This is a genomic window from Candidatus Kryptonium thompsonii (assembly GCF_001535985.1).
In the GTDB taxonomy this organism is placed as follows: domain Bacteria; phylum Bacteroidota; class Ignavibacteria; order Kryptoniales; family Kryptoniaceae; genus Kryptonium; species Kryptonium thompsonii.
In genome coordinates this window covers 1-57,671 of the sequence record NZ_CZVS01000055.1, presented here as the reverse complement: position 1 = coordinate 57,671, position 57,671 = coordinate 1, and the positions used below count along the sequence as shown (strand labels likewise).

Genomic DNA, 57,671 nt, shown 5'->3' with positions numbered 1-57,671 from the left:
CCAGCGAGAATTTTTGTTGCTATCCTTGTGTTTTTTGATCTTGTGATGGGTGTTTTCGGAAGCGATGGGGTTGCACATTTTGCTCATCTTGGTGGGGCTGTTGTTGGATTTGTTTATATAAAACTGATGTATGCTGGGTTCGATCTGTCTGATTTTATCTCAAAGATAAAATTTCCAAAGTTTAAAATGAAACGACAGAAGAGGAAATATCTTCTTGTTGATGATGAAATAGTGACACAGGAACAGATTGATGCTATCCTTGATAAGATAAGTCAATATGGATATGACAGTTTAACTGAGCGTGAGAAAAAAATTCTTTACGAGGCAAGTAAGAAATTGCGTTAAATAAAAGAAAGTGGTGAAAACTTTATGATAAATAGAAGAAAATCTCGCAAGGTTTATGTTGGAAATGTTCCCATTGGTGGTGACGCCCCGATTTCAGTTCAATCGATGACTAAAACGAAAACCGAAGATGTAAAAGGAACATTGAAGCAAATTTACCAGCTTGCAGAAGCTGGATGTGATATCGTTCGTGTTGCGGTTCCAGATAAAGAAGCAGCTGAGGCGCTTCCAGAAATTGTTAAAGGATCGCCAATTCCTGTTGTTGCGGATATTCATTTCAATCATATTTTTGCTTTGAAGGCGATTGAAGCAGGCGTTGCTAAAGTTAGGATAAATCCAGGGAATATTGGTTCAAAGGAGAGGATAAAGCAAGTTTTAAAAGCTGCTAAGGATAGGGGTATCCCGATAAGAATTGGTGTTAATTCGGGGTCACTTGAGAAGGATTTACTTGAGAAATATGGCTATCCAACTGCTGAAGCACTTTTTGAAAGTGCGATGCGTCATGTGGAAATATGTGAGGAATTTGGTTTTTCAGATATAGTGATATCAGTGAAGTCAACAGATGTGCGATTGATGATAGAGGCCTATAGATTGATCGCGAGTAAAACAGATTATCCACTTCATCTTGGCGTAACAGAGGCGGGCCCATTTTTTAGTGGAACTATAAAATCTGCGGTTGGAATCGGAACTTTGCTAGCTGAGGGAATAGGGGATACGATAAGGGTTTCGTTGACCGATGATCCTGTCAAAGAAGTTGAAGTTGGGAGAGAAATCTTGCGTTCACTTGGACTCGCATCAAGAAATGTTGAAATAATTGCCTGCCCAACATGTGGTAGACTTGAGGTTGATTTGTTTAAAATTGTAAATGAATTGCAGGATAAATTGAACAAAGTGAAAAAACCTGTTAAAGTGGCAATCCTTGGCTGTGTTGTAAACGGTCCTGGTGAAGCAAGTGAAGCTGATATTGGGGTTGCGTGTGGTAAGGGAGTTGGAATTTTATACCGAAATGGTGAGGTTGTGAGGAGAGTTAAAGAGGAAGAAATAGTTCAAGCTGTGATTGAAGAGGTGGAGAAATTTAATCCGAATGGTAGATAATTTGGAAATTTGCTTTTTAGATGTTTAATTTAATTTTTGTTAATCAAAAACTAATATTTGTCAAAAATGAAAGAGGATAAATTTCCGTTTCCCGGGATACCGACGACATCTGATGGAGCTGGTGCAGTTGTATGGGTTGAGACGAATATAAGTCAAGGTGCCTGTGCTTATCCAATTACTTCTTCAACAACAATGGGTCAAGGCTTCCAAGCTGAGGTTGCGAATGGAAAAAGAAATCTCTGGGGTGAAAAACTTTTCTTTTTTGAGCCAGAATCAGAACATAGCTCTGCTTCCGTGTGTGAGGGATTTGCTGCAGCTGGTGGAAGGATCACCAACTTTACATCGGGTCAAGGGTTGATTTTGATGAAGGAGGTTCTCTATACCATAGCGGGCAAAAGATTGCCGGTTGTTTTTCACATTGGGGCAAGAGCTTTGACATCTCATTCTTTAAATGTTCATGCTGGACATGATGATGTTATGGGAGTTGCCGATTGCGGATGGGGGATAATTTTTGCAAGAAACGTTCAAGAGGTTGCGGATTTAACTTTAATAGCACATCGCGCCGCTGAAAATTCAATGACACCTTTTCTAATGGTTCAAGATGGTTTTCTAACAACGCATACAATTGAGAATGTTCTTTTACCGGAACCGGAACTTATGAAGCAATTTATTGATGATCCAAATAAGAAGCTGAAAAATTTGATGAACCCGTATTTTCCGCTTATGTCGGGAGTCGTTCAAAATCAAGATAGCTATATGAAAGGTAAAATTGCACAGCGATATTACTATGATAAAGTTCCTGGTGCAATTAAGGAGGCTATGGAAAAATATTATGAACTTACCGGCAGAAGATACGATTTTATAGATGCGTATAAGGTTGAAGATGCGGAATATGTTGTCGTTGGAATGGGGTCGTTTATGGAAACTGCAATGGCGACGGTTGATTATCTGAGAGAAGTTGAAGGTTTAAAAGTTGGAGCTTTGACTGTTACGGTTTTTGCTCCTTTCCCAAGCAAAGAGATTGTTGACGCGTTAAAGCATGTAAAAGCGTTCGCCGTTCTTGAGAGAATGGATAACCCGCTTGCGCAGTCAAATCCACTGACAATGTCAATAAAAGCATCATTTGCAGATGCATTCGTTGGGTCCAAAGGTTATCCAAAAATAGATAGAATTCCGAAGATTTTCTCGGGTGTAGGAGGACTTGGCAGTAGAGATGTAAGACCCGGTGATTTTATCGCTATTTTCAAGAACATGATGAGAAATGATGGAAAAGAAAAAGAATTTTTTGTTGTAGGAATAAAACATGAACTTGCCCTTGAAAGGGAATATGATCCAGATGTTAGACCTAAAGGTGCTTTCTCAATGCGTGGTCATTCTGTTGGTGGATATGGTTCTGTTACAACGAATAAAATCATAGCTACTTTACTTGAGGACATATTTAAGCTTCAAGTGCAAGCATATCCGAAATATGGTTCGGAAAAGAAAGGATTACCGACAACTTATTATTTAACCGCAGCGAAAGAAAAAATAAGAACGCATTGCGAGCTTACCCATGTTGAATTTGTCCCGATGAATGATGTCAATGCCTTTAATTTGGGCAATCCCCTTGCTGGTTTGAGCGAAGGTGGGATGATTTTTATTCAAAGTGATAAGGTGAATCCTGCTGATGTCTGGAATGAAATTCCGTCTTATGCGAAGAAAATCATAAAGGATAAAAAGATAAAAGTATATTTTTTAGACACTGTTAAGATTGCACGTGAGGTTGCTCCATCCCCAGACCTTGAACAAAGAATGCAAGGAATTGTTTTGCTTGGTATTTTTTTGAAGGTTACACCGTTTAGAGAAGAATATGGACTAAGTGAAGAAGAGTTATTTAAAGGTGTTGGAAAATCGATTAGAAAATATTTCGGTAAACGAGGAGAAAAGGTAGTTCAAGCAAATCTTGAAGCAGTTAAACGTGGCTATTATGAGGTTATGGAAGTTCCACTGGATTTAATAGAGGCTACGGAGGTTAAAGCTGAATTTGAATTTTAAACAAATTGGAGCATGAAAAAATGGAAGATAGAGAAAAATTCACTCAAGAAAATGGGAATCAATCTTGGGAGGAAATTTACAAGGACATTATAGATATTGAATACTTTAACGAAGAAGTTGTTGGGGCTTATAACCGTGGGGTGGCTGAGGAAGAATTGCCGGCGGATATTTACACTGCTAGAAGTGTGATACCAGCTGGAACTGGTGCACTTAGGGATTTTAGTTATATTGCTCCGGAAATTCCACTTTTTAACTCTGATAATTGTGTGGGTTGTATGGAATGTGTAACTGAATGTCCCGATACAGCTATACTTGGCAAGGTTGTTCCTGAGTCAAAATTGGAAGAGGAACTCAGTAAGATTCAGGACCCAGTTAAAAGGGGACATTTTCGTAAGCAGTTTGCGAAGACCACGAAATACTATGATGTGCCGAAGAAGAAGGGAATTGAACCAGGTTTATTTATGATCGCCGTTGATCCAACGAAGTGTAAAGGTTGCGCTGAATGTGTTGCTGCTTGTGGAGATCATAACGCTTTGCAGATGGTTAAAAAGACAAGTGAAAATTTAAGAAGGTATAGGGAAGTTTTTGAATTTTATACAAAACTTCCAGAAACTCCGAAGGAATATATTCAGGATAAAGTCCTGGCTGATATGATGCTTGCTGGTAAATCTTTGCTTTATGTTGGTGGAGCTGGTTCTTGCATGGGTTGTGGTGAAGCCACTGCAATAAGAATGATGCTTGCAGCGACGGGTTTTGTCTATGGACCTGAGAACATTGGAATTGTTGCAGCAACGGGATGTAATACGGTTTATTCATCGACCTATCCGTACAATCCATTTAGAGTGCCATGGATAAATTCTTTGTTTGAAAATGCGCCAGCTGTAGCAATTGGAATCAGGGCAAGGTGGGATCAAATGGGGTGGCAGCATAAAAGATTGTGGGTTATAGGTGGCGATGGTGCAATGTATGATATTGGTTTTCAGTCTCTTTCAAGAATGCTTGCTTCTGGTATGGATATAAAGGTTCTTGTCCTTGATACACAAGTTTATTCAAACACTGGAGGTCAATCATCAACTTCAAGCTATTTGGGGCAGGATACAAAACTTTCTGCTCACGGTAAAGAAATCAAGGGCAAGTCAGAAAGAAGAAAGGAACTTGCTCAGATTGTAATGATGCATCCCGATGTTTTTGTCGCTCAAACTACAGCGGCACATATTAACCATTTCTATCGCTCGATTCTTTCAGCAAATGAATTCCCAGGTCCTGCTGTTGTCATAGTCTATACAACATGCCAACCCGAGCATGGTGTCGGTGATGATATGGCTATGCATCAAGCAAAGCTTGCTGTTGAATCAAGAGCATTTCCGCTTTTAATCTATGATCCGAGAAAAGGGGAAACAATTAGAGAAAGATTAAGTTTGCAGGGTAATCCTGCCGTCAAGGACGATTGGTATGTACACCCAAAGACGGGAGAGGTTATTGATTTTATTTACTTCGCAAGGACTGAAGGTAGGTTTGCGAAACATTTTGATAAGGATGGAAATCCCGATGAAGTATTATTGCAGGCTCAAGAAGATAGATTAAAAAATTGGCGATTGCTTCAAGAGCTTGCGGGATTGAGGTAAGCGAAAAAGCTGGATATCGCAAGACAATTTGATTTTTTGAGATATTAGAGTTATTTTTTAGTAAAATTTTGCATATATGAGTTGATTAGAAATGAACACGGTGGGAGACAACTCGGCGAAGGTTGTAGGTCTGTTTGTCTTTATGTTGATCCTTGTGCTTCTAATTGTAGCAATTGATAATAAGACAGTTAGATTATTAACTAGCATTGTTTTGGTAATTTCTTTAGTATTTACAGTTGCATTTATGATCTTAACCAAGAAGAAAAATATTTTAGATAAAATTCCTACTTACGAGGAAAGACGAACCATTTACACTATGGATGAAGGTTTTGTAATTAAAAAAGCAGAACAGGGTCAAACAAGCTCAGGTGAAAAGTTAAACCCAAGAGAAGAGTTTAAAGAGCTTCTTAAAAAGATTCTTCTTCTCATTAAGAAAAATATCGTTGCTGATTCTGTTGCTTTTTACTGGGCTAATGAAGATAAAAAGCAAATGGTCTTTGAAGAAGGTATAACTGACTTAAGATTTAACTTTGTTCGTAGGTACAATTGGGATGATGATGCTTTAACTACAGTCGCTAGAACTGGAGTTCCAAAGGTAATTGGAGATATAAACTCTTCAGGGAGTGGAGATGTTATAAAGTATCAAAGCCCAAGGGTAGAGAGTAAGTCTTTGCTTGTTTTTCCTGTTTTCTATAGAAATAAAACTGTTGGTGTTATTTTGCTTGATTCACATCAGGCTCAAACATTTAGCGATGATGATGTTAAAAATGTCGAGCTTTTCTCTGAATTGATCTCAGACCTTATAGGAAATTATATTACTAAATTTGACCTTTATCATAAGGCGAAAATCCTTGAGGTTATCAGCGGAATTGAGAAGTTTGATTTAGGTGATTTACTTGAGAGGATTCAAAATTTTGCGATAAAAGTTCTTGACTGTTCAGCGGTTGCAATTGTTTTATTTGAGGAAGGGAAATGGGTTGTGGCACATGGCTATTCAAAACTTGGGAAATATGTTGAGGCTGGAACCGAAGTCAAAATTGAGGGAACTCTTGTTGGTGAGGTTATAGTAAGCGGAATTCCTAAAGTGATTCCATCAACAAGAACCCAAGGCAAAGTTTATAGATTCACCGAGAATGAAAAGATCAATCTTGAGTCTTCGATTGCTGTTATCCCAATAAGATACGGGCAGAAGTGCTACGGTGCAATGCTCTTTGAACATCCAAAGTTATATTTTTTTTCTTCCCATAGTGAAATAAAAAAGCTTGAAACCCTTGCAAATCTTGTTGGTATGTTGCTTGAAAATGAGAACTTAAACGAGGTGATAGAAAGTTATTTTATTTATGACGAGGAAACTCTTTTAATGAAGAAAAATTATTTTTACTCCAGATTGAATACCGAGATCAGCAGGAAAGCAAAACATGGCGGAGAACTTACCCTTGTTTTAATAAGTGTTGACAATGTTGATTACATAAAATCAACTTATGGCGATGAATCAGTTAAGGTAATTCAACCGCGCATCGCGGAGATAGTTCGAAGTAATTTGAATAGCTATGATCTTGCTGGCAAACTTGATGATGATTTAATTGGTGTTGCTCTTGTTGAGACGGGACCGAATGATGCTTATATATGGGCGGAGAAATTAAGGAGAATTATATCAAATCAAGAGATAAAATTTGAGGATAAGAGTTTTAGTGTGACGGTTACGATTGGAGTTTCAGCCTGGGATGGTGAAAGAAGCGCTGATAATTTTGTTGAAAAAGTTAAAAGAAACTTTTTAAAAGTGCTTCAAAATAGTGAAAATGTTGTCAAGGTTTTTTAAAAATAAAAATCGTGATGTGGAATGGCTAAAAAAGTAGCTTCATTTGCTGACAAGGTTGCAAAAGATGCGAAGAAGGTAATAGCAACCTGTCCTCAATGCGGTGCTCCTATTCAAGTTGCACAGCTTGTTGTTTCAAAGAAAAGCGAAGAAACAGGAAGTTGGCGGTATAGTAAAAAGTCTGTGAAAATTTGTAAATGCAATGAGAAGGAAATATATGCAATGTAGTTGGAACATTTTTGAGAAAATTTAAGTTATTTTATCTTTGAATAATAAAGGTTAAATGTCGGATGATACTAGGAAAAGTCGTGGGAACGGTTTGGGCAACGAGAAAAGACGAAAGTTTGACAGGGTTAAAGTTTCAAATTGTTAAACATGTTGATCTTGAATATAATTTGAAAGATAACTTTTTGATAGCAGTTGATAGTGTTGGTGCTGGAGTAGGCGAGATTGTTCTCGTTGCCACTGGTAGTTCAGCACGGCTTACAGCCGTGACAAAAAATAAGCCAGTTGATGCTGTGATAATGGCGATTGTTGATAAGTTAGATGTCGTTTCAGATTAAAACTAAAGGATTGCGGGTGTGTTTATAGCCAAAGTGATTGGAACTGTGTGGGCAACGGTTAAAGACCAAAATTTGCGGGGATATAAGTTGCAGATAATTCAACCGTTAACTTCAAAGGGAGATAAGTTTGGTAGTCCGATTATAGCTGCCGACACGATTGGTGCAGGTCCTGGAGAGGTGGTTATGTATATAACTGCTCGCGAGGCTGTGATACCTCTTGATGTTAAAGAAGCACCTGTTGATGCCTCAATTGTTGGAATAATTGAAAAAATTGATATCGGTTTATAAAAACAAAATTTAAATAGCAAGTCAGAGGTATGGTGAGAATTACGAAAACAATCACTAATCGGGAAAGCATTTCTATTGACAAGTATCTCCAGGAAATTGGGAAATACGAACTGCTTACACCAGAGGAAGAGATTGAGCTTGCTCGTAGGGCAAAGCAGGGTGATGAAAAGGCCCTGGAGAGATTAATCCAGGCAAATCTTCGTTTCGTCGTTAGTGTTGCAAAACAATACCAAAATCAAGGTCTCCCGCTCGGAGACCTTATAAACGAGGGTAATCTTGGCTTAATAAAAGCTGCGAAAAGATTTGATGAGACGAGAGGATTCAAGTTCATATCTTACGCCGTTTGGTGGATAAGGCAATCAATTCTTCAAGCGCTTGCAGAGCAGTCAAGAATAGTTCGCTTGCCGTTGAATAGGGTTGGAGCTTTGAACAAAATCGGCAAGAAGCTAAGCCAGCTTGAGCAAGAATTTGAGCGTGAACCGAGCACTAATGAACTTGCAGAGGAGCTCGATATGAGTGTTTATGAAGTTGCTGATACTTTGAAGATTTCAGGAAAGCATATTTCAATGGATGCACCTTTTGTTCAGGGTGAGGACAATAAACTTCTTGATATCATGCCAAATGAAAATGACCCGATGCCTGATCATAGGCTTATGTATGAATCTTTGAAAAAGGATATTGAGGAGGCACTTAACACGCTTGACCCACGGGAAAGAGAGGTGGTTAAACTTTATTTTGGAATAGGGTATGATCATCCTCTCACACTTGAAGAAATTGGGGAAAAATTTAAGCTTACTCGTGAGAGAGTAAGGCAGATCAAAGAGAAGGCTATCCGAAAACTTAGACATCACTCCAGAAGCAAAGCACTCAGAGCTTACCTTGGATAATTTGAAAATCCCGACCTCGAGTCGGGATTTTTTTATTTAAAATTATGAGCGCAAAGCAATATTCAAATTTTGAATCTGCAAGGGGTTTTTGTTTGTGCCAACATTTAAGATAGCTGAAAGAAGATTTAACGCAGATAAAAATAATTAAAGGTTATTTTCTGATTGATTTTAACAGTTAAAAATTTGTCAGTTCATTTTTTCCTTGAGGATAAGGTGATCAAAGCGGTTGACGATGTCTCAATTGAAGTTGGTGAAGGCGAAATTGTTGCCATTGTTGGTGAGTCTGGGAGTGGAAAGAGTGTCACCGCTCTTTCAATAATTAACTTGATTGATCCACCTGGGAGAATTATCACAGGTGAAGTTTTGTGGCAAGGGAGAATTAATATTTTGAAATTAAGTGAGGATGAGCTAAGAAAAATCAGGGGGAAGGAGATCGGTGTGATTTTTCAGGATGTGACGAATTCTTTAAACCCAGTTTTAACAGTTGGAAAACAAGTTAGGGAAGTTTTTGAGACGCAATTAGGGCTTGATAGAAAGTCGGCAATGACTAAGGTTTTGGAACTCTTTGAGAGAATTGGGATAAAGGAACCTGAAAAAGTATATGAACTTTATCCACATCAACTTTCGGGCGGATTAAGGCAAAGAATTTTGATTGCAATGGCCTTTGCCCCAAGACCAAAACTTGTGATTGCTGATGAGCCGACATCATTTGTTGATGCTTTAACTCAAAGTCAAATACTTGATTTAATAAAGTCTTTCCAAAGTGAGTTTAAAACATCTGTTCTTTTAATAACTCATAGCTTTGGGGTTGTTAGTGAAGTTGCAAATCGCGTTTATGTGATGTGGAGAGGGAAAATTGTAGAAAGTGGCACCGTCGCTGAGATATTATCAAATCCAAAATACCCCTACACGCGAAAGCTAATTGAATCAGCAAAGTTTTTATCAACTTAAAAAGTTTACTTCAGCACAGTCACATCCCCAGATGAAAGTTTGATAATCCTTGAGTTATCATCTTCCAACAAGAGAAATCCCATATCGTCGACATCAATTGCTTTTCCAGTTATCTCTTTTCCACCCTGTATCACTTTTATTTTTTTCCCAAGCATCTTGCATCTTTTCTTCCACCTTTCAAACACAGATTTAAAATCATTACTTTTGTTCAGGTTTTCGTAGTTAATTTCAAGCTGTCGAAGTATGTCTTTAACAAGCTCGGTTCTGTCGTAGATTTTACCCGTCGAAAGATATAGCGAGGTTGCATAATCGCGAATCTCTGGGGGGAATTCGCTTTGATTAACATTTATTCCAATACCAAGAATTATGAAATCGCCGCTTTCTGCAGTTATCGATGCTTCCATTAAAATTCCGCAGAACTTTTTGCCATTTATAAGCAGATCATTAGGCCACTTTGTTGTTACTTTGATATTTGCATTTTTCTCAATTGATTCTGCGACGGCTACAGCAGATAAAAAGGGGAAGATGGAAAATCTTTCTAACGGGATCTTTGGGCGTAGGATTATTGACATCAGTATGTTTTCCCCTGGATTTGCCTTCCATATCCTTCCAAATCTTCCCCGTCCATGCGATTGATAATCAGCTATCACTACTGTTCCTTCTGGTTCATCTCTTTCGGCAATTTTTTTCGCATAATCCATTGTTGATTTTATGCTCTTGAAGAAAAGAATCCTCTGACCGAAAACCTTTGTTCCAAGGTTTGTTGAAATTGTTTTCTCGTTAAATTCCATGAATGGAAACTTTGGCATCATTTAGTTTGCATCACAAACACACCAGTCCAATTTGGGGGTGGGGAAGACTCTTTAAAATATAGACAGCGTTGGATATATAGTTTACATGTGAAATCATTTGGATAGATTTCGAGTGCTTTTGTAAATCTATCAATTGCTTTATCCCATTCCATTGAGCGGTAAAGTTCAAGTCCATCGTGATAAATTTCCAGGAATTTTTTCATTTCATCGGGCAAAGTATCATTAACTGGAGCAATCAGCTCATAGACTCTAACAGGTTCTGTTTTTCCTTTGACGACAAGTAGATCGAGTTCTCTGCAAATAAATTTATCTTTTACCTTTTTATAAGTTGATTCGCCTATCATAATGTTTGTTCCATATTCTTTATTTGCTCCTTCAAGTCGGGAAGCAAGATTAACATCATCCCCAACGACTGTGTAATTGAATTTAATTTTTGAACCCATATTTCCAACTATCACCTTGCCTGTGTTAATTCCTATTCTCATTTTTATTTCAGGTCTTTTAAGTTTTTTCCATTTCTCGCGTAATTCTTTTAATTTTTCCTGCATTTCAAGTGCGGTGACGCAGGCGTTATAAGCATGATTTTCATCTGGTATGGGAGCTCCCCAGAAAGCCATTATCGCATCGCCAATATATTTATCTATTGTGCCCTTATTTTTGAAGATGATGATGGAGAGTTCATCGAGCAACTCATTGAGCAATGTGACAAGTTCGTGCGGTGTTAATTTTTCGCTCATCGTCGTAAAGCCCTGGATATCACTGAATAAAATTGTAAGTTCTCTTTCTTCGCCACCGAGAGCCATAAGCTCTGGGTTTTCAATAAGTTTATCGACAACAGATGCGTCAACATATTTTTCGAACATGCTCCTTATTTGTTGCTTTTGCTTATTTTCCCTGAAAGTTAAAAAGCTCACGGATGATATGTAACATATTAGAATTCCAAGCATTGGCTCAGCATTATAAAACCATCGCAGAAATTGTGTAAATGAAAGAAAGGAAAAAGCGAAATAACCAATTAAAATTGAAATTGTTAAAATCAAACTATTGCGAAATTTCGTCACAAAACCTGACAAACCAACTATCATCGTTAAAACTATCATAATAAAAATCTGAACACGCCAGCTTACAGGACGTATGAAATTTTGAGACACAATGGTGTTAAACACATTTGCGTGAATAAAAATGTTGGGCGATTTCTCGGAAAATGGATTTGGTCCAAGATCCCCAAGTGAACGTGCCGTCGGTCCGATTATTACAATTGCGTTTTTAAACTGTGAAAGAAATTCATGGTCACCCTTTACCCCAGCTTCAATTACCTTGTAAAGCGAAACTTGTCTGAAGATTGTATCTGGTCCAGCGTAGTTTATAAAAAGTTCCGACTTCAAACTCGTTGGGATTTTGAAGCCATCAAAATCAAAGATTATTTCATTTCTTTTCTTAACGATGTTAACTTTTCGATAATCAATTCCAAGATATTCAAGCGCAAGGACAAGACCAAGTGATGGATAGACTCTACCAGCGTATTCAATAAAGAGTGGAACACGACGCTGAACCCCATCGAATGGATCTGGCAAAATTGCAACATGCCCAATTCCAGCTGAAGCCTCAACAAGTTCATCAAATGATTTTCCAGCAAATGTAACGGAGCGATGAAAGTATTGTTTTAATTCAGGTTGAATTGGAACTCCCCAATGTTTTACTTTATAATGAACAAGACTATCAATGTAAAAATCAAGCTCATCGTCACTTATTCCCGAAGGTCTATATGGTCCAACCGCAAGGAAAACATTTGAATGTTCAGCGGTATAAACAAGAAGGTTATTTAAATTTTCATCACTTTGCTTGTTTAAGAAAAGGTCTATGCCTATAGCCTTTGCTCCAGCTTCGGTCATGTAATAAATTGCTTGGGCAGTGATGTTGTGTGGAATGGGATAATTAAAATCAATAAGTTCTCTTTCATCGATTTTGACAATTATCAAATTGGGGTTCGGAAGGATAGGTCCACGGGTTTTGAACATCATATCAAGTGATTTATATTCAAGTGCTTTAAAAAAACTACCAAAGATATCGGTCTTAAATAAAAAGAGTGTTAGAAGAATTGAAATCGTTGCAAAGAGTATTCCAAAGGGGGCATATTGAATTCGTTTCTTGCTGAAAAGCCTCATCTTTTCCTAGTTAGAAGTTTTATGCTTAAAATTTGAGCTTCACATAAATTTAAGTTTGTGGATTCAAAACTCAAAATATAAATCGCTGTCGGCTTACTTGCGCAAGGCGATGCAATATTTGCGTAAGGGGTAAGGTAATTCCCAATGTCCAAAGATTTACGGTTAAAATTTCCAGTAGAGCAATGATTTAACTGTTTGCAGTTGAGTTGGGTCGGCCCCTCTTCTTCCTCCAAACACGAAAACATTCTGCCCTTTTTCAAAGATTTCTTCTTTTTTATATTCCTTCCCTTTTTTAGTTTGCTGTGCAGATGTTTTTGAAGCTTCTTGAATTAATTTTTTCAGCTCTTCCTTTGAAATCTGTTTCTTTGATATATCTTTTTTCTCAGCTGCAACCTCCCCAAGTTCCTTCAGAATGTCTTCAATGCCGAGAACTTCGTATGCTTTCTCTGGCGATTCGAATTTTGATATTGCAAGTTCAAAGAATTGCCTCGCTGTTTCTGGGTCATCATTCAAATATAGCAAAAGCCCAGTGTTGAGATATACACCACCATCGTTGGGGTCAAGGTCTGTGCTCTTTTTGTAAAATTCCAGTGCTTTTTGTGGCTCGTTCTTGAGGAAGTAAATGTTTCCAAGCGAATTGTAAGTTACTGGGCTTGAGAACTTTGAAATAAATTTTTCAGCTTCGTCATATTTATCGAAAAGAACGAAAATTTTTGCGAGCTTGTTCATTGAAATTTCATCCCCTTGGTTGACGAGTGATTTCACCACATCGCCTAATGTTTTTTTGTAAGTTTCTATAAACGCTGAGATATCAGCTTGCGTTGTTGAAGCAACTATGGATATATCTGGCTTAGTTTGGGGTTTAGCCAATCCCTCAACATTTACAGGTGGGAAATACTTCCATCCCATGTGTGTATCGATGATATAAACATTTCCACTTTTGACAAGGGATATGCCAGACTTCGGGTCAGTTTTGACTTTCCCCTCACCGCTGAGTTTATAGTATTGCTCAGCCCCAGTTTTCCAAGCTGTTGCAAAAGGTTCAGTTATAAGCGTCGTTTCAATTGGAAGCCATACATCGCCATCGTAGATTATGTAATCATACTGGTTTAAACTCACAAGATGAACGTTCTTATATGGTATCCCTGTGTCAAACATCATGAAGATATGGTCTGATGTTAAGATAAATGCTGTTCTAATTCCGATGCTTTCAAGCAAAGATGCTAACAAAATTGCATGATCATCGCAATCTCCTGTTTTGTAATATAGAAGTTCTCTTGGGAAATAAACATTGTCAAGTATCTCATTTCCAGCAACCTTCCATGGGTCGGACACATACTTTATTCCGTATGTGCGAACCGAATTGTAAATAACCATCGCATTGAAAATGTTTCTCGGCAGTTCTTGATTAGTTAGATTCACTGAACCAAGAACAGACCTTGCAAATTCCTTGACAACTTCATCATTCGGCGTTACGAAAGAACAAACAGATTCGGGAATCCTCCATGAGATTGCATTGCGGTTAAAAATTGAAACTGGTTTTGTTAAGCTCCTCTCTTGTGTTTTTCCACCAACTATATAGCTAATTTTAGCCTGTGCCTGAGAAGTTATGTTTTCGCTTAATTTTAAAAGTGAGAAGATATCAAGAGTCACGGGAACCGAAATTGTCTCTTGAGAATTTGGATTTACTTTTGGCAAGATAATTTCACTTGGCATTTTCATAAATTCTGGAATTAAAACTGAAACCTTAACATTTCGAATTTCGCTTTTTGAAGAATTCTCGACGGTAATCTTTCCAATTGGATTGGTGGCATAAAAGTTATATTGGGATGGGAAGATTGGAAGAATTGAAAAATCAGTTATGACAAGAGATACCTCACCAACGGTTGTTTTCGCTTCTGTTTCCTTCTCAGGTGGAGATAATGTTAATCGCTTTGGTGTGAATTTAATAATTTTTAACTTTCCATAATTTGCAAGTTCTTTTCTGAATTGGTCTTCATTTACAATCAGGGCATCGAAAACTAAAACATTTGTGTCGAAAAATTTATATTTTAATGCTTTGATCGAAGGGATGAACTTCTGAAGTTCTGATTCAATTTGCATCGCTTTATCTTGGGAGATACCATAAACTGCAATTTCAAATTTCTTGATTTGTTCTTCTTCCTTTGCCCTTTCCTTGATTTTTGCAACAACATCTTTTGCGACTTTATTGGCAAGAGATCTAAACAATGAATTAACTGCTCCTCTCTTATCCTGCCCAAATTTTCTATCGCTTGCAGTCAGCGAACCTATCAATTCACCTGTGTCGGTATAAATTATCTTTATGTCAACTTGTCCTGTATATTTATGTTGTTTTACATCGTAAAATTCGGATTCACCACCGTATTCTGCGCTTGCATACCCAAGGACTATGATCTCAGCCCCGAAGCGATTTTCGTATTCTTTAGCCTTTTCTGGATCCCCCTCTGCTTGTTCAAGTTCCTTTGCCCGTATGCTTTCAAAAGCGTGATAATCAATTACTTTAAAACCCTCTTTCAATAATTCATTTTCAATGCTGGATGCGATTGTCCTTGTGCCGGTGAAATTGCCATCTACGAATTCGTCAATCACAACCATAACTTCAGGCTGTGTCATTCGCTTGACCGCTTTTTCAACATCTTGTGAGAAAAGGAGTGAATAAAAAAGAATTAAGAAAAAGCCAAGGGATAAAGTTTTGCTCATGATTTGACCTCACGAATTAATTTTTTACTTGCCTAGTAATTATTTTAAGCAAATTAAAAACAAATATCAAGCCCCGTTAAGGAAGTTGTGACATAAATCAAAATAAAAAAGGCGACCTTGCAAAGGTCGCCTTTCAATTTAGTTTGATTCATCTATTAGACATTTATCACAGAGTCCAAAGATATCCAGTTTTGTAAATTTAACTTTAAAATTCCGCCCAGCAAGAAAAGTTTCAAGATTTAAGCTATTTTCCCGAATTGGGAGATCATACACAGAGTTACACTTTAAACAAATGAAGTGATAATGCGGTTCAAGATTCGCATCGTATCTTGCACTTGAAGAACCGTGGATTGTCACCTCACGAATCAATCCCTCATCTTTCAAAAGATTTAAATTTCTATATACAGTTCCAAGGCTTATATTCGGTATCACCTTGCGAACTTGTTCGTAAATCCAATCAGCCGTCGGATGGATATCTGTATTCTGTAAAATTCTCAGAATCGCTTCTCTTTGTTTACTACCTCTACGACTTGCCATCGATAACTACCTCTGAATTTTAATTGGATTCTAAATCCTTGATTAATTCATTTCGAGTTTCGGGGTTTATGATTGAGAAGGCTTTATAATTTGGATGATCAATTACGATTTTAACTTCATTTTCAAAATTTTTAAAGTCTTCAATCTGTTCGGGCTTAAATTTAAATTTTATAAAGTGAACGGCGCTTATTCTATCGTCTTTGCTATGACCTTCTTCAAATTCAGCATAAATTTTGTGTTTATTTCCAATTTCCAAGTAGACATGATTACCCCTGTCAAGTCCTATAAAACTATCAAGAACAGGACGCAAAAGTTGTGGATCATCGACTTCAATGAAAAGCGTTGCGCTCAATTCATTTCTTTCTGGGATCAGCTCGTTATATGTATCAACTTCAAATTTTATTTCGTTATCATCAACCATCCTTTCCGCTCTCATCATCTCCTGAATTTGGAAAAGCACGGTGTCTCTATTTTCAAACACAAGCGAGACCCTATTTCCGACTTCAACCCTGCGCTTTTTCTTCAAATCGATGATATATCTTCTAAAGTCTTCCCTTATTTTTTCGTATTCGTATATGTTTTTTACCTCTGAGAGTTCAATCTTCTTCATTTTATTTTAAGTTTTTGTTTTTAGCTCAGTTTTGTCTCAATTGAAAAGATGGGGGATAAAACCCCCATCTTGACATTTCTCACTTATGATAAAAATGATCTTAACATCCAAGCAGTTTTTTCATGTTTTTCCATAAGCTCTGTTAAGAAGTCAGCCGTTCCAAGATCTTGATATTTTTCTCCAACGGTCACTATATCGTCTCTCAAGTTTCTTATAATGGTTTCATAATCATTAAGAAGATTTGAGAGCATTGTTTTGGCGTCGGGATATTCGCCTGGATGTTCTTTTAATCTTGTAAGTTCAAGAAATTCTTTCAAAGTTGCAACGGCATTACCACCGAGCGTTCGTATTCTTTCAGCTACATCGTCAACATATTCATTTAGTTCTTCATACAACGATTGAAAGAATTTGTGCAATTCATTGAACTGCATTCCAACCACATTCCAGTGGTAGTTTCTCGCTTTTGTGTAAAGCACGTATTCATCTGCGAGCAAGGTGCTTAGAATTTTAATTACGCCTTCGAGATTTTTTTCTGAGATTCCGATATTCGGCTTCATGGCTTTTCTCTTGTTTTTGTTTTATTTTTCGTTTAAACCGTATGCGTTATAAAGAATTTGAATTGGATGCAAGCCTTTTTTCCCAGTTCCTTTTTGAATTTGTAATTGTGCAAGCGTGCAGTCGGAAGAGACAACAAGTTGCGTGTCATCGCTCTGATTTATTTTATCAAAGATCGGCTTACCAACTTTCAGCGACATTTCAAAAAACTCTTTCTTCATGCTCCATGTCCCATCATGCCCTGAGCATCTCTGAATCATTTCAACTTCTGTTCCAGGTATTAATTCGAGCAAATCTCGTGATTTATAACCGATATTTTGTGCCTTGAGATGGCATGGCAAGTGATAGATAATTTTACCTTGTGGATTTTTAAAATCGGTTTTCAATTTTCCTTCCCTATGTAACTTCATCAGGTATTCTGAGACGTCATAAGTATGTTGAGCAATTAACTTTGCATCTTCATCATCTGGAAGAAGCATAGTATATTCTTGCTTAAGCATATAACTGCATGTAGGTGCTGGTATCACGATATCGTAGCCTTGTTTTACATATCTGATAAGTGAGTTAACATTAAATTTTGCATTTTTGACTGCTGAATCAATGTCCCCACCATCAAGGAACGGCATCCCACAGCATTTTTGTTCTGGAACGATAACCTCTACTTCGTTATGCTCGAGAACTTTCAAAATTGCCTTACCGAGTTCGGGCTCGTTGTAGTTTACAGTGCATGTATAAAACAAAACTACCTTTCCATTTTTAGCTTCTTTCTTTCCATTTTGCTTTGCATATTTTTTAAACCACTTTTCAAATGTTTCACTGTGATACTCGGGCAAGTTTCTTTCTCTGTGAATTCCGAGTGTTTTCTCCATTAAAACTCTGCTTATTTTCAGGCGATTAGCTAGATTGATCAAACCCGAAAATTTGCTACCAAGTTTTCCTATTAAGTCAGCTTGTCCAAGAATTTTGTCACGTAAAGGTATTCCTTCTTTTTTGGCTTTTACAGCTTTCGCTCTTAACATCAATCTTGGAAAATCAAGTTCATAGTGATGGGGTGGGGTATAGGGACACTTTGGGAAACAAAGTTTACAGTCATAACAAAGTTCAACAACCTTGTAATAATCCTGTTTTGTTAAATCGTCTAAGTTGTCTGTTTCGTCAATTTTTTTGAATAGAAACTCAAATGATGGACAAAGATTGTAACAAAGACGGCAACCATTACAGATATCAAATATACGGTACATTTCTTTAAAAAGGGCTTCTTCATCCCAAAATTTGGGGTCTTTTAAATCAAAGACCATGTGCTTTCCCTTAGTTTTGTTTTAAAAATAAAAAAGCGGGGCTTTGGGAAGCCCCGTTGCTTTTGGAATTATTTAGCTCCTGTTAAGCTTTCAAGTGCCTTCTGGAATCTCGTTGCGTGAGATTTTTCGGCACGTGCAAGAGTCTCAAACCACTCAGCAATATCATCAAATCCTTCCTCACGCGCTGTTCTAGCAAATCCTGGATACATCTCGGTATATTCATACGTTTCACCAGCGATTGCAGATTTGAGATTTGCAACTGTGTCTCCAACAGGCTCGCCCGTGACGGGATCACCAGCTCCGTATTGTCTCAAGAAATCGAAATGCCCAAAGGCGTGCCCTGTTTCACCCTCAGCAGTATCCCTGAAAACACCAGCAATATCAGGGTAACCCTCAATGTCTGCTTGACGGGCAAAATACAAGTAACGACGATTTGCCTGGGATTCCCCAGCAAAACCAGCCTTGAGATTTTCAAGCGTCTTGGTTCCAGCAAGTGATTTCGCCATAGCTTTACTCCTTTAATTTTTGTTTTAAATGATAACGATTACTATTTGCAATTATAATATACACTTTTAAAAGCAATTTGTCAAGTTTTACAAGATTAGAATTTATTAATCTAAAGCAGGGGTAAAACACCCCTGCTTTTTATTGATTTATTTTGAATTTTTAAGTAGTTTTCGTAGGACAGTTTGCATTATCCCACCGTTTATATAGTATTCAACCTCGACTGGGGTATCGAGGCGGGCGATAACTTCAAAGGTTTTAATTGAACCGTCACTCGACTTCGCGGTTACTTTTAATATTTTTCTTGGATAAAGGTTTTCGGCAATTCCTTCAATTGTGTATTCTTCAAAGCCAGTTAAACCAAGTGTTTCTCGATTTTCGCCTTCTTTGAATTGAAGCGGTAGGACTCCCATTCCAACTAAATTACTTCTATGTATGCGTTCGAAACTTTCAGCGATGACAGCTTTTACACCAAGTAAGTAGGTACCTTTAGCAGCCCAGTCGCGTGAGCTTCCAGTTCCGTATTCCTTTCCTGCTATTACAATAAGTGGTCGGTTTTCTTGTTTGTAGCGCATGGCTGCATCGTAAATGAACATCTTTTCGCCTGTTGGTATGTAGATTGTCCAACCACCTTCAACACCAGGGAGCATTAGGTTTTTTATTCTTACATTTCCGAAAGTTCCACGCATCATCACTTCGTGAGCACCTCTTCTTGCTCCAAATGTATTGAATTCAGATTTTGGAATGCCTCGCTCGATTAGATATTTCCCAGCAGGGCTATTCTCCGAGATCGAACCAGCAGGTGAGATGTGATCCGTTGTGATGGAATCGCCGAATACCGCAAGGCAATATGCATTGGTTATATCTTTGGGAGGTTCTACCTCAAGTTTTAGGTTCTCAAAGAATGGTGGGTTTTGGATGTAAGTTGAGTTTGGATCCCATTCAAAAAGTTCACTTTCCGTGATCGGTATGTTTTTCCAATATTCATTTCCTTCAAAGACATCAGCATATTTTTTCTTGAAAAGTTTTGAGCTAAGAACTTTGTTTATTGTTTCGTTGATCTCATCTTGACTTGGCCAGATATCCTTTAAATAAACTGGGTTTCCATTCGGGTCATAACCAATGGGTTCGTTGTTGAAGTCAATATCTATTTTTCCAGCGATAGCATAGGCGACAACAAGGAGTGGCGAAGCAAGATAATTTGCTTTGACAAGTGGATGAATCCGAGCTTCAAAGTTTCTGTTTCCACTCAAAACGGCGGTTACGACTAGGTTATTTTCAGTGATTGCTTTTGAAATTTGTTCTGGAAGGGGACCACTGTTTCCTATGCATGTGGTACAGCCATATCCAGCAAGGTGAAAACCAAGGGCTTCAAGATACGGCATAAGTCCAGCTTGTTGTAAATATTCTGTCACAACTCTTGAGCCTGGGGCTAAACTTGTTTTAACATAAGGTTTTGCTGTTAATCCCTTTTCAACCGCTTTTTTAGCGAGAAGCCCAGCGCCAATTAAAACAGTTGGATTTGATGTATTTGTGCAGGATGTTATAGCTGCGATCACAACGGAACCGTGAGTTAACTCAACTTTTTGATTGCGAAATTGAATTTCAACTGTCTTTTTTTGTTCATCGTTAATTTTATAGTTTTCCTTTAGAACCTTATCAAAGTGTGGTTTTATTTCGCGGAGTAAAACTTTATCTTGGGGCCTGCTTGGTCCAGCAAGCGTTGGTTCAATTTGGCTCATATCGATTTCCACTACATCTGTATATTCAGGCTCAGGCGAGTCATCATATCTGAAAAGACCTTGTTCTTTGGCATAAACTTCAACTATCTTAGCGATGTTCTCTCGTCCTGTTAACTTTAGGTAGTTGATCGTCTCATTATCTATTGGGAAGAAGCCACATGTTGCGCCATATTCGGGAGACATATTTGCGATAGTTGCTCTGTCAGCGACGGAGAGTTTAGATACACCTGGTCCGAAATATTCTACAAATTTCTCAACTACCCCTTTTTTGCGGAGAACGTTTGTAATTGTCAAGACAAGATCAGTTGCAGTTACTCCTTCTGGAAGCTCACCTGTTAACTTGACGCCGATGACCTCTGGAATCGTTATGTAATAAGGTTGTCCAAGCATAACAGCTTCCGCTTCAATTCCTCCAACACCCCATCCGAGAACTCCAAGTCCATTTATCATTGTTGTATGCGAGTCAGTTCCAACAAGCGTATCGGGGAAAGCAAATCCATTTTCAACTTGAACAACTTTTGAAAGATATTCAAGATTTACCTGGTGAACAATTCCCGTTCCTGGCGGGACAACTCTAAAGTTTTTGAATGATTTTTGAGCCCATTTTAGAAGTATATATCTCTCTTTGTTGAGTTCGAATTCCCTCTTTACGTTCCAATCAAACGCATAAGATGTTCCAAAGTATTCAACTTGAACCGAATGATCAATTACGAGATCAACGGGTTTAAGGGGATTTATAATTTTTGGGTCTTTGCCAAGTCGTTTAACTGCATCGCGCATTGCTGCGAGGTCAACAACGCAAGGCACACCTGTGAAGTCTTGAAGAAGAACCCTTGCGGGCATATATGGGATTTCTCGTAATGGTGGCTTGGGTTGCCATGAGGCAATTGCTTTTACATCTTCTTCTGTGACGAGATAACCGTCACAGTTGCGAAGCATATTTTCAAGAAGGATTCGTATTGAGTATGGAAGCTTTGAGATCTTTGTAAATCCTTGCTCTTCGAGCCAGGGTAGTTTGAAAATTTTGAGTTTTTTTCTGGCAACTGTAATTGTTGAAATTGCTTCTTTAAAAGGATGTGCATTATTAGTCATGATAGGTTTTGAATTTTGTTTTTCTACCGTAAGTAAGTTAAACAAAAGGTGGAAAAATTTCAAACAAAGATATTATAGCTTGCTGGATTTTAGAACTTCTGGATTTACAACATTTGCTGGTATTTTACCTGTTAAAACTTTAACGATGTTTTCTGCAGCGACTATAGCCATTTTTGTTCTCGCTTCAAAGGTTGCGCTTCCGATGTGGGGTGTTAAAACGACATTCTCAAGTTTAAGTAGTTCATCTGGGACAAAAGGTTCTTGTTCAAAGACATCAAGCCCAGCCCCAGCAATTCTTTTATTTTTGAGGGCTTTTATCAAAGCTTTTTCATCGACGACCTCTCCCCTCGATGTGTTTATGAGATATGCGGTTTTCTTCATCAGTTTTATCTCTCTTTCGCCAATTAAGTGTCGCGTTTTTGGTGTCAGGGGAACATGGATTGTGATTATATCTGAGTTTTTAAGTAGTGTGTCAAGCGATACTTTTTTAGCTCCGACTTCTTCTTCAAGTGTTTCGTTTCGATTTGTGTTAAAGTAAAGGACTTTCATTTTAAATCCTTTCGCTCTTAAACCAACAGCAGTTCCAATTCTACCTGCACCAATTATTCCAAGAGTTTTGCCAGCAAGCTCGGTTCCAAGCAAAAGCATCGGAGCCCATCCTTTAAATTTTTTCTTCCTGACGAATTTGTCAGCTTCGATTATCCGCCTTGTTACCGCAAGTATAAGAGCCCATGTGAGATCTGCGGTTGCATCCGTTAAAACTCCAGGGGTGTTTGTCACAACTATTCCGCGTTTGGTCGCTTCGACGATGTCAATATTGTTAAAGCCAACTGCATAATTGGAAATAACTTTACACTTATCCATGTTTTTGATAACCTCAGCATCTATTTTATCATTTAAAAGACAAAGCAGAGCATCGACACCGCGAACGTTTTTGACGAGTTCATCATGGGTTAAATTCCTGTCCTTTGTATTGACTATGACATTTTTAAAATTTTTTCGTAGGATTTGGAGCCCTGCTTCGGGAATTTGTCTTGTGATGAATATGGTGTAGTCTTTTTTCATATGGTGATATGAATTTGGTTTTACATGCAGATTGTTATGATTTTTGAAATTTTTGTTTAAACTCTTCAACAAATGCATTTAAAGTGGGTTCATCGAAAAGGCAAAATCTTATCTCTTCTATGCTTGTGTGTGGGTTTTCTTCCAGAAACTTTACAGCGGTTTCGATTAAGATCTTAGCACATCTTTCTTTTGGAAATCCAAATATGCCAGCGCTTATTGCAGGGAATGAGATTGATCTCAATTTTCTTTCGTGTGCTATTTTTAAACTTGATAAAACAGCACTTTGCAATTTTTCATCTTCTTGGCTTTTTCCACCTTTCCAGACGGGTCCGACTGCATGAATAACAAATTTTGCAGGCAATTTGCCAGCACCGGTGATCGCTGCGCTTCCCGTTGGGACATATCCAATTTTATCACTTTCCTCCTGGATTTCATATCCACCTTTTCGGACGATCGCGCCTGCAACTCCACCACCATGTTTAAGGTATTCATTTGCTGCATTTACAATTGCATCAACATTTTCTTCTGTTATGTCGCCGTGAACTATTCGAATAATTTTATCCCGAATTTTTGCTTCGTGTAAAACTTTATTTGACATTTTTAATCCTTGGTTTTATTTTAACTTTTGAAACGAAGGGATTCCCCTGAATAAAAAATCTCCATTTTTTATCCGTCCCTACGCTTATTCCAATTCGTTGGCTTCGTCCAATTTTAAATTGCATCTCGGTGCCGGGATCGATTATGAAGATTTCATCACCAAGCAAGGATACGCCGTTTAAGCTTTTGTCAATTTTAAACGCTTGGCAAAATTTTGCAGGTCCATTTGTCAAGTTGTAAATGTCGTCTGTATTTCGAAATTTTTTCATTATCTCAATTCCTTCAATTGGTTCAACCGCTCTGATCAAAACAGCTGCAGGGAAACCTTCTTTTTCTGTTACAACATTGAAACAATAGTGCATTCCATATGTAAAATAAACATAAGCATGTCCGCCAGGTAAATACATTATTTTATTTCTTGGCGTCATCCCTCCGTAAGCATGGCATGCGGGGTCATTTTCGCCTACATAGGCTTCAGTTTCAACAATTCTTCCAGCCAGAATTTTGCCATCGAGCTGTCTTACAATGATTTTACCAAGTAATTCGCGGGCAACTTTAAGCGTAGGCTGAAGGTAAAAGCTTTGATTTAATTTTCTGTGATCAAGAGAGAGCTTTGCGACTTCAAACTTCATCTTCACTTGTTTGGAAGTTGGGATTGAAATTCTTTTATTATCTTTTCTATCTGTTCTTCTGTGATCCCTGTGCCATAAATTTTTTCAGCGCCGTGGCTTGGCATTGGATAAGGCTTTTGTTCAGAGCCTACCGGTGGATTTCCAGCCTTTAAACGTATTCTTTCCTCGATTTCTTCAATTATGCTTTTTGCCTCCATTTTCAAAGTTTGGGATGAGAATCTTTTAGAGTCTTGAACTTGAACTTTGTTTCCTTCAATATCATGGATTGGGAGCAATTCATAAGCGAGTCGTTTTATCTGGATAAGATGTTTTGCTGTGACATTTTCTGAAATGATCGAATGTCCGAGCGTTCCGGGTCCAAGCGTCATAGATGGGTCAAGACCTGTCGTATAACCTACAGCGCCAAGGGCAGCGACGGTGTTGACGAGAACTCTAAATGCTGGTTTTTCAAGTGCGAACTTCGTAATTATATCGGGATCGCTTGAGTGTATAACCATTGTGTGTCCAAGCCCACCGAACTCAAGAAGCTCAATGCATTTGTGGCAGCCTTCCCTCCAACCGTCAACTGTGTAGAAAGCAAGAATTGGAGAAAGTTTTTCAACGGATAGGGGATATTGCTTGCCAACGCCTTCAAGTTCAGCTATTAACACAGTTGTTTGCTCAGGGACGGAGAAGCCCGCTTTTTGAGCTATATATGCAGCCGGCTTTCCGACTATTTCAGGGTTTATCCCACCTTGTGGTGTTAAGATGATTTTTTCAAGTTTTGCTTTTTCATCTGGGTTACAAAAGTAAGCGCCTCGTTTTTTGAATTCATAGATCACTTGTTCTCTTATCGGGGAGTCGCATACGACAGCATTTTCAGCGGAGCAAAGGGTTCCATAGTCAAATGTTTTTCCAAAAATTATGTCAGCAACTGCTTTCTTTATATTCGCGGTTCTCTCAATAAAGGCTGGGACATTTCCAGAGCCAACACCATAGGCTGGTTTTCCAATGCTATATACCATTTTGACCATTTGGGTGCTTCCAGTTGCAAGTATAAGCGAAACATCGCGATGTTTGAGAAGTTCCATCGTTCCCTCAATTGTAACCTCGGTCAAGCACTGAAATAAATTTCTTGGTGCACCAGCTCTTTCAGCAGCGGTTTGCATCACTTGAATTGCTTCATAGGTACACTTCACAGCTCTTGGGTGCGGGCTTACGACAAGGGCATTTCTAGTCTTGGCTGAGATTAGTGCTTTAAACATCGCAGTGGAAGTTGGGTTCGTCGTCGGGATAAGTGCAGCTATCACCCCCATTGGTTCAGCGATTTCAACAACTCGTTTTGATTTATCGTAATTTATGACGCCAACAGTTTTTAAATCTTTTATTGATTCGTATGTGAATTTCGTCGCGAATTCATTTTTCAATTTTTTGTCTTCCCATTTCCCAATTCCTGTCTCTTCGACTGCAAGCTTTGCGAGTCTTTCCGATGCTTCGTATCCAGCCTCAAACATTGCTTTGACGATTTTGTCAACTTGTTCTTGGGGGTAATTTTTATATTCAAGGAATGCGTCTTTCGCCTTGGCGATAAGCTCGCGGGCTTGCTGGATTGAGATCAAATCTTTATCTTTGAGTTCAAATGGCATAAGATTTTTTAAATTGTTTTTATTCCATTAAAATTGACGCTGGATGCCATAAGCTCAAACCACTTTTTTCGTCGTAGACTCTTTCAAGTGGCTCCCCTTCAAATTCTTCTATTATCAGTTCACATGCGAAAATTTCGGTTCCCATCATCAAATGGCCGCCGAAGCATTTACCCTGATTATCAGCAAGTGCTATGTGGCAATGAACAAACGGTTGTCCATTTAAGACGCTCACATTTCCAATACAACTTACAATTTCCATTTCTTGGTCGAGTTCAAGGTTATGATACTTTTTTTCTACTTGGTCATAAAAAGCTATCACCGCTTTTTTAACTGCTCCTATTGCGGTTATTTTGCCAATCCTTATGTTTTCTTCTTTACAAATTCTCGTAATGCTTTCAAGAAGGTCAGCTCCTTCGGGAAGGCGACCTATATAAGTTCTGCGGAGCGAATATTGTTTTCTTGACATTAAAGTTTCCCTTTTTAGTTATCAAATAAACCCGGTTGTTTTTCGGATTTTGTTTTTATGAAACCAAAGTGTTTATATGCAAGTTCTGTTGCGACCCTTCCCCTTGGGGTTCTTTTGATAAATCCTTCTTGAATTAGATATGGTTCATAAACTTCCTCAATCGTTCCTTCTTCTTCTCCAACGGCGATGGCGATTGTTCCAATTCCGACGGGGCCACCGTTATATTTTTCAATGATCGTGAGAAGAATTCGTTTGTCCATATCGTCGAGCCCATGTTCATCGACATCAAGTGCTTTAAGTGCATATTCAGCAACTTCTTTCGTTATGATTCCAGAATATTCAGCGAGTTTTTCGTCAGCTTGGGCGAAATCCCTTGCTCTTTTCAACAGCCTATTTGCGATTCTCGGTGTTCCTCTTGATCTTCGAGCAATTTCATATGCTCCTTCTTCTGTGATCTGAATTTGCAAAATTTTTGCTGAGCGTTTTATAATTCGGCATAATTCTTCAGGGGTATAATAGTCAAGGCGTGCGCTTATCCCAAAGCGAGCCCTTAAGGGAGCTGTAAGTAATCCTGCTCTTGTTGTTGCTCCAATGAGTGTAAATCTTGAAAGATTTAATTTAACGCTTCTTGCATTTGGACCTGTATCAATTACAATGTCAATTTTAAAATCTTCCATTGCTGAATAAAGATATTCTTCAACTATCGGGCTTAAACGGTGTATTTCATCGATAAAAAGAACTTCTCTATCGCCAAGCGTTGTTAAAATTCCAGCTAGATCGCCGGGTTTTTCAATTACGGGACCTGATGTCACTTTTATCCCGACGCCGAGTTCATTTGCAATTATATAGGCAAGCGTTGTTTTTCCAAGTCCCGGTGGACCTGTGAGAAGAACATGGTCAAGTGGATCGCCCCTCATTTTCGCTGCTTGTATAAAGACTTTAAGGTTATTCACTATTTTTTCCTGCCCGACGAAATCTTCAAATCTTAATGGCCTGAGTTGTTGATCTACCTCGACATCAATTTCAAGTTTTTCGGGGTTTGTGTAACCTAACTTTGCCATGAAAGTTTCAACAGGGTAAATTTTTTGTTTAATTTAAAAACATTAAAATTTAAACGCAACCTGAAGGGTCAAGCGTCGGTTTCTCGGATTGATTTTGAGGGAAATTTTTATTATAAATTTATTGGCAACTTAAAACAAGCAAAAACATCAGGTATGAAACACCTGCTTGAAAAAGTATTTCAACTTAGCCAAAGAAATACGAACATCAAAATTGAATTTATTGCTGGTGTTACGACATTTATGACGATGTCTTATATCATTTTCGTTCAACCTGTCGTTTTATCTCATGCTGGGATTGATTTCGGAGCTGGGCTTATTGCAACTTGCGTGGGTTCGGCGATCGGTTCAGTTATAATGGCTTTGCTTGCAAACTATCCAATCGCTCTTGCCCCGGGGATGGGTGAAAATTTTTTCTTTGCTTACACAGTTGTTGGAAGCATGGGTCTTTCTTGGCAATCTGCCCTGGCAATTGTATTTCTTTCTGGAGTTTTGTTTAGTATTCTTTCGCTTGTAAAGTTGAGAGAAGCAGTTATTGATGCGATGCCAGGATGTTTGAAAAATTCAATAGCGACTGGAATTGGACTTTTTATCACGTTGATTGGTTTTATTCAAGCTGGTATCATAAAGATTAACTCAGGAACTCACCTGCCACAACTTGGTGAAATTCACAGGGCTGAGGTTTTGATTTCAATTGCTGGCTTAATTTTTTACATCTGTTCTTTTGGCGCGCGGTGTGAGAGGTTCAATTTTAATTGGAATAATTTTTTCGGCAGTTCTTTCTATTATTTTGGGGATTGTTAAGTTTGAAGGTAAGTTGATTGCATTTCCAGAGGTGAAGGAATCGGCGATTTTCAAACTTGATTTTTCAAATTTTTTTGACATTACATTTCTTGTTGCTGTTTTAGTTTTTCTTTATATGGTTTTGTTTGATACTGTTGGAACATTGATAGGGGTTGGGCAAGCAGCTGGGCTTGTCGGGAAGGATGGGAAGCTCCCGCGGGCAGAGAGGGCGCTCTTGTCTGATGCACTTGGTACAACCTTTGGAGCTTTGTTAGGCACATCGACAGTTACGGCTTATATAGAAAGCGCTTCAGGAGTTGCTGTCGGTGGGAGAACTGGTTTAACATCGATTTTCGTTGCTTTATTCTTTTTAATCTCGCTTTTCTTTTATCCGATTGTTAAATTGATTGGCGGTGGAATTGAGATTGAGCCGGGTTATGTTCTTCATCCGATCACTGCGCCAGCTCTTATAATTGTTGGGAGCATGATGGTGAGGCCTGTGATCAACATAAATTGGGATGACATTACGGATTCAATACCTGCGTTTATAACTATGCTTGGAATACCTTTAACATTTAGCATCGCGGATGGCATCGCTCTCGGTTTTGTATCATACACAGTTGTAAAATTGTTCAGTGGAAGGTTTAAGGAAATAAATTGGATGATCATTATATTGACCTTGGTCTTTCTTGCCAGATATATTTTCCTTGCGTTAAAATAAAAAGTGAAATAACCATGGCTTATCAGATCGAAGTAAAACAGATCAAGCCATTTCCAGTTGCAGAATTTGAAGTTAAGGTTTCCGGGAAATCACAAACTACGCATATCGTTTCACTTGAGGAGAATTATTTTAAAAAGTTAACAGAGGGCAAGATAACCGCGGAGAAACTTGTTTATCTTTCTTTTGAGTTTTTGCTTGATCGTGAGCCGAACACATCGATTCTGAAGCGTTTCAACCTGCGCGAGATAAATCATTATTTTCCCGAGTATGAAAATGAAATAGTTACGATGTTTTGATGTAAATTTTGAATTCTGGTTTTATTTTTTTATTTTCAAATAACTAAATTTGAAGCAAAGTTATTTCGGAGGTAAAAGGTATGATTCTTTTATTTCAAGCTCAGCCGGATGCAACCAGCAGTTTGATCAGCACGATCATAATGTTTGTCGCGATATTCTTGATCTTTTATTTTTTGATAATAAGGCCACAGCAAAAAAGAGCGAAGGAGCATCAGAAACTGATCGAGTCTTTAAAGAAGGGTGACAAGGTTATAACTTCGAGTGGAATTCATGGCAAGGTTGTTGGACTTGATGATAAAACGGTTCTGATTGAAGTCGATGATGGCGTCAAGATAAAATTTGAAAAGGCTGCGATAGCAGCTGTCACCCGTGAGGGACAAGGTTAATTTTTGCTGGAAATTTTCGGCACTTAATTTTAATTGGGACAGAGTTAATCTGTCCCAAATTTTTTTAATAAAGATAACCTTGGAGGTGAGATATGATGCCCATCGAGCGGTTTAATACGATAGAGGAAGCGATCGAGGATATTAAAAATGGTAAAATTGTCATAGTTGTTGATGATGAGGATAGGGAGAATGAAGGCGATTTTATAATTGCAGCTGAAAAGGTAACCCCTGAAGCTGTTAATTTTATGGCGAAGTATGGTCGTGGGTTAATTTGCGTCGCTATAACGGAACTGAGAGCCCGTGAACTTGAGCTTGAGCCAATGGTTGATTTTAACACATCAAAGCACAACACGGCTTTCCTTGTGAGCGTTGATTACATTAGAGGAACGACAACTGGGATTTCTGCATTTGACAGGGCGAAGACGATTCAAGCAATTGTTGATCCCAATTCAAAGCCTGGGGATTTCGCAAAGCCTGGACATGTTTTCCCACTTCAAGCTGTTGAAGGCGGAGTTTTGAGAAGAGCTGGACATACTGAAGCAGCTGTTGATCTGGCACGGCTTGCTGGACTTTATCCAGCTGGCGTGCTGTGTGAAATTATGAATGATGATGGGACAATGGCTCGCGTCCCTGAGCTTTTTAAAATTGCGAAAAAGTTCGGACTCAAAATTATAACTATAAAAGACCTTATAAGTTATCGTCTCAAAAGAGAAAAACTTATCCGAAAGATCACAACTACCAAACTTCCCACAAAATATGGTTTCTTTGAACTTCATCTTTATGAAAGTTTGACCGATGGAAAGGTTCACGTTGCCCTTGTCAAAGGGAAAGTTGATGATGGTGAACCAGTCCTCGTTCGTGTTCATTCCGAATGTTTGACCGGTGATGTCTTTGGCTCATTTAGATGTGATTGCGGAGATCAACTTCATTCTTCTATGAAGATGATCGAGCAGGAGGGTAGAGGAGTTTTGCTTTACATGAGGCAGGAAGGTAGAGGAATTGGGCTTGTGAATAAAATCAAAGCATATAGATTGCAGGACGAGGGAAAAGATACAGTTGAAGCAAATGAAATGCTTGGATTTAAGCCTGACTTAAGAGATTATGGAATCGGCGCTCAAATCCTTGTTGACCTTGGGATAAAAAAGATGCGACTTTTGACCAATAACCCCAAGAAGATCGTTGGACTTGCTGGGTATGGACTTGAAATTGTTGAAAGGGTACCAATTGAAATTCAACCAAACGAAGTTAACATCCATTATCTCAGGACGAAAAGAGATAAGCTTGGGCATTTAATTTTGATGGACGAAAAGAAAGAAAACAACGAGAGCAAATAAAGTTTATGTATCCTTATGTTTTCTTCTTTACAAATTCTCGTAATGCTTTCAAGAAGGTCAGCTCCTTCGGGAAGGCGACCTATATAAGTTCTGCGGAGCGAATATTGTTTTCTTGACAATAAATCTTTCTGAAAATAAAATCAAAAATTTAAGCTACGGGATTTCTTCAGGGCTTGGCGTCAGAGTTATATCTGGGGCGAAAACTGGATATGCTTATACGGATGATTTTAGTTTTGAAAAAATTTTAAATGTTGCAGAGGTTGCTTCGTATGTTGTCGATAACAGTTCAAGACCCACAAGTGTTAACCTTGAGGAGAAAAGGAAGGCAAAGCAAAACTTTTCAATTGAGAAGCCAATTTACCTTCTTGAAGTTGACAAAAAAATCGAATGGATTAAACGTGCAAACGATTCAGCCAGAAGTTATGATGGAAGAATAAAACAAGTTGATATAAATTATTATGAAAGCACAAGATATTTTTGGATAGCAAATTCCGAAGGGATTTTTGTTGAAAGCGATGATTCTTTGTTTAGAATTTTTATTACATCGGTTGCTATTGATGATGGGTTGCGTGAAATGGGGATAAGTTATTTGGGTGGAAGATTTGGATATGATTATTTGGTTGAACATTCGCCTGAGAAGATGGGTATGGAATCCGCAATGCAGGCGGTTTCAAAGTTGAAGGCTAAACCTGCACCTGCTGGAAATTTTCCCGTTGTAATTAAATCTGGCTGGGGTGGTGTCCTTGTTCATGAGGCGGTTGGGCATGGGCTTGAAGGAGACTTCAATAGAAAGGGAATCTCTGTTTATTCAGGAAAGATTGGGCAGAAGGTTTGTTCTGAACTTGTCACGATAATTGATGATGGAACGATTCCGAACTCAAGGGGTTCCCTTGCAATTGATGATGAGGGGACGCCGATGATGAAAACGGTTTTGATTGAAAATGGGATGTTGAGAGGTTATATGCTTGATAAGTTGAATGCAAAACTTATGGGGCTTGAATCAACTGGGAACGGTCGCAGGGAATCTTATAAATACTATCCGTTGCCAAGGATGCGTAATACATACATTGAGGCGGGGAAGGACGATCCAAATGATTTAATAAAAAGTGTTAAGTATGGGATATATGCGAAATCGCTGGGCGGGGGGGCAAGTTGATATTGTGAGTGGGAATTTTGTGTTCGAGATAAACGAAGGTTATTTGATTGAAAACGGCGAAATAACTTATCAAATTCGAGGGGCGAATTTAATTGGAAATGGTCCAGAGATAATGAAAAGAGTAATCGGGGTTGGCAACGACCTTGAAATTGAGAAACGGACTGGAAGTTGTGGAAAAGATGGTCAATATGTTCCAGTTGGTGTTGGACAGCCGACAATTCTTGTAAGTGAAATCACAGTTGGCGGGACGCAAGTTTGATGAAGAGGGTGCTTGGGAAAAACTATCTTCTTATTCTGTTCTTTTTTATTTATGGTTGCAATTTTATTGTCAACATCAAAGACGAAGCTATGAAAGAAAGAATTCAAATTTATAAGCGAGGTTTTAACTTCACCTCTTGGAAGAGGACGGAGTATTCCATGGATTACGCTAAAAATTCGTTTGACACGATGGCGACTTCTGGCGCAAATTTGGTTTCAATAGTTGTCACACTTTATCAAAAAAGCCCAGACGATACGCTTATTATTGACGATCCAAACAAAACTCCAAGCATCTATTCAATTTCTCAGATTGTTCAATATGCTCATTCAAAAAATTTTGGTGTCATGTTAAAAATTCATCTTGACACATATGATGATATCTCGAGGACGAAGATAAAACCGTCGGATATTCCCGCTTGGTTTAGAAATTATTCAAAGTATGTTTTGAATTACGCAAGGATATGTGAGATGCTTGGGGTTGAGATGTTTTGCGTTGGGACGGAGCTTTTGTCTTTAAGTGGCGAAAGAACTTTATGGGCGGAATTAATTGACAGCGTGAGGAAAATTTACACTGGAAAAATTATCTACGCTTCAAATTTTGATGAGTACAGGAATGTTTCTTTTTGGGATAAGGTTGATTACATTGGTGTGGATTTTTTTGCTCCAGTGTCAAACAAAACTGATCCAGTTTATGATGACCTTGTTCTCGGTTGGCAACCTTATTTGAACGATTTGAAAAGTTGGTTTAGCGAAAATCATTCGGGTAAGAAATTAATTTTTACCGAGGTAGGTTATCCATCCACTGATGGAGCAAGTATGAAGCCGTGGAGCGTTGGAAATGTGTTGGATTTAGAGGAGCAAAGCTTATGTTATGAGGTTGCACTTGATATAATTTCAAGTGTTGATTTTGTTGATGGCATATTTTTTTTGGAATTGGAACGCTGATTTGATGGCTGATTTCTTGAAAATGGGATTTTCTCCCTATGGAAAACCAGCTTTTGAAGTTTTAAAGAAACATTGGGTGAAACAACAAGTTTTAAGTAAAAACAAAATTTGGTGATTTATAAAATGGTAGAAGATAGGAATGAAATAGTTCATTTGTCCAGAGAGAAATACGAAGAGCTTTTAAAAGAATTAAACGAGCTAAAGACAAAAGGAAGAGCTGAAGTTGCAAGGAAGATAGCTGAGGCGAGAGGGCACGGTGATATTTCTGAAAATTCAGAGTATGAAACTGCGAAACAGGAACAAGAGATGCTTGAGATGAAAATTAAAAAACTTGAAGAAACTCTTGCAAAGGTGAAAATTATAGATACGAAAAATTTGCCAACTGATAAAGTTTATTTATATTCACGGGTTAAGGTTTTAAATCTTGATACAAATCAGGAGATTGAATACACTATTGTTTCAACTCATGAGGCAAATTCGGCTGAGAAAAAAGTGTCTAATAAATCACCCATTGGCAAGGGATTGCTTGGAAAGCAAGTTGGAGATATTGTTGAGATCAAGGTTCCAATTGGAATCGTCAGATATAAGATACTTGAGATAAGCAGATAGTTGCGTTGAAGAATCAATTCTCCGCGGGTGCTGATGCTTTTCTCAATCTGTCCATAATTGCAAGTCCAAGTCCTGTTTCTGTAACCGCTTGTGCATAGATTACGCTCACACCTGAATCATCGAGACGATGCAATGCTGAAAATAAATTTGCAGCTGCTTCAATTAAATCTCCGTTTTCTGATAAGACTTCGATATGTTTTGCTTTTATTTTCAATTCATTTTTTTTAAACAGGAGAATGCCTACATTTTCTGTTTCGTTTATTTCACTTAACTCATCTAATGATTTAAAAATTCTGACGGGTGTTTTGGGTGAATAATGTTTTTTTAATTGTCCAGGTGAAAGGATTTTTTCAGAGCTGGGTTGAATTTTCACTTTGCCTATGATTTTTTCGATTTCTTCAACAGGTAAACCGCCTGGTCGAAGAATTTTTGGCTCCTCATCGATTAAGGATAAAACTGTTGATTCAATGCCGATTGGACATTTTCCACCATCAAGGATTAGGTCAATTTTATCGCCAAGCATTCTTTCGACATGGTCAGCGGTTGTTGGGCTGATATATCCAAAGGGATTTGCGCTTGGTGCGGAAATCGGGGTTTCAGCATTTTCAATCAATGCAAGTGCAACATTGTGTGAGGGCATTCTTATAGCAACGGTTGGTAAGCCAGCGGTGACAATATCGGGGACGATATTTGATTTAGGTAAAACGAGGGTTAATGGTCCAGGCCAGAATTTTTCAATCAATTTAAGTGCTTTTTCATCAACTTGGGTTGTAAGTTTTTCAAGCCATTCGATTTTCGATATGTGAACTATAAGAGGGTCAAAAGTGGGTCGTTTTTTTACTTCGAAAATTTTGGCGACTGCGTATGGATTCAAGGCATTTGCACCAAGTCCATAAACTGTTTCAGTTGGGAAAGCTACAAGTCCACCTTCTTTTATTATTTTCCCAGCAAGTTTTATGTTTTCTTCTGTAGCTTTGACTCTCATCAGTCAAAAATGCTTAAATTTCTGAAATCTTTTCAAATTTATGCCAAAATTTAGCAGATGAAAGTAAAAATGAATTTTAAAGGGCTTTGATTTTCAATTATTTTTCTTGGCATAGACTTTGCATAAGTAAATTTACAGAAAAATTTTAAGTTTTACGAAAACAAAATATCTAGGTGAGAAACCATGGGAAAAATTGTTGGAATTGATCTTGGAACTACAAATTCTGTAGTTGCTGTAAAGATGGGAAATGATATTGTTGTGATACCAACTTCAGAAGGTCCGAGGACTTTGCCATCAGTTGTTGCGTTTACAAAGACTGGTGAGAGACTTGTAGGGCATCCTGCGAAAAGGCAGGCGATCACAAATCCAGAGAATACAATTTATTCGATAAAAAGGTTCATGGGACGATTTTATGATGAAGTGATCGAAGAGGCGAAGAGGGTGCCTTATAAAGTTGTGCGTGGACCAAACAATACCGCAAGAGTTCAGATTGGAGATAGAATTTATTCACCGCCAGAGATTTCCGCTATGATTTTGCAAAAGTTAAAACAGGATGCTGAGGCATATCTTGGTGAGAAAATTACAGATGCAGTTATAACTGTTCCAGCTTATTTCAATGACGCTCAGAGACAGGCAACCAAAGAAGCTGGAGAAATCGCAGGATTAAATGTTAGAAGAATTATCAATGAGCCTACCGCTGCGTCGCTTGCATTTGGACTTGATAAGAAAGGTAAGCAGATGAAAATCGCTGTGTTTGACCTTGGTGGTGGAACATTTGATATTTCGATTCTCGAAATAGGTGAGGGTGTTTTTGAGGTTAAGGGAACGAGTGGAGATACACATCTTGGTGGTGATGATTTTGATCAGAGGATTATTGATTGGATTGCTGAGGAATTTTTAAAGCAGGAGGGTGTAGATTTGCGTAAGGATCCGATTGCTTTACAAAGATTGAAAGAAGCAGCGGAGAGAGCGAAAATTGAACTTTCAAGCAGACTTGAGACCGAGATTAATCTTCCATTTATTACTGCGACGAGCACTGGACCGAAACATCTTCAGATGACATTGACGAGAGCGAAGTTTGAAGCGTTGATAGATGATTTGTTGCAAAAGCTTATCCCACCATGTGAGGAAGCGTTGAGAAGAGCGAAGTTAACAGTTGATGATATCGATGAGGTAATTCTCGTTGGTGGCTCAACGAGAGTTCCGAAAGTCCAGCAAATAGTTCGTGATTTCTTTAAAAAGGAACCGAACAAGAGTGTTAACCCAGACGAAGCAGTTGCAATAGGTGCAGCGATCCAAGCGGCAGTTCTCGCTGGTGAGGAGAAAGATATTCTCTTGCTTGATGTAACTCCGCTTTCGCTTGGAGTTGAGACGCTTGGTGGTATCATGACTGTTTTAATTCCAGCGAATACCACAATCCCAACAAGAAAAACTGAAATATTCACAACAGCAGCGGACAATCAGACATCTGTTGAGATACATGTATTGCAAGGTGAGAGACCGATGGCAAAAGATAATAGAACACTTGGAAGGTTTATACTTGATGGTATACCGCCAGCGCCGAGAGGAGTTCCACAAATTGAGGTTACATTTGATATCGATGCCAATGGAATTTTGCATGTGACGGCTAGGGATAAAGCAACGGGTAGGGAGCAGAGTATAAGAATAACGGCTTCGAGTGGATTGAGCAGAGAAGAAATTGAGAGGATGAAACGCGAAGCTCAAGAACATGCGGAGGAGGATAGAAGGAAACGCGAGGAAGCTGAACTGAGAAATCAAGCTGATAATCTTGTTTACACAACTCGCAAGCAACTTAACGAAATTGGAGATAAACTTCCATCTGATTTGAGAAGCAAAGTTGAGATGAAGGCAAATAAACTTGAAGATATGATCAAAACTGGTGCACCGATTGCTGATATACGAGCTGGGATTGATGACTTAACTCGCGCTTGGAATGAGGCTTCAAACTATCTCTATCAACATGCATCTGCTGGAACCAGCTACACGAGCGGTACTTCGCAGAGCTCAGAGACGAAGAAAGATATTAAAGATGCGGATTATGAAGTAGTTGATGACAAGGATAAAAAAGAGAAGAATTAAAGATTTGAGAATTTAAAAGAACCTTTTTCAAAAGGCGAGGTTTTAAACCTCGCCTTTTTTATCAAAAATAAAATAATGGAGGTGATCGAAACATGAATTGGAATAAATTTACCATAAAATCCCAAGACGCCATTCAAAAAGCAATGCAAATTGCTGCTGAAAAAAGTCATCAAGTTATTGAACCTGAACATTTGCTTCTTGCATTAATTGATGATGAAACTGGTCTTGTAAATTCGATCATAAAGAAAATCGGTGGGAATGTTGCTTACATTAAAAATAGATTAAATCAATCAATTGCCAGATTTCCCCAAGTGCAAGGAGCTGGGCTTGGGAATCAGTACATTTCACAAAGTTTGATGAAAATTTTTGACGATGCTTTGAAAGAGGCAAATCAACTGAGGGATGAGTATATAAGTGTTGAACATTTACTAATTGCACTTGCGGAAAATAAAAATAATGATGCTGGTCGTATTCTTGCTGATCAAGGGATAACCAAAGATGCCATTTTGAAGGTAATGCGAGAGATTCGAGGTTCACAAAGGGTGACCGATCAAAATCCAGAGGACAAGTATCAAGCGTTGCAGAAGTACGGTAGGGATTTAACCGAGCTTGCTCGCTTGGGTAAACTTGACCCTGTCATCGGTAGGGATGAAGAAATTCGTCGTGTGATGCAGGTTCTTTCAAGAAGGACGAAAAATAACCCAGTTTTAATCGGTGAACCAGGCGTTGGTAAAACTGCCATTGTTGAAGGCATCGCACATAGAATTGTTCAAGGTGATGTCCCTGAGTCATTAAAGAATAAGAGAATTTTTGCGCTTGATATAGGTGCTTTGATAGCAGGAACGAAGTATCGAGGTGAATTTGAAGATAGATTGAAAGCTGTTTTGCGTGAGGTTCAAGAATCCAACGGTGAGATAATTTTGTTCATCGATGAATTGCATACAATTGTAGGAGCAGGTGCAGCTGAAGGCGCAGTTGATGCAGCAAATATGTTGAAACCAGCGCTTGCTCGAGGAGAACTTCATGCAATTGGTGCGACAACGATTGATGAATATAGAAAACACATCGAGAAAGATCCAGCTCTCGAAAGAAGATTTCAACCGATCCTTGTCGAGGAACCATCTGTTGAAGATACAATTTCAATTCTGCGTGGGTTGAAAGAAAAATATGAAATTCATCATGGTGTAAGGATTACAGATGCTGCGATAGTAGCTGCTGCACAATTGAGCCATAGGTATATTAGCGATAGATATCTTCCCGATAAAGCCATTGATTTAATTGATGAGGCAGCATCAAAATTGAGAATTGAAATTGATTCAATGCCCGAGGAACTTGATGAAATTGAAAGAAAGATAAAACAACTTGAGATTGAGCGAGAAGCTGTTAAGCGTGAATTAACATCAAACTACGCAACGGATATTGATAGGAAGGCGACTGAGAAAAAACTTGAAGATATAGAACGTGAGATCGCTTCTTTGCGTGAGGAAAGAGATCGATTGAGGGCACACTGGCAAACTGAAAAAGAACTTATAAAGTCAATCCATGAAATAAAGGAACAAATAGAAAAAGCAAAAATTGAATCAGAAAAAGCTGAAAGGGAAGGGGATTACGCAAAGGTTGCTGAGATTAGATATGGCGTAATCCATTCGCTCGAGATGAAGCTAAAAGAGACAACACAAAAGTTAGCCGAAGTTCAAAAAGATTTGAGAATGCTAAAGGAAGAGGTTGACGCTGAAGATATAGCCGAAATTGTTTCAAGATGGACAGGAATCCCAGTTCAAAAGATGCTTGAAAGTGAAAGGGTTAAACTTTTAAATATGGAGGAGAGATTACACGAAAGAATCGTGGATCAGGAAGAAGCTGTTAAGGCTGTTAGTAATGCAATTCGCAGAGCAAGGGCAGGGCTTCAAGATGAAAGGAGACCTATTGGTTCGTTTCTTTTCATTGGTAGCACAGGCGTTGGGAAGACAGAACTTGCAAGAGCGCTTGCAGAATTGCTTTTTAACGATGAGAACGCTATGGTGAGAATTGATATGTCTGAATATATGGAAAAATTTTCAGTTTCACGATTGATTGGGGCACCGCCTGGTTATGTTGGATATGAAGAGGGTGGGCAGTTAACAGAAGCTGTAAGAAGGAAACCTTATTCGGTCGTTTTGCTTGATGAAATTGAAAAGGCGCACCCAGAAGTTTTTAACATCCTGCTTCAAGTTCTTGAAGATGGGCGCTTGACGGATAGCAAAGGACATGTTGTTAATTTTAAAAACACGATTATCATCATGACATCCAACATTGGCTCGCACATAATCCAAGAGAAAATATCAAGAATGAACTACGAAGATAAAGACAAAGTTATGGAAGAAATAAGAAACGAATTAATGCAACTTTTGAGACAAACGATAAGGCCTGAATTCTTGAACAGGATTGATGAGATAATCTTCTTTAAGCCACTGACGAAAGAAGATATACTTAAAATAGTTGACTTGCAAATAAAACAAGTTAATAAGCGTCTTGAGAAAAATAATATGAAGATTGAGCTCACTGACAAAGCTAAGGTATGGCTCGCTGAAATTGGTTATGATCCGACATTTGGTGCAAGACCTTTGAGAAGGGTTATACAGAAACACATACTTGACACACTTGCTGAAAAAATCCTTGCTGGGGAATTTATGAGTGGTGATACTATTATAGTAGATGTTGATTTTTACGGTAAGCCAGTCTTTACTAAAAAAGCAGAAGTTGAAGTTGTCTAAATGATGACAGGGGAGAAAATCCCCTGTCATTTTTTATTTTTTCTTTTTTCTTTTCTTCTCTTCTTCGAATTCAAATAACTTTAAAATGCCAGATTCAGAAACAAACTCCCTGATTCTTTTTTCTGCCAACTTCACATACTCTTCATTTATCTCATACCCTATGTAATGCCGTTTGGTTTTTATAGCCGCAATCCCTGTTTGTCCACTGCCCATAAAAGGATCTAAAACAATTTCCCCTTCAAAGGTATAAAGCTGAATCAATCTATACGGTAATTCTACAGGAAACGGTGCGGGATGCCCAACTTTTGTAGCTGGTTCCGCAGGAAATGTCCAAACGCTTTTGGTAAATTCGAGAAATTCATCTCTGGAAATAGTGCTTTTTCTTCCCAAATTTTCTCTTGAGAAAGTACCTTTTGAAAAGACTAAAATGTATTCGTGCACATCTCTTAGCGTTGGATTTTTAGCGGAAAGCCAAGTGCCCCATGCTGTTGAAGGGCTGCTACTTGATCCCTTGTTCCAGATGATTTCGCCTCTCATCAAGAAACCTAAATCAAGCATGTCTTCAATGATAAAAGCGTGAAGCGGAATGTATGGTTTTCTTCCAAGATTGGCAATATTAATGCATGCCCTTCCTCCTGGAACAAGAACTCTTTTAACTTCACTCCATACCCTTTTCAAAAATGCTCTATACTCATCCAAAGTAAGGTTCTCATCATATTCTTTCCCTACATTATAGGGCGGTGAAGTAACCATTAGGTGAATGCTGTTATCAGGTAACTCTTCCATCCTTTCGCTTGACTTACAAAGGATCTTATCCAAGATGTGAGACGGAACTGGGTTTTCTGTATATTCTACAGCTTCTTCTTTGGGTAATCCTTCATATAATTTGCTTGCGTAGAACGGGGTAGAATCATGGGCAATTCTACCTGGTGAGCCGAATGAACTCGTTTTTGTTCCGATTTTTTTCCGATTGTTGCTCATTTTAATCCTCCATCCAAAGATCAACCCATCTTTTGTAAGGATTAAAGTTTACTTTTGTTTTTTGCCAATTTATTTCAATTTTTCTTGTCATATTATCATTAACTAAACTTGATAATGCCTCTTTAGAGATTTCAACACCTCTTGGATTTGTTCCAGGTTTTGGAAGTTTAATATAGTTTTCTCTGCCAATTCTGTCAAAAAGGTTGATTTGAGTTTCTAATGGAATATAATAAAATCCTCCAACATCATTCCAGTTAATTTGGATAAGCAAAATATCGCAAGAAGGATAATAATTTTCGCGAAATTCCTTTGCTTTTTGAGCATCGACTGTCCATATAAGTTTAACTCCTCCGAAACTTTTACCAGTAATTGTTTTAATTGATATTGGCTCGCCAAATAATTTTACATCTACCTCAGGTTCAGTTATAGGAATGTTTGTCTCGACATTTGCTTCACCAAATTTATAAATGAGCAATGCTACAATTATTCTTTCTCGAACTGAGCCAACCTCCATCCCTGTTTTACCCGCCCTCGAGCTTTCTAATTCTGCGAGTTGGAAAAGGTAAGGTAAACGATTTTTTATCTTCTCAACAAGCCTTGTATCTTCAAATATCTCTATCAAGCGACTGGGCATTTTTATTTCTCTATCTTTTTGTTGGCGAGATAAAGTATAACTTGTCTTATCAACTCTAAACAAAACTGCAATCACTTCCAAATCAGCATTCTTGACATATTATACCCTATTATTTTCATTTTTCCCAAGTTTTTCCATCAAATCTCATATTCAACCGACAAATTGAAATTCCTTATCGGTGCCAAATTCCCAACGATTTCAACATAGTTATACTGCAAAAGATTATTTCCGTTTAGATAAATTTTGAATCTTTTCATATCAATCCCAAGCCTTGCATCGACAACATAAATGGGCACTCTTGCCTCAGCGTCGGAGACGATGAGTTTTAAAAGTTCATCAATTCTTTCATATTTGCTGATAAATCTAAAGTCAATTCCTGCAAATAGGAACTTATAACTTGCATTTGTGTTGGCGTAAAAAATGTGTTTCGGCCTGTATTTCAAGATTGCATTTTCACTTAAATCCCACGGGAAAAGATAAGTATAACCAAGCGAAAAACTTATAAAGTTTACAGGATAAAAGTTAATTCCAACTTCTGCTCCTTGTATTCTTGCTTCTGTAACATTTTTAAATATAATTTTTCCGTCTGTATCAAATACTGGTTCAATCAAGTTCCAATAGTGATTCCAAAATAGCGATAAATCAATCAGTATGATTGGTGATATAAACCTTGAGCCAACCTCAAACGATATAGCTCGCTCTGGTTTTAAAGATGGATTTGGTTTAACAGTTACACCTGCGGCAGTTGTGCTTGTGAAGGCTTCGCTTATTGCCGGGGCTCTGAAACCCGTCCCGAGTGATGTTCTAAAATTTAAAGTTTGGGTGAGTTTGTAAATTGCACTGAATTTTGGGTTTATCTGCCCTGTGTACTTCAGAGAATCAAGTTTATATAAATCATTTCTTAATCCAAGTGAAATGGAAAGCTCCGGTAAAAGTTTGATATCGTCCTGAAGATATAACGCAATTGAGTGTGAATTTCGCCTTCCGAAGAGCGAAGATTTGACGGTGTTGTAAGTCAATTCAATTCCAGCTATAAGATAGTTTCTTTCGTCTGGTTGATAGTTGAGTTGAACTTCGGAGTTTGTAAGTCCAGCGGTGCTTCGATTTTGTGGAGTTCCATTATCATTCCATTTGTTTCTGAAAAAGCCAAGGCGAAAAGTGTAAAAGAATTTCGGGGTCATGATTTTTTTGTATTGTGCGAAGGTGACAAATCTTTCTGAATTTACCATCGCTCCAACATCTTCATCTCTTGGTCGCAAGGCATTTCTCAGATTTTTCCAATAGAAAAATGTTTCGTTTTTTTGTCGAAGATAGGTGAAAATAAGGTTTAAAGTTGAGTACGGGGAAAAGGTGTACTTAAATTTTGAAAAAAGATTCCATCTGTGATAGTTCTGATTTTGCTTGTATCCTTCATCAATGCCTCTTTGAATATGGATTAGCGAACTTAAATTTTGAGTTGATAAATTCAGTGAAGCAAAACCGCCATAGTAAAATCTATTTCTTTGGCTCCATCGCCATTCTTGATAATATGGTTTATCATACATTCCGAAGTAAGTTCTAAAGCGTAAATTTTGTCTTGGGCTGGTTTCTTTTGTAATTACATTTATCACTCCGCCTATAGCATTTGAGCCGTAAAGAGCTGAACCAGCGCCCTTTACAATCTCAACTCTATCAATTTGCCAAACTGGTATGGCTTCCCATATTATTTCTCCTGCATCGCCAGTTAAAAATGGCATCCCATCGAAGAGAAGCAAAACTCTTGTTCCCGTACCTCGACTGTATCCACTTGAACCACGAATGTTAACTTGATATTGAATCATATTAACGCCTGGAACATAGCGAAGTATATCATCGATTTGAAGATTGTTTCTATTTGAAATGAGTTCAGATTCAACTACGTGCGTGCTTATCGGGATTTCGCTTAGTGTCTGCTCCCTTCTTGTCGCTGTTATAACAACTGGTTCAGTCGTGTAAGCGGTTGGTTTTAACTCAACTGTTATGTTAGTTTCTTGAGCAGGCAAGATTTCAATCTCAATCCTTTTTGTTTCATAGCCTATCGCTGAAAATTTAAGTGTGTATTTCCCGGGTTTGATATTTTTGATTATAAATTTTCCATCCGGGTTTGTTGCTGAGACAAGAAATGTGTTTTCAAGTAGCACATTAACTCCGAAGATTGGTTGCTTGGTTTCTGAGTCAAGCACCACACCGGATAAAGTTCCCGGTTTTTGCTGTTGAGAGAAGAGCTGTGAAATTATTAAAAGTAAGAGAATGAAAATTCGCATTGTTTCAATCTTTTAAATTTTGTTTTGCAATTAGGAAGCCAATTATTTCAGCAAATTTAAACGGTTGGGGTGGGGGATTGTCAAAGTCGCATGTGATGTTAATTCCTCTTATGAATTTACCATATGGAATGTAAATTGGGGTTGGAATCGTGTCATATTCCGTTGTATCGTAAACTCCAATTGCTTTCCAATCTGAAAATATGTTTGGGCCATATTGAAGTGCAACTGCAATGTATTCCCATTTTCCAGTGTCTGCAAGAACTTCGTATTTTGTTGAGTCTACTTTTTTTGGCAATGATTGGCTAAATTTTGCTTTTCCCCCTAAAACTTCGTTTATTATATCACTTGGTGGATAATTTCTAAAAGCTACAACTCTTAGATCATAAACTGTATCTGGCCATGTGCCTTTGAAATAAACCGTTCCACCAAACCCAGGCTCTTCATAGATCAGGGTGCCTGCTTCCGTTGGTTTTAGTCCATGGTCACACGAGAGAAGAAAGAGAAGAAAAGGAGCAATTAAAAATATCTTGCGCATATTTGCAAAACTTGGTTTATTTTTTTATCTTTTGAAAGTTAAAAAAATAAAACTTTACGCAGATGGCAAAGCCAAAAGAGAAAAAGTCCAAAGTTATTTTTCCTAAGCATGAAATTCCTTTTTCAGCAGTAAATTTTTTCCTCCTTATTTTTGGCGTTGTTTTAATTTTTATCGGTTTTTATCTTATGGCAATAGGTGGAGTTGATAGTTTCACCGCTGTTACGCTTGCGCCGATTCTTTTGTTTATCGCATATGTTATAATTATACCGCTTGCGATTTTAAAGAAGTTTAAAAACGAAAAGAGTTAACCCTTTTTCACACTTCGCCCAAGTTTTTCTTCAACGCTTTTAACTTTGCTCTCAAGCGCTCCAACTCTACCTTTTCTATAATCAACCTTGATTGTAATAGATATTCTGTTACATTCGTCTTTCAACGCTTCAAAACATTTTTTAATCGTATTAAACACATCATCCCATTCCCCTTCAATTATGGTTCCCATTGGTGTTAACTTATATTCAAGCCCACTTTTGTCAACTATATCTACACATCTTGCAACATATTTGCTCACGCTTTCACCTTGTCCAATTGGGGTCATGCTAAATTCGCAAAGTAACATAGATGGTTGCTCAATTTTGTTTTGAATTTAGGTTCAGGTAATCTTCGTGTAGGCTTTGAATACATTCACCGCAAAAGTAGTAAATTTTTTCAATCCCAATAGCTCTCTCAACAAGTTTTCCTTTATCAAATGTTCTACCGCAAAGAGTGCATTTTAATTGTGCTGAATATGGATTTTGCGATCTCTCCTGTTTCAAAATTAAACCATACCCGTAGAAGATGGCAAATATCACGATCAAAATAATAATTGCGATTCCGATTAAACCTATCATTTTTTATTTCTCTTTCTTTATGACATATTTCTCGTAAATTTCACGAAGCCGTCTCATTGATAGAGAATCAAGGTCTTCGTCGTCTTTGTGTCTTTTAAGAAACATTTCAAAATCGTATTTGTCCTTTCCCTTTAATCGATATGAAATTCGCTGAAGTTCTTCGATCATCTTTTTTTGCTCTGCGTATGTAGTCATTTTGTAAGTTTTGTTAATTTTTAAAATGAGTAAGCTATTCCAAGAACAAAGGTCATTGTATCAAAATTAATTCTCGTTCTAAAAGGTGACGGATCAATTTGGATGATGTAGCCATCGTAGCTTATCGAGCTGTCTTTAAATTTGCTTTCAACCTCAACAATTGGATCGCGAAATTTTAATTCTGCCTTGAGCCCCAAATTTTTAAGCAAGTTATATCCAACTCCCGACATCACTTGGATACCAAGATTAATCGGCGAATTTTGAACCTCACTTCTTGTGTTAACGATGGATTTGGTAAAATTTCCTTTATAAGCACCGACCCCGCCACCGATGTAAACGCTCCATTTCTCAGAGCTAAATGGAGCGAGAAAAAATAAATTTAGTTCGGCGATGTAAATTGTGTATTTATCTTCAATTGGAATTTTTATGAGTTGATTGGAAATTCTTCGTGTTAAGAAATCGCCAACTTTTTTATTTACGACTTCAAGTGATAGCCCCGCTAAGTAACCTTCGGTTATTTTATGTCTTAGTTCAGCCGAGAAGCCGAACCATCCATTGACTTCGGTTGAAAAATCGCGCAAGCCTCTATCTCTTGAGATCACATCTGGATAAACGAAGGCGGAAAGAATGTAGTTAAAATTTAAAGAAATTGACTTGCTAGGCTGGGCGAATGAAAAGCTCAAAAGTGGTAGGAACAACAAAATTAAACTTTTTGCAAGTTTTGGAAACATAGCTTAGTTATAGATTATTGTGCGAAATCAGCCCAGCCTTTATCAAAGCTGGGCAATATAGAAATTATTGCTCGAAATACAAGGATCGGTTGTCAACTATTTTAGCGTTCTTTTTCAAATTATCGATCCAGCTGAAAAATAGTGTGTTTTTCTTTTCGTTGTAAATTTGTTGTTTTAAGGTTTCGTGTTGGGATTTATAAGCGGAAGAGTCAAAAGGTGTTTTATTTACAAGTTGAATGAGATAAACAAATGAATTGCCTTTTATAGTTTGCGAAATTTCATTTGGTTTCATATCAATGAGTTTGCCAAGGACATTTTCATCCGTGCCAATCCCAGGAATTCCACCAGAAAGCGTGAAACCTGATGCAGTTTTTACTTCAAGCGTTGAATCAAGCTTTGTTATAGATTCAAGACCTTCGTTTTTGTTGAGTTTAGTTCTGAGGCTTTCAAGATAATTATATGCCTTGTCTTTAAGTTTTTCGCGCCTTACTCTAACCTTGATCGCTTCTCTTACTTCTTCAAGTGGTCTTATACCAGCTTCTTTGATTTCGCTTATTGTAAAGACCGCGAACCCACCTCTGATCTTGAACACAGGGCTTACACTTCCCAATTTATTTGAAAATGCCCAATCAGAGATTGTCTTGTTAAACCCAATTCCAGGGATAGGTGAATCTTTGGTAAACGGTGGTGTTGTTTTGATGTCAAGACCAAGCGCTGAAGCTTCCTGGACAAATTTTTTCCCACTTACAGTGTGGCTGAAGTCTTCCGCTCGCTTTCTCTGCGATTCTATTGTTTCGGAGCTTGCTCTCACACCTAATTTAATGTCAGCAATTTTTAATTCTCTGTTGTCTTTGGCGATAACTTTGATGATGTGCAGACCATATTGAGTTCTGACGGGACCAACTATTTCTCCAGGTTTTGCTTTAAAGCACGCTTCTTCAAATTCTTTTACCATTCTTCCCTTTCCGAACCAACCGAGATCTCCACCTTTACTGGCTGTAACTTGATCAACGGAGAAAGTCGCAGCAAGCTTTGCAAAATCCTCACCCTTTTTCGCAAGGTTGAGAATATCTTTAGCAAGATTGTATGATTCGGCTGTGTCTCGACCAATGGGGACGAGAATATGGCTTGCTCTTACAAATGTATCAGAACCTTTGCGTTCATCAAGAATTTTTATAAGGTGAATTCCATCGCTTGCTTTCAACGGCCCAACAATTTCACCAACTTTTTTATCCCATATTTCATTTTCAATTTCGGGTAAAAGTTCACCATGCTTAAAAAATACATCTGAGAAAGGTGCTTCTGAGTAATTCTTTACAAGCTCAACAAAGTCAGCCCCTTGCATCGCTTGTTGTTTAAAGTTTTCTAGCTCCCTCAAAACGGATGCAGTATCTTCCGCGGATGGCATATCAGAGAAAAGTACATATTTCAAGCGTCTCGTTTCTTGGATCCTGAATTCATCTTGATGATTCCTGTAATATTCTTTTATCTCGTCATCTGTTGGTTCGCTTATCTCTTTGGAAAATCTATTTGGATCAAGTGAGACATATTTAATTTCATATCTTGTATTTTGCTTCTCGAACCTTTCTCTTATTTCCCCTTCACTCACAAGAACACTTGCAAGGAGACGGCTTTGAAGTTTTTCCGTTAATTTTTGCGCCTTCAAAAATTTTTCAACCTCTATCCAAAATTGCCTCGCTTGTGGGGTTGTTGATTTCAAAGCCCTTTCAAGGAGAACTCTGTCTATTTTCCCTGTTGAATCCACAAAATTTCTCTTAACTGGTTCAGGTAATGTTTCAGGTGAATTCAAAACCCAATCGGTTATTTCTTCATCTGTTACTGTTAAATTAAGTTTTTTTATCTCTTGTTCGATAAGTTTTCTTGTGACAAGTTGTTCCCATACTTGATTTCTAAGCTGTTCGAGCATAAAATCGTCGGGATCATTTCCAGTTCTTTGCTTGAAATTTTCAATTTCAAATTCAAGGGCTTGATTGAATTCTTGATAAGTTATCTCTTCCCCGTTAACTATCCCAATTGGTTCGCGTGCGAAGCCATTGCTGCGGTGTCTGCCGGTTATATCCATTCCCCAATCAAGGACAATTGTTAAAAGGAAAAGAATTACAAGTGATAAAAGAATTGCTGGTAAATTATCTCTCATCTTAGCCATTATGGGCATGGTGCGTCTTTTACCTCAAATTGTTTTTGATTTTTTGTAAATTTAAAGCAAAAGGGTTAAAAATCAAAAGACAGGATGGATGTATCTTCCTCAGGTGAGAATTCATTTAACCTTTTATGTTGCCGATTGGCCTTAAAGCGGCAACTTTTCTTGAAATGCCCGCTCTATCAACTGCTTCAATTACATCCGATATGTTTTTGTACGCTGCTCCTGCCTCCTCAACTAGGCCAGATTTTGAAGCAGCCCTTACATATATACCTCGCTCTTCCATTTGTTTGATAAGCTGATTATAATTTATCTCCTTTTTTGCCTTATGCCTGCTCATTGTTCTTCCACTGCCGTGGCAGGTTGAGCCAAATGTTTCTTCCATTGCTCTTTTGGTTCCAACGAGAAGATACGAACCTGTTTCCATTGAGCCACCAATTATTACAGGTTGACCTGTATCTTTGTAAATTTCTGCAAGCTCCGGATGTCCGGGTCCAAATGAACGGGTTGAACCTTTTCTGTGAACGAGAAGCTTTTTAATTTTTCCATCAACTTCATATTCTTCAGCTTTTGCGATGTTGTGTGCAACATCATAAACTAAGTGCATTTCAAGTTCTTCTGCAGATTTTTTGAAAACTTTTTCGAATGCTTCCCTAACTCTGTGAAGAATGACTTGACGATTTGCAAACGCCATATTAGCTGCACAAAGCATAGCGGAGTAGTAATCTCTACCTTCGGGTGAGTCAATCGGTGCGCAGGCAAGTTCTTTGTCAAGAAGTGGGATGCCATATTTTTTCATGGCGTCAAGAAAAACTTTTAAATAATCTGTTGCTATCTGATGCCCGAAACCTCTTGACCCGCAGTGAATCATAACGACGATTTGACCTTCTTGTTCAATTCCAAAGCTATTTGCAACATTGTGATCAAAGATTCTATCAACAACCTGTATTTCAAGGTAGTGATTTCCCGAACCAAGTGTCCCAAGTTGATCTATTCCACGTTCCCTTGCTTTTTTGCTTACCTTGGATGGATCGGCTCCTTTTATAGCACCGTGTTCCTCAATTCTTTCGAGATCTTCCTTCCAACCATACCCATGTTCAACGCACCAGCGAGCACCTTTTACCATTACTTCATCAAATTGTGAATTTGACAGTTTAACAAATCCAGTTGCTCCGACTCCAGTTGGGACAGTTTGAAATAGAAGGTCAACAAGTTCTTTAAGCTTTGGTTTCACTTCTTCAAGCGTTAAGTTCGTTTTTACAAGTCGCATTCCGCAGTTTATGTCAAAACCTATACCTCCGGGCGATATGACACCACCGTCAAAATCAAACGCAGCTACACCTCCAATTGGAAAACCATAACCCCAGTGTCCGTCTGGCATGCATAGAGCGTATTTTTGAATCCCGGGCAAACAGGCAACATTTGTCACTTGTTCAAAGACACCTTCATCCATTGCATCAAGAAGTTGTTTAGTGGCGTAAATCCGCGCGGGTACACGCATGCCTTTCTTATATGTTTCAGGTATTTCCCAAATAACTTCTGAAATTCTTTTTATTTCCTTTGGTGCAGGCATTGCCGTTTTTGAAGGTTTGTTTTTCTTGTGTTAATAATTTACTAAAAATTTTGAAGTGATTCCAAATGGGGAGTAAGGTCGAAACTTTTACATTTCTTTTGTCCCCGAACTATGACAGACGATGCACGGCTTTTTCCAATCAAAATTTTCAAAATCAAAAACAAGGGCGTATGTTAAACCTTTATCCGTCCATGAAAGAATATTAAATCCATCTCTGGTATCCAAATAAAAGTTAATATCTTTGAAGTTAACCTTCCTTTTTCCGTGCGGGCTTGCACTTTTAGATGGTGCAACAAGTAATGTCATAGGCCGACCGTCCATCTCGTATGACACAAGCGCAGCATAATCGTTGTTCAGCGCCACAAGTCGCGCTCCTTTTATGCGATAGGGTTGGTTTGAGGGATCTGGATAACGCGGAAGGCGAAAGTTGAATTTTAACTTTTTATCAAACCAGTTTGAAATCTCTGCCTCAGAAGATGTCTGTATTTCAAGGGGAAGTTGGCCGTTAATCTGTCTTATGTGATTTTCGACCGCTATAGCTGCCAAATCAGTACGCTGTGAGTAAAAGTAAATAGTTAATAAGACACCGATAAAAAAGATTGCAACCATGACAAGAGAAAAAGACCGTATAAAAGTTTTGCTTTTTTTCGGCTTAAATTTCTCAATTTGCTTTACAAGTTCGGTTTTGAAATCGTTAAAATCGATGTTTATTTCTTCTTTTAAAATTCTTATTGAATCAACGAAGTCACGCTGTTGCTTTAAAATTTTTGCGCATTCAGCGCATTCTTTTATATGTTGTTTAAATTGTTCAAGCTCATCTCCGGCAAGTTCACCGTCAAGGTAAAGGTTTATCCAGACTTTAATTGTTTTGTGATCTATCATCGCTATTTCTTTTCGTAAATTTTTAAAAACGCTTCTTTCAGTTTTTCCCTTGCTCTGTTTAATCTCGACATAACTGTTCCAAGTGGACAATCAAGAATTTTTGAAATTTCACTATATGAAAAATCCTCAAAATACCTCAAAATAAGAATTTCCTTATACGCATCTGGCAAATCGTTCAATGCTTTCATCAGCAATTGACGCATTTCATTATTAATTAACAATTCCTCTGGATTTATATTCCATTCATCGCTTACATTTTCAATTGTTTCATCAAGGTGAATGGGCGAAATTAAGTTTCTTTTTCGTTGGTTCAACCATAGGTTTCGCATAATTGTAAAAAGCCAAGCCTTCACATTTGAATTTTCGTCAAGTGAATCCATATTCTTCAATGCTTTATAGCAGGTTTCCTGAACTAAATCTTTCGCATCCTCTTCGTTTCCAGTCATTGCAAGTGCATACCTCAGCAAGGAATCAATTGAATTGATGATCTCTTTTTTGATTTTTTCAAACATTGCTGATTGCCAGAAGTTTTCATAAGGTAAGGTAAATATAAAAAAGTGAAACAGGAATTTCAAATAGAGATGTGGAGCCGACGGGATTCGAACCCGTGACCTCCAGAGTGCGATTCTGGCGCTCTCCCATCTGAGCTACGGCCCCCTAGGTTTGATATAAATATATTGAACATAAGACGGAAAAACAAATTATCAGTGGAATAAATTGGCACTTTCGCTTGTCTTAATAAGTGAAAGTCGAAAAAATAAAGAAACAAACGACCATGCGGAGATTGGAAAAATTTTACTGGTTTGTTTTACTATTCATCGTCTTTTTATTGTCCTTTACATTTGTCAGCGAAAAGCAAGCAAACTCATCTTCAAAAGCAAGTTATGAAGTAAAAATCCCACTCGGTATCCCAAGGGATTTATGGGAGATATTCATTCCGCCAGATAACCCAATAACCCCTGAAAAGGTTGAACTTGGAAGGAAACTTTATTTTTGATAAACGCCTTTCCGTTGATAATACTGTTGCCTGTGCTACTTGCCATGACCCGAAATTTGCATTTGCAGAAAATAAAAAGGTAAGTGAGGGGGTAGGTGGAAAGAAGGGCGCGAGAAATGCTCCAACTGTTTTAAATGCAATGTTTTTTGAACAACAGTTTTGGGATGGAAGAGCTCCAACACTTGAAGAACAGGCAAAACAGCCGATAATCAATCCGATTGAAATGGGCATGCCAGATCATGATGCGGTTGTTAAAAAATTGAAAGGAATCCCTGAATATGTTGAGGCATTTAAAAAAGTTTTCGGTGGCGAGATCACCATTGATAGAGTTGCCCAAGCCATCGCTGCTTTTGAGAGGACATTATTGACGGGAAATTCGCCATTTGACAGGTTTATCGCTGGTGATGAGAATGCCATTAGTGAGTCTGCGAAGAGAGGGTGGCAATTGTTTCAAGGCAAAGCCAGATGTATAACATGTCATGAGTTCAATCGTTCAAATCCATTCTTCACGGATAATAAATATCACAACATCGGTGTTGCGATGAACAAGGAGGGATTTGCGGAACTTGCGAAGAAAGCCGAACAACTTGCGAAGCAAGGACGACTTGATAAGAGAAAACTTGATGAGCTTGCGCTTGACCCAGCATTTTCTGAACTTGGGAGATTTCTCGTAACATTTAATCCCAAGGATATCGGTGCGTTTAAAACTCCAACATTGAGAAATGTTGAACTTACCGCCCCTTATATGCACGATGGGAGTGAGGCAACGCTTATGGATGTTATTGAATTTTACAATAGGGGTGGGAATGCGAATCCAAATCTATCGGGTGAGATGAGACCTCTTAATTTAACAGATCAGGAGAAGCAGGATCTTGTTGAATTTTTGAAGGCATTAACAGGTGAATTTCCAAAAGATTTCCCCGAAAATAAATGAACAAATAAACAAAGGAGGTGCAAAATCATGCCTAAAATGCCAAGTGAAAGGAAAGAAGAGCAATACTTGAAAGAGCGAGATGAATTTTTCAAGGCTCTTCCGAAATTAAACCGAAGGCAGTTTATTAAAGTTGCGATGGCTTCTGCAGCGGTCGCGCTTGCAAAGAATCAATTCCCGCCGCATTCATTCCAGCTTGTTGAAGCAGTTGAAGCAAAGCAAGGTGGTGGGACCGAAGTCAAGTTCAGATTTGCCTACATTTCGGATACCCATCTTTACGAACGAAAGCTTAATGAAAGATTTGTCCGCGCTGCTTTGAAGGCAGTTCAAGATGTGAATGCGCTTGATCCACAGCCTGATTTTGTTTTGTTCGGCGGTGACCTTGCTCAACTTGGGCAGCCTGAGGAGTTAAAGCTTGGTAAAGAGATTTTAAGCGAGCTTAAACCAAAACTCTATATGATGGTTGGAGAGCACGATTGGTATCTTGATCTCGGTGAGAAGTGGATTGAACTATTTGGTAAACCGTATTATTCGTTTGATCATAAGGGGGTGCACTTCATCGTTTTGAATTCCGTCCTTGTGGATGATTACTGGACGGAGACAAAGATGACCCCGATGGAAAGAATGAAATTTATGGCTCAGCTTGATAATCCGAAGGGAAGACCCTTCACAGTTGGAAGAGGTTATGGAGATGTTGGTAAAAAACAATTCGAGTGGCTTAAGCAAGACCTTGCGAAGGTTTCAAAGGATACCCCAATAGTTGTGTTCTCTCATTCTCCGCTTTACAAGTATTACAAGCCATGGAATTTCTGGACTGATGACGCGGAAGAAGTTCAAGCGCTTTTGAGGCCATTTAAGAATGTTACTGTGATCCACGGGCATACGCATCAACCTGTGTTTAACAGAATCGGGAACATAAACTTCTACGGTATGCTTTCAACTGCTTGGCCATGGCCTTACGCACCGACTGGACTTCCGAAATTGACGATCAAGATGAACAGGGCTGACCCATTCGATCAATTTGATGGCACAGGTGATGGAACAGTTGAGGTTTTAGCAAATGGAAAAGCGAATAAAATTTATAATCTCTGGAGCAGGGAACCTATGAAAGTTACGGCAAGATATCTTGAATCAGGTGGAAAAGAAGAAGTTCCACCAGTTCCAGTTGATCCATCGTTTTAAAAATAAACTTCTAAGGAGGAATTTCTATGAAGAAAAAAATTGTTTTACTTATCTCTGTCTTCCTCGTTAGTATATTTTTAAGTGGCAAGAATGATTTGAGTGCCATTGAGGGCAAAGGTGATAAGAAATCCGAGAAAAAAGTTATAACAGCATGTGATGGGGAAACGCAAGTTGTTTTAAATGATGTTTCAAAGGATGAAGTTATGACAAGGGAGAAAGCGCAAGAGGTCGCGAATATGCTTTTGGCAACATATCAACAGCAGAAGAAATATCAGTCAACGAAATTCACAAGGAGGGATTCTTTGATTTGGGAACGAGAATTGAAGGCAATGATTGAAGAAGGATACAAATGGTTTCATGACCCATCGCTTGGGACGAATGGGATTTCATGCGATATGTGTCATCCTGATGCAACAGATACCCATCCAGAGACATATCCAAAGTTCCAAATTCAATTGAAGAAGATCGCTTTGCTTCGCGATATGATCAACTGGTGCATTGAAAATCCAATGGAAGGCAAACCTCTCAAAGAAGATGACCCACGGATGAAAGCAATAGAAGCGTATATAATCTGGGCTCGTGCTAATCAGGATCCAAGGCCTCATGCTAAAACTCTCAACCCAGGAAAGAGATAATTTTATTTGACAGTGCTTTTAAGCCCCAGCTTATTGCTGGGGCTTTTTTGTTTAATAATCTCATTCAAATGCCCAATATTAGCCATCCTTTTACCTAATCCATTCTGCAAAAATTCCTTGATTTTGTAAAAAAATTAAATGGCATACCCTTTGTTTTTATTTTTTGAGAAGGTTTAAACAAAAACGAGTATAAAAATGCCAGATAAATCTTTAGCTCAACCGCAAGCAGCAGTGCCACAAGATCAAGTTGAGACGAAACATAAAGGTGCTAAAAAAACAATTTTTCTTGTTTCAATCCCGATTATCATTTTGCAGATTATAATTGCTTATCTTCTTGTTCTTGATTTGAATTCAAAAACGGCTGTCTCGGATAGCTCACAAAAACAGCCAATGAAATCGCAGATGCCAGCAGAAAAAACAGCCGATGAATATAAAATTAGCGAATCTGAATTTGTTGGTTTGCATCCTGAGTTTTTATTCGTCGTTAAAGATTTAATTGTAAATCCAGCTGGAACTGGGGGAATGAGATATTTATTAACAAGCGTTGGGATAGAAGTGACAAATGAAAAGGCATTTGCGGAGATTCAAAGCAAGGAAATTATAGTGAATGATATCTTGATAAATATTCTTTCGAATAAGACGCTCGAAGAATTAAGCGATGTTTCCAAGCGTAAAGATTTAAGAAGGGAGATAGCGAGAAAAGTCGATGATATCTTGACACAAGGAAAGGTACGAAATGTTTATTTCAGCAAATTTATAATCCAATGATAAAGAGCAATGCCTGAGATTTTATCACAGCAAGAAATAGACAGCTTACTGGCGGGTTTTAGCGCTGGGAAATCACCTGGGGAGATAATATCAACGCAGGGAGAAAAAGAGGTTGTCCCATATGAATTTCGTCGTCCGAGCCGTGTTTCAAAAAATCAGATAAGAACAATTCAAACACTTCATCAAAATTTTGCTGAATCTCTTGGCTATTACCTTACAAGTCGACTTCAAACCCCAGTTTCAATTCAGGTTGAAAATGTCGATCAACTTTTTTATTCGGAGTATATACTTTCAGTTGAAAAGCCAAGTGTAATCTTTACGCTTTCAGCTGGTGAAAACAAAGGAGAGTTTATTTTTGAACTTGGCATTGAGCTTTCGTTTGTGTTGATTGAGAAGTTGCTTGGTGGTGGTGTTGAAATTCCTGAGATTGGAAAGAAGAAAGTTGTAAGGGCTTTGACACAGATAGAGCAAAATTTGATCAGAGGCATAGTTGAACGCTCAATTTCTGAGCTTGAGAAAGCATGGGGTATGATCGATTCATTTAAATTTAAAATTGCAAAGTATGAAAGTGACCCCGACATCGTGCAAATTGCGCCATCAAGTGAAATTGTTCTCGTTATTTCGTTCAATGTCTCGCTCGCTGATAAAAATTATAGAATGACCATATGTTATCCTATGTTTGTGATCGAAGATACGCTGACGAAGATGACACTTCAAAGATTTATGGGGGTTAAGAAACATACACCGGAAGAATATGTGAAATACATAGCCGAAAAAATTAAAACAACAAAAATTCCTGTAAGTGTCGAGCTTGGGCAAAGCGAGGTAACTCTTGCAGATTTGCTAAACCTTGAAGTTGGAGATATAATTTTACTTAACACGGGTGTCGATTCAGAAGTTAAGGTCTATATTGCTGGTAAGTTGAAACTCTACGGTAAACCTGGAATTTTCGGCGGTAAAAAGGCGGTAAGAATTGCAAACAACGAGGAGGGTTAAGCATGGAAAAGGAAAAAGCAACAGGGCAAGGGGAAGTTAAAAATGCTGAATTTCAAAATTTTGAGGGATTAACAACGGAACAAAATTCGCAAACCGAAAAGGTTATTAATAGCAAGCTTGAGCTTTTATTTGATGTAATGTTGCCCGTTTCAATTGAACTTGGACGAACATCAATGTTGATAAAAGATATACTTGAACTTGATCGTGGTTCGATAATTGAGCTTGATAAACTTGCAAGCGAACCAGTTGATGTTATCGTCAATGGTAAAAAAATTGCAGAGGGAGAAGTTGTTGTAATAGATAAACACTTCGGAATTAGAATTACAAACCTTATTGCGGTTGAGGAAAGACTAAAAAATGTGAAAAGGTAAAATGCTTGGCATCTTAGCAAAGTTGATTCTGTCATTTGCACTTATAATTTCTTTGATGTTTGCGCTTTTATATCTGATGAAAAAATTTTATCTACCCAATGCGGGTTTTCGGGGTTTCGGAGCCAATATAAAAATCTATGAGAAGTTTCAAATTCAGCCAAGGAAAACAATTTACCTTGTGAAGGTTATAAACAAAATTTTAGTTTTAGGGATAAGTGAAAATTCTTTTAGTGTTCTAACTGAAATAAGTGAGCCTGAGCTTGTGAGAGCGCTTGATGAAATTTATTCTTCTGGAGACGGTAAAAATGGGAAGTTGTTAAATTTAAAGTATGGGGGTGATTTGAGAAGATGAGGAAACTTGCGTTACCTTTAATTTTCATTCTTTTAGTTTCAATTGGAAATGCGCAACCAAGTTCGACTGACAAAATCACCTTTCCTGTTCCAAAGATAACAGTTGAAGTTGGAAAGGCGCAGAATTCAGGTGATCTTGCTGTGACTTTACAAATTTTGCTTTTGATGACGATTCTTTCGCTTGCGCCTGCGATAATCATTTTGACGACATCGTTTACGAGGATAATCGTCGTTTTCCATTTTTTGAAGCAGGCTTTGGGAGTCCAGCAGATGCCCCCAAGTCAGGTGCTTGTTGGTCTTGCCCTTTTCCTTACATTTTTTATAATGTCCCCTGTTTGGGATAAAATTAATAAAGACGCATTGCAACCGTATTTGAGAAATGAGATTACGCAAGCCGAAGCGTATGAGAAAGCGATAGAACCACTTCGTGAGTTTATGTTTAAACAAGTTCGTGAAGATGATCTCGCTCTTTTTGTTTCACTTGCAAAACTCCCCAAACCAAATAATAGAAATGAAATACCAACTTATGTGCTCATCCCAGCCTTTGCGATCAGCGAGCTTAAAATTGCGTTCCAAATTGGATTTCTTATTTATGTTCCATTTTTGATGATTGATTTGATCGTTGCAAGTGTTTTAATGTCTATGGGGATGATAATGCTTCCACCTGTGATGATCTCATTGCCATTTAAAATTTTACTTTTCATCCTGATCGATGGATGGCATCTTGTTGTTCAATCGTTAATTCAAAGTTTTCATTAAAAATTTATGTGAAAATTTAAGATGACGGAGCAATTTATAATTCACCTTGCGAGGGAGACATTTTTCACGGCGCTTTTGGTTTCTGCTCCTGTTCTGATAGCTTCGGCGATCGTTGGATTGATAATTTCGATTTTTCAATCGGCAACTTCAATAAATGAGATGACATTAACATTTGTTCCAAAGCTTATTGTTATAGCAATTGTCACTGTTATCGCTTTGCCATGGATAATTGATGTTCTCGTCAGCTTCACAAAGGAATTGTTTAACCAGATACCAAACATAGCGAAGTGATTTGATGGAGTTTTATTTTTCGACATTCTTTGCATTTATCTTGATTTTTGTTCGGGTTTTAAGTTTTCTCTCTGCTTCACCTATTTTGGGACATTCCGTCGTACCTTTTCAGTTAAAATTCTG

58 protein-coding genes, 1 tRNA gene and 2 pseudogenes (1 of these 61 running past the window's edge) are annotated in these 57,671 nt (G+C 38.1%); 32 read left to right on the top strand and 29 right to left on the bottom strand.

Going from position 1 to position 57,671, the window contains the following annotated elements:
• The 10 genes from AWW78_RS08190 to AWW78_RS08145 all read left to right on the top strand — a co-directional run.
• Positions 1–345, top strand: the 3' end of a protein-coding gene (locus AWW78_RS08190; protein WP_047133453.1) for a rhomboid family protein. The gene continues 510 nt to the left of window position 1, outside the view; 345 of the gene's 855 nt are visible here — the last part of the coding sequence; the start codon falls outside the window, past its left edge; the stop codon is at positions 343–345.
• A 27-nt stretch (positions 346–372) separates the two neighbouring features.
• The gene (gene ispG, locus AWW78_RS08185; RefSeq protein ID WP_047133466.1) at positions 373–1,437 is read left to right on the top strand and encodes a flavodoxin-dependent (E)-4-hydroxy-3-methylbut-2-enyl-diphosphate synthase; all 1,065 of its coding nucleotides are present in this window, start codon (positions 373–375) and stop codon (positions 1,435–1,437) included.
• Between the two features lie 66 nt (positions 1,438–1,503).
• The gene (locus tag AWW78_RS08180) at positions 1,504–3,471 is read left to right on the top strand and encodes a 2-oxoacid:acceptor oxidoreductase family protein (protein ID WP_047133452.1); all 1,968 of its coding nucleotides are present in this window, start codon (positions 1,504–1,506) and stop codon (positions 3,469–3,471) included.
• Positions 3,472–3,491: 20 nt separating this feature from the next.
• Positions 3,492–5,096: a thiamine pyrophosphate-dependent enzyme gene (locus tag AWW78_RS08175; protein WP_047133451.1), complete on the top strand. Its 1,605-nt coding sequence runs from the start codon at positions 3,492–3,494 to the stop codon at positions 5,094–5,096.
• A 91-nt stretch (positions 5,097–5,187) separates the two neighbouring features.
• Complete coding sequence (locus AWW78_RS08170; protein WP_047133450.1) at positions 5,188–6,915, top strand: sensor domain-containing diguanylate cyclase; 1,728 nt, start codon at positions 5,188–5,190, stop codon at positions 6,913–6,915.
• A 21-nt stretch (positions 6,916–6,936) separates the two neighbouring features.
• Positions 6,937–7,140, top strand: coding sequence for a hypothetical protein (locus AWW78_RS08165; RefSeq protein WP_047133449.1), 204 nt, complete (start codon positions 6,937–6,939; stop codon positions 7,138–7,140).
• A gap of 62 nt (positions 7,141–7,202) precedes the next feature.
• On the top strand, positions 7,203–7,475 hold the full coding sequence (locus AWW78_RS08160) for a EutN/CcmL family microcompartment protein (protein ID WP_047133448.1): 273 nt from the start codon (positions 7,203–7,205) through the stop codon (positions 7,473–7,475).
• 18 nt (positions 7,476–7,493) lie between these two features.
• Positions 7,494–7,763 carry a EutN/CcmL family microcompartment protein gene (locus AWW78_RS08155; protein ID WP_047133447.1) on the top strand — a complete coding sequence of 90 codons (270 nt, stop codon included), beginning with the start codon at positions 7,494–7,496 and terminating at the stop codon, positions 7,761–7,763.
• Positions 7,764–7,792: 29 nt separating this feature from the next.
• Entirely contained in the window at positions 7,793–8,650 is an 858-nt protein-coding gene (locus AWW78_RS08150; protein WP_047133446.1) for a sigma-70 family RNA polymerase sigma factor, read from the top strand.
• A gap of 183 nt (positions 8,651–8,833) precedes the next feature.
• Entirely contained in the window at positions 8,834–9,601 is a 768-nt protein-coding gene (locus AWW78_RS08145; protein WP_159420980.1) for an ABC transporter ATP-binding protein, read from the top strand.
• A 5-nt stretch (positions 9,602–9,606) separates the two neighbouring features.
• On the opposite strand, the gene AWW78_RS08140 is transcribed toward AWW78_RS08145, so the two are convergent.
• The 15 genes from AWW78_RS08140 to ruvB form a co-directional block, all read right to left on the bottom strand.
• Complete coding sequence (locus AWW78_RS08140) at positions 9,607–10,413, bottom strand: biotin--[acetyl-CoA-carboxylase] ligase (RefSeq protein WP_047133445.1); 807 nt, start codon at positions 10,411–10,413, stop codon at positions 9,607–9,609.
• Positions 10,410–12,578, bottom strand: coding sequence for a CHASE2 domain-containing protein (locus tag AWW78_RS08135; protein WP_047133444.1), 2,169 nt, complete (start codon positions 12,576–12,578; stop codon positions 10,410–10,412). The genes AWW78_RS08140 and AWW78_RS08135 overlap by 4 nt, the downstream gene beginning before the upstream one ends.
• 162 nt (positions 12,579–12,740) lie before the next feature.
• Positions 12,741–15,299 carry a tetratricopeptide repeat protein gene (locus AWW78_RS08130; RefSeq protein WP_047133443.1) on the bottom strand — a complete coding sequence of 853 codons (2,559 nt, stop codon included), beginning with the start codon at positions 15,297–15,299 and terminating at the stop codon, positions 12,741–12,743.
• Positions 15,300–15,437: 138 nt separating this feature from the next.
• Positions 15,438–15,836, bottom strand: coding sequence for a Fur family transcriptional regulator (locus AWW78_RS08125; RefSeq protein ID WP_047133442.1), 399 nt, complete (start codon positions 15,834–15,836; stop codon positions 15,438–15,440).
• A 19-nt stretch (positions 15,837–15,855) separates the two neighbouring features.
• Entirely contained in the window at positions 15,856–16,446 is a 591-nt protein-coding gene (locus tag AWW78_RS08120) for a DUF3501 family protein (RefSeq protein WP_047133441.1), read from the bottom strand.
• A gap of 83 nt (positions 16,447–16,529) precedes the next feature.
• Entirely contained in the window at positions 16,530–17,003 is a 474-nt protein-coding gene (locus AWW78_RS08115; RefSeq protein WP_047133440.1) for a Dps family protein, read from the bottom strand.
• A 21-nt stretch (positions 17,004–17,024) separates the two neighbouring features.
• Positions 17,025–18,299, bottom strand: a complete 1,275-nt coding sequence (locus AWW78_RS08110) for an anaerobic glycerol-3-phosphate dehydrogenase subunit C (RefSeq protein WP_047133439.1) — start codon at positions 18,297–18,299, stop codon at positions 17,025–17,027.
• Between the two features lie 68 nt (positions 18,300–18,367).
• Positions 18,368–18,805: a rubrerythrin family protein gene (locus AWW78_RS08105; protein WP_047133438.1), complete on the bottom strand. Its 438-nt coding sequence runs from the start codon at positions 18,803–18,805 to the stop codon at positions 18,368–18,370.
• Positions 18,806–18,952: 147 nt separating this feature from the next.
• On the bottom strand, positions 18,953–21,637 hold the full coding sequence (gene acnA / locus AWW78_RS08100; RefSeq protein WP_082349101.1) for an aconitate hydratase AcnA: 2,685 nt from the start codon (positions 21,635–21,637) through the stop codon (positions 18,953–18,955).
• Positions 21,638–21,709: 72 nt separating this feature from the next.
• Positions 21,710–22,702 carry a 2-hydroxyacid dehydrogenase gene (locus AWW78_RS08095; protein WP_047133437.1) on the bottom strand — a complete coding sequence of 331 codons (993 nt, stop codon included), beginning with the start codon at positions 22,700–22,702 and terminating at the stop codon, positions 21,710–21,712.
• A gap of 34 nt (positions 22,703–22,736) precedes the next feature.
• Positions 22,737–23,300 (bottom strand): macro domain-containing protein, encoded by a 564-nt coding sequence (locus AWW78_RS08090; RefSeq protein ID WP_047133436.1) that lies wholly within the window; start codon positions 23,298–23,300, stop codon positions 22,737–22,739.
• Positions 23,290–23,931 carry a DNA-3-methyladenine glycosylase gene (locus AWW78_RS08085; protein ID WP_047133435.1) on the bottom strand — a complete coding sequence of 214 codons (642 nt, stop codon included), beginning with the start codon at positions 23,929–23,931 and terminating at the stop codon, positions 23,290–23,292. Before AWW78_RS08085 ends, AWW78_RS08090 begins: the two co-directional genes overlap by 11 nt.
• A 2-nt stretch (positions 23,932–23,933) precedes the next feature.
• Positions 23,934–25,556 carry an acetaldehyde dehydrogenase (acetylating) gene (locus tag AWW78_RS08080; protein ID WP_075426212.1) on the bottom strand — a complete coding sequence of 541 codons (1,623 nt, stop codon included), beginning with the start codon at positions 25,554–25,556 and terminating at the stop codon, positions 23,934–23,936.
• Between the two features lie 19 nt (positions 25,557–25,575).
• Positions 25,576–26,022, bottom strand: a complete 447-nt coding sequence (locus tag AWW78_RS08075) for a PPC domain-containing DNA-binding protein (protein WP_047133434.1) — start codon at positions 26,020–26,022, stop codon at positions 25,576–25,578.
• A 14-nt stretch (positions 26,023–26,036) separates the two neighbouring features.
• On the bottom strand, positions 26,037–27,083 hold the full coding sequence (gene ruvB, locus AWW78_RS08070; protein WP_047133433.1) for a Holliday junction branch migration DNA helicase RuvB: 1,047 nt from the start codon (positions 27,081–27,083) through the stop codon (positions 26,037–26,039).
• 153 nt (positions 27,084–27,236) lie between these two features.
• Between ruvB and AWW78_RS10930 the strand changes: the two genes are divergently transcribed.
• The 9 genes and pseudogenes from AWW78_RS10930 (at position 27,237) to greA (ending at position 33,568) form a co-directional block, all read left to right on the top strand.
• Positions 27,237–27,884 (top strand): NCS2 family permease, encoded by a 648-nt coding sequence (locus AWW78_RS10930; RefSeq protein WP_320410035.1) that lies wholly within the window; start codon positions 27,237–27,239, stop codon positions 27,882–27,884.
• Positions 27,817–28,584, top strand: coding sequence for an NCS2 family permease (locus tag AWW78_RS10925; protein ID WP_320410034.1), 768 nt, complete (start codon positions 27,817–27,819; stop codon positions 28,582–28,584). The genes AWW78_RS10930 and AWW78_RS10925 overlap by 68 nt, the downstream gene beginning before the upstream one ends.
• Before the next feature lie 14 nt (positions 28,585–28,598).
• Positions 28,599–28,880, top strand: coding sequence for a hypothetical protein (locus AWW78_RS08060; RefSeq protein ID WP_047133432.1), 282 nt, complete (start codon positions 28,599–28,601; stop codon positions 28,878–28,880).
• 80 nt (positions 28,881–28,960) lie between these two features.
• Entirely contained in the window at positions 28,961–29,266 is a 306-nt protein-coding gene (gene yajC / locus AWW78_RS08055) for a preprotein translocase subunit YajC (protein WP_047133431.1), read from the top strand.
• A 92-nt stretch (positions 29,267–29,358) separates the two neighbouring features.
• Entirely contained in the window at positions 29,359–30,600 is a 1,242-nt protein-coding gene (locus AWW78_RS08050; protein ID WP_102134810.1) for a bifunctional 3,4-dihydroxy-2-butanone-4-phosphate synthase/GTP cyclohydrolase II, read from the top strand.
• Positions 30,601–30,712: 112 nt separating this feature from the next.
• Positions 30,713–30,853, top strand: a pseudogene (locus AWW78_RS11030) (PmbA/TldA family metallopeptidase); the annotation flags it as partial.
• Positions 30,842–32,015: pseudogene (locus AWW78_RS08045) on the top strand (TldD/PmbA family protein). The pseudogenes AWW78_RS11030 and AWW78_RS08045, both read left to right, overlap by 12 nt.
• Positions 32,015–32,959 (top strand): glycoside hydrolase family 113, encoded by a 945-nt coding sequence (locus tag AWW78_RS08035; RefSeq protein ID WP_075426209.1) that lies wholly within the window; start codon positions 32,015–32,017, stop codon positions 32,957–32,959. The pseudogene AWW78_RS08045 and the gene AWW78_RS08035 overlap by 1 nt, the downstream one beginning before the upstream one ends.
• Before the next feature lie 123 nt (positions 32,960–33,082).
• Positions 33,083–33,568, top strand: coding sequence for a transcription elongation factor GreA (gene greA, locus AWW78_RS08030; RefSeq protein WP_047133430.1), 486 nt, complete (start codon positions 33,083–33,085; stop codon positions 33,566–33,568).
• A gap of 13 nt (positions 33,569–33,581) precedes the next feature.
• Here the strand turns inward: greA and AWW78_RS08025 are convergent, their stop codons facing one another.
• A complete protein-coding gene (locus AWW78_RS08025) occupies positions 33,582–34,553 on the bottom strand; it encodes an L-threonylcarbamoyladenylate synthase (protein WP_047133429.1) in 972 nt (323 codons plus the stop codon).
• A gap of 183 nt (positions 34,554–34,736) precedes the next feature.
• Here AWW78_RS08025 and dnaK point away from each other — a divergent pair, with 183 nt between their 5' ends.
• Both dnaK and clpB read left to right on the top strand, forming a co-directional pair.
• The gene (gene dnaK / locus AWW78_RS08020; protein ID WP_047133428.1) at positions 34,737–36,653 is read left to right on the top strand and encodes a molecular chaperone DnaK; all 1,917 of its coding nucleotides are present in this window, start codon (positions 34,737–34,739) and stop codon (positions 36,651–36,653) included.
• Between the two features lie 92 nt (positions 36,654–36,745).
• Positions 36,746–39,406: an ATP-dependent chaperone ClpB gene (gene clpB, locus AWW78_RS08015; RefSeq protein ID WP_047133427.1), complete on the top strand. Its 2,661-nt coding sequence runs from the start codon at positions 36,746–36,748 to the stop codon at positions 39,404–39,406.
• Positions 39,407–39,439: 33 nt separating this feature from the next.
• Here clpB and AWW78_RS08010 read toward each other — a convergent pair whose 3' ends face one another.
• The 4 genes from AWW78_RS08010 to AWW78_RS07995 all read right to left on the bottom strand — a co-directional run bounded on the left by AWW78_RS08010 (position 39,440) and on the right by AWW78_RS07995 (position 43,838).
• On the bottom strand, positions 39,440–40,387 hold the full coding sequence (locus AWW78_RS08010; protein ID WP_047133460.1) for a DNA-methyltransferase: 948 nt from the start codon (positions 40,385–40,387) through the stop codon (positions 39,440–39,442).
• A 1-nt stretch (position 40,388) separates the two neighbouring features.
• On the bottom strand, positions 40,389–41,096 hold the full coding sequence (locus AWW78_RS08005; protein WP_234697933.1) for a ThaI family type II restriction endonuclease: 708 nt from the start codon (positions 41,094–41,096) through the stop codon (positions 40,389–40,391).
• A 62-nt stretch (positions 41,097–41,158) separates the two neighbouring features.
• The gene (locus tag AWW78_RS08000; RefSeq protein ID WP_047133425.1) at positions 41,159–43,303 is read right to left on the bottom strand and encodes a TonB-dependent receptor; all 2,145 of its coding nucleotides are present in this window, start codon (positions 43,301–43,303) and stop codon (positions 41,159–41,161) included.
• 4 nt (positions 43,304–43,307) lie between these two features.
• Positions 43,308–43,838, bottom strand: a complete 531-nt coding sequence (locus AWW78_RS07995; RefSeq protein ID WP_047133424.1) for a hypothetical protein — start codon at positions 43,836–43,838, stop codon at positions 43,308–43,310.
• Positions 43,839–43,900: 62 nt separating this feature from the next.
• Between AWW78_RS07995 and AWW78_RS07990 the strand changes: the two genes are divergently transcribed.
• Positions 43,901–44,146 (top strand): hypothetical protein, encoded by a 246-nt coding sequence (locus AWW78_RS07990; protein ID WP_047133423.1) that lies wholly within the window; start codon positions 43,901–43,903, stop codon positions 44,144–44,146.
• Here the strand turns inward: AWW78_RS07990 and AWW78_RS07985 are convergent.
• The 9 genes from AWW78_RS07985 to AWW78_RS07945 all read right to left on the bottom strand — a co-directional run bounded on the left by AWW78_RS07985 (position 44,143) and on the right by AWW78_RS07945 (position 50,924).
• The gene (locus tag AWW78_RS07985; protein WP_047133422.1) at positions 44,143–44,454 is read right to left on the bottom strand and encodes an MTH1187 family thiamine-binding protein; all 312 of its coding nucleotides are present in this window, start codon (positions 44,452–44,454) and stop codon (positions 44,143–44,145) included. The two genes, AWW78_RS07990 and AWW78_RS07985, sit on opposite strands and share 4 nt — an antisense overlap.
• A 10-nt stretch (positions 44,455–44,464) precedes the next feature.
• Entirely contained in the window at positions 44,465–44,725 is a 261-nt protein-coding gene (locus AWW78_RS07980) for a hypothetical protein (RefSeq protein WP_047133421.1), read from the bottom strand.
• A gap of 3 nt (positions 44,726–44,728) precedes the next feature.
• Entirely contained in the window at positions 44,729–44,920 is a 192-nt protein-coding gene (locus AWW78_RS07975; RefSeq protein ID WP_047133420.1) for a hypothetical protein, read from the bottom strand.
• Positions 44,921–44,940: 20 nt separating this feature from the next.
• The gene (locus AWW78_RS07970) at positions 44,941–45,651 is read right to left on the bottom strand and encodes an outer membrane protein (protein ID WP_047133419.1); all 711 of its coding nucleotides are present in this window, start codon (positions 45,649–45,651) and stop codon (positions 44,941–44,943) included.
• A gap of 64 nt (positions 45,652–45,715) precedes the next feature.
• Positions 45,716–47,818, bottom strand: a complete 2,103-nt coding sequence (locus AWW78_RS07965) for a peptidylprolyl isomerase (RefSeq protein ID WP_047133418.1) — start codon at positions 47,816–47,818, stop codon at positions 45,716–45,718.
• A 115-nt stretch (positions 47,819–47,933) separates the two neighbouring features.
• Entirely contained in the window at positions 47,934–49,385 is a 1,452-nt protein-coding gene (locus AWW78_RS07960; RefSeq protein WP_047133417.1) for an RtcB family protein, read from the bottom strand.
• Positions 49,386–49,472: 87 nt separating this feature from the next.
• Positions 49,473–50,267, bottom strand: coding sequence for a zf-HC2 domain-containing protein (locus AWW78_RS07955; protein ID WP_047133416.1), 795 nt, complete (start codon positions 50,265–50,267; stop codon positions 49,473–49,475).
• A gap of 2 nt (positions 50,268–50,269) precedes the next feature.
• A complete protein-coding gene (locus AWW78_RS07950) occupies positions 50,270–50,779 on the bottom strand; it encodes an RNA polymerase sigma factor (protein ID WP_047133415.1) in 510 nt (169 codons plus the stop codon).
• Between the two features lie 72 nt (positions 50,780–50,851).
• A tRNA-Ala gene (locus AWW78_RS07945) sits at positions 50,852–50,924 on the bottom strand.
• A gap of 118 nt (positions 50,925–51,042) precedes the next feature.
• Between AWW78_RS07945 and AWW78_RS07940 the strand changes: the two genes are divergently transcribed.
• The 10 genes from AWW78_RS07940 to fliQ all read left to right on the top strand — a co-directional run bounded on the left by AWW78_RS07940 (position 51,043) and on the right by fliQ (position 57,548).
• Positions 51,043–51,264 (top strand): hypothetical protein, encoded by a 222-nt coding sequence (locus AWW78_RS07940; RefSeq protein ID WP_075426208.1) that lies wholly within the window; start codon positions 51,043–51,045, stop codon positions 51,262–51,264.
• Complete coding sequence (locus AWW78_RS07935) at positions 51,236–52,198, top strand: cytochrome-c peroxidase (RefSeq protein WP_141653907.1); 963 nt, start codon at positions 51,236–51,238, stop codon at positions 52,196–52,198. The genes AWW78_RS07940 and AWW78_RS07935 overlap by 29 nt, the downstream gene beginning before the upstream one ends.
• 27 nt (positions 52,199–52,225) lie before the next feature.
• A complete protein-coding gene (locus AWW78_RS07930; RefSeq protein WP_320409995.1) occupies positions 52,226–53,377 on the top strand; it encodes a metallophosphoesterase family protein in 1,152 nt (383 codons plus the stop codon).
• Positions 53,378–53,403: 26 nt separating this feature from the next.
• Positions 53,404–54,012, top strand: a complete 609-nt coding sequence (locus tag AWW78_RS07925) for a c-type cytochrome (RefSeq protein WP_075426206.1) — start codon at positions 53,404–53,406, stop codon at positions 54,010–54,012.
• Between the two features lie 195 nt (positions 54,013–54,207).
• Positions 54,208–54,780, top strand: a complete 573-nt coding sequence (locus AWW78_RS07920; RefSeq protein WP_075426205.1) for a flagellar basal body-associated FliL family protein — start codon at positions 54,208–54,210, stop codon at positions 54,778–54,780.
• Between the two features lie 9 nt (positions 54,781–54,789).
• Positions 54,790–55,776, top strand: coding sequence for a flagellar motor switch protein FliM (gene fliM, locus AWW78_RS07915; RefSeq protein ID WP_047133413.1), 987 nt, complete (start codon positions 54,790–54,792; stop codon positions 55,774–55,776).
• A 2-nt stretch (positions 55,777–55,778) separates the two neighbouring features.
• On the top strand, positions 55,779–56,147 hold the full coding sequence (gene fliN, locus AWW78_RS07910) for a flagellar motor switch protein FliN (protein ID WP_082349104.1): 369 nt from the start codon (positions 55,779–55,781) through the stop codon (positions 56,145–56,147).
• A 1-nt stretch (position 56,148) separates the two neighbouring features.
• Positions 56,149–56,499 carry a FliO/MopB family protein gene (locus AWW78_RS07905; RefSeq protein WP_047133412.1) on the top strand — a complete coding sequence of 117 codons (351 nt, stop codon included), beginning with the start codon at positions 56,149–56,151 and terminating at the stop codon, positions 56,497–56,499.
• Positions 56,496–57,257: a flagellar type III secretion system pore protein FliP gene (gene fliP / locus AWW78_RS07900; protein WP_047133411.1), complete on the top strand. Its 762-nt coding sequence runs from the start codon at positions 56,496–56,498 to the stop codon at positions 57,255–57,257. Before AWW78_RS07905 ends, fliP begins: the two co-directional genes overlap by 4 nt.
• A 21-nt stretch (positions 57,258–57,278) precedes the next feature.
• Positions 57,279–57,548 carry a flagellar biosynthesis protein FliQ gene (gene fliQ / locus AWW78_RS07895; protein ID WP_047133410.1) on the top strand — a complete coding sequence of 90 codons (270 nt, stop codon included), beginning with the start codon at positions 57,279–57,281 and terminating at the stop codon, positions 57,546–57,548.
• Positions 57,549–57,671: the final 123 nt, after the last annotated feature.

Excerpts from the sequence above, each read along its gene's own strand:
- AWW78_RS08180 (WP_047133452.1), top strand. The coding sequence starts at position 1,504 with ATGAAAGAGGATAAATTTCCGTTTCCCGGGATACCGACGACATCTGAT.
- AWW78_RS08175 (WP_047133451.1), top strand. The coding sequence starts at position 3,492 with ATGGAAGATAGAGAAAAATTCACTCAAGAAAATGGGAATCAATCTTGG.
- AWW78_RS08170 (WP_047133450.1), top strand. The coding sequence starts at position 5,188 with ATGAACACGGTGGGAGACAACTCGGCGAAGGTTGTAGGTCTGTTTGTC.
- AWW78_RS08165 (WP_047133449.1), top strand. The coding sequence starts at position 6,937 with ATGGCTAAAAAAGTAGCTTCATTTGCTGACAAGGTTGCAAAAGATGCG.
- AWW78_RS08160 (WP_047133448.1), top strand. The coding sequence starts at position 7,203 with ATGATACTAGGAAAAGTCGTGGGAACGGTTTGGGCAACGAGAAAAGAC.
- AWW78_RS08150 (WP_047133446.1), top strand. The coding sequence starts at position 7,793 with ATGGTGAGAATTACGAAAACAATCACTAATCGGGAAAGCATTTCTATT.
- AWW78_RS08140 (WP_047133445.1), bottom strand. The coding sequence starts at position 10,413 with ATGATGCCAAAGTTTCCATTCATGGAATTTAACGAGAAAACAATTTCA.
- AWW78_RS08135 (WP_047133444.1), bottom strand. The coding sequence starts at position 12,578 with ATGAGGCTTTTCAGCAAGAAACGAATTCAATATGCCCCCTTTGGAATA.
- AWW78_RS08130 (WP_047133443.1), bottom strand. The coding sequence starts at position 15,299 with ATGAGCAAAACTTTATCCCTTGGCTTTTTCTTAATTCTTTTTTATTCA.
- AWW78_RS08125 (WP_047133442.1), bottom strand. The coding sequence starts at position 15,836 with ATGGCAAGTCGTAGAGGTAGTAAACAAAGAGAAGCGATTCTGAGAATT.
- AWW78_RS08120 (WP_047133441.1), bottom strand. The coding sequence starts at position 16,446 with ATGAAGAAGATTGAACTCTCAGAGGTAAAAAACATATACGAATACGAA.
- AWW78_RS08115 (WP_047133440.1), bottom strand. The coding sequence starts at position 17,003 with ATGAAGCCGAATATCGGAATCTCAGAAAAAAATCTCGAAGGCGTAATT.
- AWW78_RS08110 (WP_047133439.1), bottom strand. The coding sequence starts at position 18,299 with ATGGTCTTTGATTTAAAAGACCCCAAATTTTGGGATGAAGAAGCCCTT.
- AWW78_RS08105 (WP_047133438.1), bottom strand. The coding sequence starts at position 18,805 with ATGGCGAAATCACTTGCTGGAACCAAGACGCTTGAAAATCTCAAGGCT.
- acnA (WP_082349101.1), bottom strand. The coding sequence starts at position 21,637 with ATGACTAATAATGCACATCCTTTTAAAGAAGCAATTTCAACAATTACA.
- AWW78_RS08095 (WP_047133437.1), bottom strand. The coding sequence starts at position 22,702 with ATGAAAAAAGACTACACCATATTCATCACAAGACAAATTCCCGAAGCA.
- AWW78_RS08090 (WP_047133436.1), bottom strand. The coding sequence starts at position 23,300 with ATGTCAAATAAAGTTTTACACGAAGCAAAAATTCGGGATAAAATTATT.
- AWW78_RS08085 (WP_047133435.1), bottom strand. The coding sequence starts at position 23,931 with ATGAAGTTTGAAGTCGCAAAGCTCTCTCTTGATCACAGAAAATTAAAT.
- AWW78_RS08080 (WP_075426212.1), bottom strand. The coding sequence starts at position 25,556 with ATGCCATTTGAACTCAAAGATAAAGATTTGATCTCAATCCAGCAAGCC.
- AWW78_RS08075 (WP_047133434.1), bottom strand. The coding sequence starts at position 26,022 with ATGTCAAGAAAACAATATTCGCTCCGCAGAACTTATATAGGTCGCCTT.
- ruvB (WP_047133433.1), bottom strand. The coding sequence starts at position 27,083 with ATGGCAAAGTTAGGTTACACAAACCCCGAAAAACTTGAAATTGATGTC.
- AWW78_RS10930 (WP_320410035.1), top strand. The coding sequence starts at position 27,237 with ATGAAACACCTGCTTGAAAAAGTATTTCAACTTAGCCAAAGAAATACG.
- AWW78_RS08060 (WP_047133432.1), top strand. The coding sequence starts at position 28,599 with ATGGCTTATCAGATCGAAGTAAAACAGATCAAGCCATTTCCAGTTGCA.
- yajC (WP_047133431.1), top strand. The coding sequence starts at position 28,961 with ATGATTCTTTTATTTCAAGCTCAGCCGGATGCAACCAGCAGTTTGATC.
- AWW78_RS08050 (WP_102134810.1), top strand. The coding sequence starts at position 29,359 with ATGATGCCCATCGAGCGGTTTAATACGATAGAGGAAGCGATCGAGGAT.
- AWW78_RS08035 (WP_075426209.1), top strand. The coding sequence starts at position 32,015 with ATGAAGAGGGTGCTTGGGAAAAACTATCTTCTTATTCTGTTCTTTTTT.
- greA (WP_047133430.1), top strand. The coding sequence starts at position 33,083 with ATGGTAGAAGATAGGAATGAAATAGTTCATTTGTCCAGAGAGAAATAC.
- AWW78_RS08025 (WP_047133429.1), bottom strand. The coding sequence starts at position 34,553 with ATGAGAGTCAAAGCTACAGAAGAAAACATAAAACTTGCTGGGAAAATA.
- dnaK (WP_047133428.1), top strand. The coding sequence starts at position 34,737 with ATGGGAAAAATTGTTGGAATTGATCTTGGAACTACAAATTCTGTAGTT.
- clpB (WP_047133427.1), top strand. The coding sequence starts at position 36,746 with ATGAATTGGAATAAATTTACCATAAAATCCCAAGACGCCATTCAAAAA.
- AWW78_RS08010 (WP_047133460.1), bottom strand. The coding sequence starts at position 40,387 with ATGAGCAACAATCGGAAAAAAATCGGAACAAAAACGAGTTCATTCGGC.
- AWW78_RS08000 (WP_047133425.1), bottom strand. The coding sequence starts at position 43,303 with ATGCGAATTTTCATTCTCTTACTTTTAATAATTTCACAGCTCTTCTCT.
- AWW78_RS07995 (WP_047133424.1), bottom strand. The coding sequence starts at position 43,838 with ATGCGCAAGATATTTTTAATTGCTCCTTTTCTTCTCTTTCTTCTCTCG.
- AWW78_RS07990 (WP_047133423.1), top strand. The coding sequence starts at position 43,901 with ATGGCAAAGCCAAAAGAGAAAAAGTCCAAAGTTATTTTTCCTAAGCAT.
- AWW78_RS07985 (WP_047133422.1), bottom strand. The coding sequence starts at position 44,454 with ATGTTACTTTGCGAATTTAGCATGACCCCAATTGGACAAGGTGAAAGC.
- AWW78_RS07980 (WP_047133421.1), bottom strand. The coding sequence starts at position 44,725 with ATGATAGGTTTAATCGGAATCGCAATTATTATTTTGATCGTGATATTT.
- AWW78_RS07975 (WP_047133420.1), bottom strand. The coding sequence starts at position 44,920 with ATGACTACATACGCAGAGCAAAAAAAGATGATCGAAGAACTTCAGCGA.
- AWW78_RS07970 (WP_047133419.1), bottom strand. The coding sequence starts at position 45,651 with ATGTTTCCAAAACTTGCAAAAAGTTTAATTTTGTTGTTCCTACCACTT.
- AWW78_RS07965 (WP_047133418.1), bottom strand. The coding sequence starts at position 47,818 with ATGGCTAAGATGAGAGATAATTTACCAGCAATTCTTTTATCACTTGTA.
- AWW78_RS07960 (WP_047133417.1), bottom strand. The coding sequence starts at position 49,385 with ATGCCTGCACCAAAGGAAATAAAAAGAATTTCAGAAGTTATTTGGGAA.
- AWW78_RS07955 (WP_047133416.1), bottom strand. The coding sequence starts at position 50,267 with ATGATAGATCACAAAACAATTAAAGTCTGGATAAACCTTTACCTTGAC.
- AWW78_RS07950 (WP_047133415.1), bottom strand. The coding sequence starts at position 50,779 with ATGTTTGAAAAAATCAAAAAAGAGATCATCAATTCAATTGATTCCTTG.
- AWW78_RS07940 (WP_075426208.1), top strand. The coding sequence starts at position 51,043 with ATGCGGAGATTGGAAAAATTTTACTGGTTTGTTTTACTATTCATCGTC.
- AWW78_RS07930 (WP_320409995.1), top strand. The coding sequence starts at position 52,226 with ATGCCTAAAATGCCAAGTGAAAGGAAAGAAGAGCAATACTTGAAAGAG.
- AWW78_RS07925 (WP_075426206.1), top strand. The coding sequence starts at position 53,404 with ATGAAGAAAAAAATTGTTTTACTTATCTCTGTCTTCCTCGTTAGTATA.
- AWW78_RS07920 (WP_075426205.1), top strand. The coding sequence starts at position 54,208 with ATGCCAGATAAATCTTTAGCTCAACCGCAAGCAGCAGTGCCACAAGAT.
- fliM (WP_047133413.1), top strand. The coding sequence starts at position 54,790 with ATGCCTGAGATTTTATCACAGCAAGAAATAGACAGCTTACTGGCGGGT.
- fliN (WP_082349104.1), top strand. The coding sequence starts at position 55,779 with ATGGAAAAGGAAAAAGCAACAGGGCAAGGGGAAGTTAAAAATGCTGAA.
- AWW78_RS07905 (WP_047133412.1), top strand. The coding sequence starts at position 56,149 with ATGCTTGGCATCTTAGCAAAGTTGATTCTGTCATTTGCACTTATAATT.
- fliP (WP_047133411.1), top strand. The coding sequence starts at position 56,496 with ATGAGGAAACTTGCGTTACCTTTAATTTTCATTCTTTTAGTTTCAATT.
- fliQ (WP_047133410.1), top strand. The coding sequence starts at position 57,279 with ATGACGGAGCAATTTATAATTCACCTTGCGAGGGAGACATTTTTCACG.